This window comes from Streptomyces sp. NPDC058663 (assembly GCF_042716745.1).
Taxonomy (GTDB): Bacteria; Actinomycetota; Actinomycetes; order Streptomycetales; family Streptomycetaceae; genus Streptomyces.
Genome location: NZ_JBHXRV010000027.1, coordinates 1 through 56738 on the forward strand (window position 1 = coordinate 1; position 56738 = coordinate 56738).

Below are 56738 nucleotides of genomic sequence, written 5' to 3' on the forward strand. Positions count from 1 at the left end.
CCAGAACACCCACCATCACCCTCGCCGCATAACCACCTCAAACAGCCCCCACACCCGGCACCACGTCCTTGACGAAGGACATAGAGACACCCCCCCCACGCGACGAGGCCACCTGACAAAGCACTACTAGTCCGGCCGTCTCGCCGTGCGGCGGCAACCGGGCCCGCACCGCGAGGCGGCCTCCACTGTCCCAGACCACCCCGGCCTAATTGCCCCAGGCCCCTCCCTCTGCGACGGGGCTGGAACGCGCCCCCGCTCACCGACTTGGATCGCTTCCGCCATGACGCTGCCCTGGCTAGCCGTATTGACCACGAGCGTTGGTGACGGCGAACAGTCAGTGCTTCGCCCTCCATGCCGGGCCTTGCCGAGGGTGCTGTCGCACCTGGAGCAAGTGACGAACGCGCGATCCCCGGGCTATCGCGCTGCGGGGTGTCAGTCCTGTGAGCGGGTGCTCACGTCATCCTCGCTGCGGCGGAGTTGCCGAGCGGACCAGGCACTGGCGTCCTCGCTGTAGCGGATGAGGAACTGGGCGAACTGGGTGCGCTCGGCCGGTTCCCACGCCGCAGTGATGTGTTCGAAGGTCGCGCGTTGTTCGGAGGCGAAGCGCCGTCGCTCGGCCTCGCCGGTGTCCGTGAGCTCGAGGACGGTGCGCCGGCCGTCCGTCTGGGATGCGGCTCGGCGCAGCAGACCGTCGGCGATACAGGCGGCAATGGTCCGGCTGGCGACGGGCTGGGTCACCCCCATCTCGTCGGCGATACCGCCGACCGTCATCTCGCCGGGCGCGTCCGCGACCACGTTCAGGACGAGATTTCGGGTCAGATCCCCACGCCTGCCCGACGTCCGCCGCCGCAGTCGTGACAGGGCAGGTCCGACCTGATCGAAGAGGGCCTTGCCGATTCCCGGCGGCGTTGACGAGCTGCTCATGCCGCCATCCTAAGGAGTTTCAGTCGACACACATATCCATGCCGTTATGCATATTCATAGCTTTAGCTATATATTGAAGGCCGTCCACCAGAAGTGAGGTAAGCCATGTCCGTAACCGCTATCACCGGCGCCCGGGTCTTCGACGGCGAGAAGTCACTGGGCGTGACCACCGTGCTCGTCGAGGGCGGGCGGATCGCCCGCATCAGCGGTGACGTTCCCGACGGGGCCGACATCGTCGACGGCACTGGCGCCACACTGCTGCCGGGCCTGATCGACGCCCACGTCCACACCGGCAAGGACGCGTTGGCGCAGGCGCTGCGGTTCGGAGTGACGACCGAGCTGGAGATGCAGGGCACCCATACGCGGGACAACCGGGCCCACATCAGCGAGGACGACGCCGTCGCCGACGTGCGCTCCTCCGGTTTTGGCATCACCCCGCCGGGCGGTCACCCGAGCGAGTTGTTCCCCGAAGGCTTCCGCCCTGGCCCGCCCCCTGGCGCCAAGCCTGCAGGCGAGCCGCCGCTGATGCCGTTTTCCACCACCCCCGAAGAAGCGGTTGCGTTCATCCCGCGGCTGATCGAACGCGGTTCGGACTACATCAAGTTCATGGTTGATGACGGCAGCATCGAAGGGCACCCCGGGCTGCCCATGCTCGACCAGGCGACCTTGAACGCGGGCGTCGCCAAGGCCAAGGAACACGGCATGCTCACCATCGCCCACACCCTGACCGTGGACGCCACCCGCATGGCGATCGAGGCGGGCATCGACGGCCTGGCCCACTTGTTCATGGACCAGCCTCACACCGACGAGGTCATCAACTTGGTGAAGAATGCCGGGGTGTTCGTCGTCCCCTGCGTCGTCCTGAACGCCTCCATGATGGGCATCACCGGCAGTGAACTTGCCGACGACCCGCGCGTCGCCTCCCGCCTGGACGCGGACGGCGACAAGGCCCTGCGCTCCTGCTTCGGCCACTACCCCCAGGGCAGGATCGAGGACGTCCTCGCCACCGTCAAGGCGCTCAGTGAGGCCGACGTGGACCTGCTGGTCGGCACCGACGCCTCCCTACCCCTGCCCTTCCTGGGCGGACTCGCCCACGGCGCCAGCGTCCACCACGAACTGCAGTACCTGACCCGGGCCGGCCTCGCCCCTGCCCAGGCCCTGCGCGCGGCCACCGCCACCCCCGCCCGCCGCTTCGGCCTCGATGACCGAGGCCGTATCGCCGAGGGCCTGCGCGCCGACCTCCTCCTCGTCGACGGCGACCCCACCACCACCATCTGCGACACCCTCAACACCCGCGCCGTCTGGCGCCGCGGCACCCGTCTCGCGGCCTGACCTGCGGCCCACCACCCAGATCCCTCACCCACTGGAGGCCGCCGACCTGACGGGCGGCGGCTTGGCGGGCGGCGACCTGGCGGGCGGCGGCCTGGCGGGCGGCGGCCTTCTTCGTGGCGAGCTCCCCACCTGAACCCAGACGGCTGATCACATTCCGCACCTGCACAGATGTCGTTGCCCAGCACGATCCCCTTGACCCGGCCAAGGCATCCGCCTCACGGTTGGTCAGGACCTGGAGGACGAGCGCGCCCAGGCACAGCGGGGAGCACAGGCCCCAGATCGTCAGGGATCATCCGCACCGGCCGGAGAACCTGCGGGGCTGTCGCGTCCTGCCGCAACGCGGGTTCCCCCCGGCGAATCACGCCGGGGGGAACCCGCTGTGGCCCGGCGGGGCGCGGGACAGTGTCGTCGCCATGCCCGCCTCGCTGCCCGCCCGGCGGCGAGCCCGTCCGCGCTCAGTGACGGGCCGTTTCGGGGGTACGCCGTACGCCGAGTACGGCCACAGCGGCGCCGACGACGCACAGCGCCCCGGCCACCGTGACGGCGGTGTGGACCCCGTTCATGAAGGCCTGGTGGCTGCCTTCGGCGACAGCGGCCCGGAGCTGTGCCGGCATGTCTCCGGAGAGCGGGGCGACGCCCATGGCCACCGCGTCCTTCGCATCGTGCAGTCCTGCCGCCGCGGGCGCGGGCACTCCGGCGGCGGTCAGTTCACCGGTCAGGGTCGAGCCGACCCGGCTGCTGATGAGCGATACGAGGACGGAGGTGCCGAGAGCGCCGCCGACCTGCAGGGCGGTCGCCTGGAGCCCGCCCGCTACGCCGCCGTCCTTGACCGGAGCGTTCCCCACGATGGCATCGGACGAGGACGCCATCACCATGCCCACGCCCAGGCCCAATGCGACGAAGGGCGGCCACATCGCGGTGTACGAGGAGTCCGCGCTCCAGCCGAGCATCGCGAAACAGGCGAGCGCCTGCAACGCCATGCCGAGCGGCATCGTCAGCCGGGGGCCGAACCTGTCGGTGAGCGCCGCTCCCAGGGGGGAGGCCACGACCGAGGCCAGACTCAGCGGCAGGGTGCGCACACCCGCCTCGACGGGAGAGAATCCGCGTACGTTCTGCAGGTAGATCATGGCGAAGAAGATGATGCCGAGCAGCACGAAGAAATTGAGCGCGGTGACGAACGTGCCGACGGTCAGTGCCGGATTGCGGAACAGCCGCATGGGCAGCAGCGGCGAGGCGACGCGCGTCTCCACGAAGCCGAAGACCAGCAGGAGCACCACACCGGCCGAGATCGCGCCCAGTGTCCCGATCGAGGTCCAGCCCCAGGTCTCGCCCTTGACCACACCGAAAACGACGGCGAGCAGGCCGAGAGCCAGCAGGACGACTCCGACGATGTCGAACTTCTCGTTCGCGGAGCCGGTGTTCCTGGTCTGCGGAAGGACTACGACGCTGAAGCCCAGCGCGATGATGCCGATGGGAGCGTTGATGTAGAAGACGGATTCCCATTGGACGTGTTCGACGAGCAGGCCGCCGACGATGGGGCCCAGAGCAGTGGACACCGAGGAGACCATGGCCCAGATGCCGACCGCCATGCCGAACTTCTTCGGCGGGAAGACGGCACGCAGCATGCCGAGGGTGTTGGGCATCAGCAGGGCGCCGAAGAAGCCCTGGAGGGCGCGGAAGGCGATGACGCCCTCGATGGATCCGGCGAGCCCGATGGCCACGGAGGTCACCGTGAACCCGGCGACGCCGATCAGGTAGAAGGTGCGGCGTCCGAACCGGTCGCCCAGCTTGCCACCCAGGATCAGGGCTGCGGCGAGGGCCAGCAGGTAGGAGTTGGTGACCCACTGCAAGTCGGAGGTGGACGCTCCCAGATCCTCGCCGATCGCGGGGTTGGCGATGGCCACCACCGAGCCGTCGAGACCGACCATGAAGAGGCCGAAGGCAACGGCGATCAGCGTGAGCCACGGAATGGCCCGGAAACCGTCGAGCCGGTTCGAAGGCGGCGAATGGGTCGCCGGGACATGCGAGTAGAGGGTGCCGGAGGGCATGAAGGTGCCATTTCTTGCGTCAGGGAAGGCGTGGACGGCAGAGGCCCGGTCCACGGCAGGGAAAGAACGCACGGCCCGGGGCGTGAGCGGCCGGAGTGCATGAGAATCCGACCCCGCGGCACGCCACCGGCCCTCTGGGGGGCCGGTGGTGCGTCTAGCCGGCGGGGTGGTGAAGGTGCAGGCTGAGGGTTGCCAGCGCGCCCAGGGCAGAGCCGAGAGCACCTCGTTCGCCGTCGGTCATGGCGACCAGCGCCTGCGTGACATGGGCGCACATGAGGCGGTCGGCCTCGGCAACGCGCTGCTGCGCGATCGCGGTGACGTACAGGTGCGCGACTCGCTTGTCGGCGGGGTCCTGCCGGCGCTCCAGCAGCCCGCGCTCGGTCAGCTGCGAGACCAGCGCGCTGACGTTGTTCGGCTTCATCAGCAGTGCCTGGGCCGCCTGGCGCACGGTGACGCCTTCGTTCGCCTGGACGTGCCGGAGCAGCGCGAGCTGGCCCTCGGGGGGCTTGGGGTGCGGGAACTCCTGGCCGACGCGCCGATCGAGAGCCCGGGACAGCGCGGGCAGGCATGCCACGAGGCCGGCGGCCATGTGGTCGATGTCCTGGGCGGACGCGCTGTGCTGGGGCATGCCGACACCATAGGTATGACAGGATACGTATGTCAAGATACCTTCCGGGCGCACGATGCGGGCACGTGCGTCTCCGGCATGAACGAGAGCGCTCCGTCCCTCGACACCGCCCGCCGAGGGCGCGGATCGGGGACGCGGGCAGCCCCCGAAGGCCGGTGCCTTCGGGGGCTGCCCGTATGGGCCGATCTCTATCGTGCCGAGTAGCCGAAGGCCACGCCGTTCGCCGGGAGTCCACCGGCGCCGGGCCTGTACGTGGTGAGGGGAGCGACCGTGCCGCCCTGTGTCACGTTGGACATCGGCAGCGCGTGGAGCGCGCCGGTGGCCAGCGGCCCGAAGGGCATGCCCGCGTACAGTTTGGTCGCGGTGAAGTGGATGTTCTTGCCCACGTACTGGTTGGCGCCGATGGGGCCGGGCAGGCCGTTGCCCGCCTCGATCCAGCGGTCGTTCGCACCGGCAGATCCGGCCAGCGAGAACGTGTGGATCGCGCCTGCGTTGGCGACGGTGCCGATGTCCTCACCGGGTGTTCCCACCGCGAGCCGCATCGACGCCACGGTGCTCACCGAGCCGGGGGCGGTGTTGACGGCGGTGAGGTACTCACCCATGCGGTCCCCGTCCTCGGAGGTACCGGTCACGTCGTCGTCCGCGGTGCCCTGCTTGAGCTCGCGCAGGTAGCTCCAGGTGCCGTCGGGCTTGATGCGGATCTGCACGACACGGCCCGCGTTGGCGCGGTTCTCGGTGCCGACCGTCACGCTCTCGCCGGGCGAACCGATCGCCAGGATCGACTCCGTGGCGGCTGCGGCGCCGGTGGCCCGGAACGGGGCCATGGCCACCGCGTAGCCGAACTGGTCGCCCGCCTCGGCGTCGCCGGAGATGGCGTCGCTGTTCTGGTCGAGCCCGGCCAGCGGCAGGGGGTGGCCTGCGGAGTCGAAACGGTTGGCGTCGAAGAGGACGACGCCGCCGGCCTTCGCCGTGCTGCCCAGGGCCTCGTTGGGGTTGCCGATGGCGATGTAGTTCTGGTCGGCGGTCACGGACCAGCCGAAGAGGTCCCCTGTTTCGGGGTCACCGGGGACACCGGCGGTCGACTGGCTCACCGCCACGCTGGTGGTGCCGTACACGTAGAAGGAGGAACCCGCCTGCGTGGCGTCGCCGAGGGATTCTCCGGGCAGGCCGATGACCAGGTACGGCCGGCCGGCGTCGTTCACCGCGGCCGCGATCCTGTGGCCCATCCGGTCGCCCGTCTCGGATGCCGAGCCGGCGATCGCACCCGTGCCGGCTCCCTGCTCGAGGTGCGTGGCCTTGAGAGTGCCGGTGCCCAGACCGCCGGCCGCGCCGTAGAGGATGTCGACGAAGCCCGCGTCGGTGGCGGTGCCGACGGTTTCGCTCGGGGTTCCGACGACCAGGTCGGTGAAGCCGTCCTTGTTCCAGTCGATGGTGGCCAGGGTCTCGCCGAAGTAGTCGTCCGCCTCGGAGCCGCCCGGCACCCAGTCCAGGTCCTGGCTGATCTCGGCGGTGCCCTTGCCGCCGCCGTACACGACGCGGACCAGACCGGCCTTCGCGTTCGTGCCGACGGTGGCCTGGGTGTCGGATATCGCGATGTCCTCCGCGCCGTCACCGTTGAAGTCGGTCGTCCCGGCCGGCTTCGGGGTGGTGCCCCCGCCGCCGATGGCCGTGCCGACGTCGATCCGTGGGGTGGTGGCGCCGGTGTAGCTGATGCCCCGGCCGCCGTTCTTCAGGAGGGCCGTCAGGTCGGCGATGCTCCTGGTGGGGAAGGCCTGCTTGAGCACCGCGTACGCACCGGCCACGTGCGGTGCCGCCATGGAGGTGCCGTTCTTGGAGGCGTAGGTGCCGCCGGGCACGGACGAGACGATGCCGGTGCCGGGGGCGAACAGGTCGAGCAGCGGACCCCGGTTGGTGAAGGCGGACAGCTCGTCGTCGTCGGTCGTCGAACCGACCGTGACGGCGGAGGAGATGCAGCCGGGCGTGCTCACCGCGTCGGAGTGGCCGTTGTTGCCGGCGGCGATCACGGTGGCCACACCGGCACCCAGCAGGCTGTCCACGAGCGGTTTGCGCAGATCGCTGTCGCAGGCGGTGGAGTAACGGCCGTTGCCGAGGCTGAGGTTGGCCGCGACGATCGGCGTGCCGGCCTTCTTGAGCTTCAGTACGTGCTCGAGGCCCTTGAGCTGTGCGCTCTGGTAGCTGCCCACGCAGGGGGCGGCGCCGCCGCAGAACTCCTCGGTCGTGAACTGGCTGAAGACCTGGATGGCGACGATGTTGGCGCCGGGTGCGACACCGTGCCGGGGAGCGCCCGTGAGGCCCGCGCCGTTGCCCGCGGCGATACCGGCCACGTGGGTGCCGTGGTCGCAGGCGGTCATGGTCGCGCAGGCGCCGGCCGCTGTGTTGGCGGCGCCGGTGCCCTCGTGCGTGTCGGCTCCGTTCGGGCACAGGCTGGCGATGCCGCTCTCGGCATCGCTCGGCGAGAAGCAGGCCTCGGCCACGACCTTGTTCTTCAGGAACGGGTGGCCGGTCTCGACGCCGGTGTCCAGGACGGCGATCGTCTGGCCCGCACCGGTCTTGCCGGCCGCGACGGCGTCGTCACCTCCGATCAGCGGGACGCTCTGGTCCAGGGTCGGCGGCTCCGCCTTGTCCTCGGTGACGCTGACCACGCCCGGCTTCGCGGCAAGTTTGTCCAGGCCGGCCCGGTCCACCTTGAGGGTGATCACCGGTACGGTCTCGAATTCCTGCTTCTTCTCGCCGGCGGTCGCCGCGTCGGCGACGTCCGCGAGAGTCTCTGTGACGACGTTGACGCGGACCTTGCCGCTGCCCGCGGTCTGTTCGTAGAGCGGCGGGTCGACCGGGTCGGCCGCGGCTGCGGCGGCTGTCGTGGTGCTCGGCGGTGTGACGGCGTGGGCCGGCATCGCGGCGCCGAGGGCCACGGCCGTCATCGTGGTGACGACCGTCGCCCAGATCGTTCTCTTCATGTTGCCTCGGTGAGCAGGGGGCGCGTCATGTCTGGGGCCCGTGGGGAAACAGGCATGGCACAGCCCGGAGAGATGTGGGGAGCGAGGTGGTGAGAGGTCCTGGCGGAACGGGCCGGGCGGCGAAAGGTTTCCGCCGCCCGGCCCGTTCGGGCTCGGGGAGCCCGCACCGTCAGGAGGGTGCGCCGGGTGTCGTCAGACGGTGCCCGGACCCGTGATCAGGTCTTCCTGGCACCGTTCTTCGGGTTGCCCTTCAATCCCACGGCCTTGAAGTAGGCGTACGCGTAGGCGTTGCACTTCCAGCGGACGAGGACGTTGTACGCCTTGCAGCTGTGCGTCTTCATCGTGGCGTAGAAGGCGTTCTCGACGTTCGACTTCTTGTTGCGGTCCAGGTAGTACTTGTAGCCCTTGTACGTGTTGCCGATCAGGCCGTAGCCGTAGTCGTGGCTGTCGCACGCTGCCCGGAAGTTGAAGCCGCCCGGGCGGCTGATGTTCGGGCCGGGGGTGCTGCAACCGTCGTAGACGATGCCCGCTACGCGGAAGCCGGTCGGCGTGTACCGGAACTTCGGCCAGTGCCAGCCGTAGTGCGCGGCCCACGCGACGCAGCCGCGGTTGAGGTACCACATCCACTCGGTGGCGCGGTTGCAGTAGCGCGGGTAGGCCTGCGGGTCGGTGATCTCACCGGTGGTGAGGTCCCCGGCCGGAGGCGTGGTCGCGGTTCCGTCGCCGGCCGGGCCCTGCAGGGGCTCGGTGGCGGACGGCAGGTCGGTGCCGACGGGCGCGGCGTTCGGGGCGGCCGACGCGGCCGGGAACGTCAGGTCCCACTCGCCGTTGCTCGGCGAGTCTACGTCGGAGACGCGCCCCGTGGTGTCGTAGGAGTACGACGAGACGGGGTCGGTGCCCTCGACCGGGTTGGTCACCTTGCGCAGCAGACCCGAGGCGTCGTAGGAGTAGCGCGCCAGCGTCTGCGTGGTGGCACCCGAGGTGAGGGTGATCTCCTTGGCGCGGCCCGTGTACTCACCGGGCGCCGTGCCGGTGGCCGTCGTGGCGGTCGAGTACTTGACCACCAGCGACTGCGCCGGAGCGTCGGCGGTCGCGGGCTCGCTGACCGTGGCGACCCGGCCCTTGGCGTCGTAGGAGACAGTGGCGGTGGCACCGTCGGCCAGGTTGCCCAGACTGGTCACACGCCACTTGTCGGTGCCCGGGGCGATCTGCTTCCAGTGGTAGGTCGCCGTGAGGGCGGCGACCCCGACGGCTGCGTCGGCGTCCTCGTCGCCCGTCACGTCGGTGTCCGGGGTGCCGGTGGCCGGAGCGAGGGTCTCGACGGCGGTGGTCACCAGCGTGCCGGTGGCCTCGTTGTACGTGGTGGTCTCGGTGAGCTTGTCGCCCGTGGAGGTTTCGTACTTCTTGACGCCTCCGCCGCTCGGGTAGTCGACGCTGCTCTTCAGGGCGTACGGGACGGAGACCTTCGCGTCGAGGTCGGTGACCACGACGGAGTCGGCCTTCTGCTCCAGCTTGCGGTTGAGCTGGCCCCCCAGGAACCCGGCTTCCCAGCCGGGGCCGAAGACGCCCTGGTCCGGTCGGGTCGTGGGCGCCGACTCCGGCTTGGCGACTCCGTCCGCGCCTTCGGTGACCGTGTGCGTGCGGCCCATGAGGCCCTCGGCCACATCGGTCTCGTACAGCTCGAAGGACTTCTCGGCGGTGGAGTACAGGCCGGGACCGACCCGCTGGATCTCCCCGTCGGCCAGCGGCGGTTCGACAGTGGCGGCCGCGGCTTGCGGCTGGTCGATGACAGCGGCTCCGGCGGGCTGCTGCGGGAGCATCAGCGCCATGGAGAGTGCGGCCATGACAGGCAGGGCTGTTTTGTGCACGAGTTCCCCCCTCGTGTCGGTGGTGTGTTGCTTGATCGATGCGGAACGTAGACCGGCGCGATCACGACCACAAGTGGCTTACATATGGAAGTAGTTGATTCCGCTTCCTTGCAGCAGTGAAGAACGTCCGGCCGTCGCCGGAGGTTGAGTACGCGTACTCATGTGGCGTGGGCGGGGCTGCCCAAGTCTGGGGACGTGAAGCGAACTCAGGCCCCGAACCGGGCAGTTGCCACCAAAACGCGCCACCGTCGGCGCACCCTCGCGGTGACGGCTCTCGCCGCCGTGACTCTGACCGCCTGCGGCTCCGAGCAGTCGGGCCCCCGAGGGGAGCGGGAGAGGCCGGCCGATGCCGTCTCGGCCAGGAGCGACGCGACCTTCCGCAGGATGCTGGACGAGGTGGCACGGGAGTGCCCCCCACCAGGCACGAAGGGGGAGTTGCCGGCCGCCCCGGACGGTAGCGCGCCGACCGTTCCGGTAGCGGCTCCGCCCGGCGCCACGGTGGAGCCGCCGCCGGGGGGTGGGGTCGAGCCCGTCACCCCGACGGCAGGCCCCGAAGTGGAACTGGACGCCCGCGACTGGTGCGCCGGCGTCCAGCACGAACAGCGCGTGGCCGAGGCGGTCCTGCGGCTCGAGCGGCCCGATCCTGCGCAGGTCAGGAAGGTGCTGAACGGCCTCGGCTACATCGACGAGCGCATCCACGGCCTGAAGCGGTCCGCCGCCGTCACGAAGTTCGTCATCGACCTCCGCGACAAGGGAGGACGGCTGTGCCTCGACGGCACCGCCAACGGCGAACTGACGGAGGTCGATGCCTGTGTCGCACCCAAGGACGGATCGTTCCGTATCGCAAATCTCCGCCATCGATCATGAGCCAAATGTGATCCACCTCACACGCTTACTGAGGTTTTGGGTGAACGATCAGCAACAAGCAGTTACTAACGATTGGTAGATAGTGTCCTAAATCGGCGCTATAACAGCGAGTTAGAGGGTGCCGGACCATTGAGGGCAGTTGTCCATAGGATGTGCGATACACATTGCGGACGCAATTCGACACGTCCGGGGAATGTCCGGGCTCCCCGTAGGGTCCGTCGGAATCCGCACGTTGATCACCGGCGATACGGCGCCGGGGAGGAGTCCCCTGCCCACGCGGCACACCAGAGCGCGCGCAGCAGGGGGCCCGGCCCCGTGAAACATCCACCGAGGTCGGCTCTCCCCGTACTGACGGCCGTGCTGCTGGTACTCGCTCCGTTCTCGACCAGGTCGACCGCGCCCATCACCGGTCTCCCGGCCCCGGCGGGGGAAATCCGCATCGTGGCGGAGAGAAACAGGCACGAAACCTGACGATCCCTGACGGATTCAGCTATGTGCCCTATCGGCCCGAGGACGGACAGACCGATTCCGGGTACTGCGCACGGCCGGTGGCACCGCAGGAGAACGTCAGCCGGTGTCCCGCCTTCGTCGAGGTCTATGGAACCGTCGTCCGGCTCCGCATCGAGAAGAAGACCGCGGGTGCCACCGGCCGGCTGGCACTCGTCGGCCAACCCACCGAGAACGCTCGCGCAACCCCCGGTCAGCATCCGGATACCGGGTCCCTACGTCCCCTCGCCCGGCGACTGCCTCTACCTGGCCGGCGGGGCGACCCTGCTCATGGTGCGGTTGATGTGCCGGTGGTACCGCAGACGGGACAGATCGCGGGCTGGGGGCGGCCTCGGGTAGGGACGTGGCTCACCAGGCGGGGGGAATGTCACGGGTGACCGTTCGCACTGCTCGAAGGACCGGAGGGCAATCCGGTCCCGGGCTCCTGGTGCGAGGCGGCTGCCTGCGGACCTGGCCGCGTTGGGCAACGGGTCACGTGCGGAAGGCGGCGATTCCCCCGGAAGGCCGTCTGGCCCTTCGGTACGCGAGCGCGGCGGCACCGCTCAGTACGACGGCGGCGCCTGCCAGCACGCAGACGAGCACAGTGATCGACAGGGAGACGTACTCCAGCGTCGAACCATCGGCGTAGACGCAGGCATTGCGCAGTGGCCAGAACGTCTGCTTCACGCTTGTCCAATCAGCACCGGCGGTGTTCTGGTCCTCGCACAGCACGGGAATCGGGCCTCCCAGGGCAACGGAGAACCAGCCGTAGCTGTACGTGGACGCGGCCGCAGCCCCGAAGAAAAGGGCGAGCACCGCACAGAAACCGGGCGGAGAAAGAGGCCGGTTCCTCACCAGGGCCACGCCAACCACCAGGCTCGCCCCCGCGGTTGCCACACCGAGGAACAGCAGCATGCCCATCAAGAACATCGTCACGGTGCCCCTCTCCCCTTGTCGTCCCTGTGTCGAGCAACGGACTCAGGGGCAGGGTTTGCTCATGTAGAGGGCGTACTCGCCGGCCGAGGGGGTGAACTCGTAGAGCGAGGTGTCGAGGCCGCAGAGGGCGAAACCCATCCGCCGGTAGGCGCGGATCGCGGGGGCGTTGATGTTGGTCACCTCCAGCCAGATCTGCATGGCTCCGCGCTCACGCGCCATCTCCTCGGCGCGGGCCATCAGCGCACTGCCGACGCCGCGCCCCCGGTGCTCGGGGGCGACCTCGATGTCCTCGATGGTGAGGCGACGGTTCCACGGGGCGTACGAGACGGAGACGAAGCCCGCGACGGACCCGTCGGCGGCGACGGCCAGGACGGTGGGGCTGCTCTGCTCCGACGGGCACGCGTCGTTCTCGTCGTCTCCCTCGGAGTCGTCCTGGGGGAACACCTTGGTCAGGGGCGGCTCAATGGGGAGCTCGCGCAGGGTGAACCCGTTCTCGGCGGTCTCCACGTGGAAGACGGTGTCAGTGGTGAAGGACCCGTCCAACGCGTCGAGGGCTTCGGTGTCCTCGGGGCGGGCGGTACGGAACTCGTAGTACACCGCCCAAGGGTAGGCCCGGCCGCGCTGCCAAGACACGCCGTGACAGGCGCACTGCCCGGCCGGGTCCGCGTCACGCCGTCAGCGCCGCAGTGTCAACAGACCCGGACGGTAGGGCCATTGGCCGTAGTCGCCGCCGATGCGGGGGTCGCGTCCCTGGTAGAGGAATTGCAGGTTGCAGGGATCGACGGTGAAGGTCTGATCGGCGCTGGTGCGGATCAGCTCGCCGTGGCTGATGTCGTTGGTCCAGGTGGCACCGCTGTTGGCCTTGCCGGCGAAGGGGTTGCTCTCGGTCGCGGCCTGAGGTGTCCAGGTGCCGTTCAGGCTGGTGGCGGTGAACGAGCGGAAGTAGCGGCCCTGCGCGCCGATCGCCTCGACGATCATGAGGTAGCGGTCCTGGCCCTGGAGCTTGTAGACCTGCGGCGCTTCGAACAGGTTGTTCGTCGTATCGCTCATGATCGTGGTGTAGGTCGAGCCGAAACTGCCCGGGAAGTTCCCGATGGGCATGCTGGCCCGGTAGATCTTGCCGTTGTCACCGGCGAAGAACAGGTACATGTTCGTGCCGTCGGCGATGAGCGTCTGGTCGATGGGACCTGTGCCGGAGCCGGTGATGCTTCCGGAGAAGAGCACCTGCTGTGCTGACCAGCCGTTCGGATTGGAGGGGTCGCTCGACGTCCGGTAGGAGAAGGCGCTCCCGCCGCCCCACTGGTAGGCGAGCACCCAGATGTTCTTCGGGGCGAAGTAGAACAGCGTGGGCGCGACGACGGAGTTCGACATCGTGTTCTGGCTGGCCGAACCCATCTCCGGCCAGTTGGTAAACAGGCCGAAGTTCATCGAGCCCCAGCCCGTTCCCGGGCCCGCGCCGTGCGTCGTCGCGTACACGAGATGCTTGCCGTTGTAGGGGACGACGGTGAAGTCCTTGAGCGAGGCCCATCCCGGTTTGGGTTGCGCCAGTGCGCCCGTCGATGACCAGCGGTAGGTCGACGGGAGGCCGCACGGAGCGGGGTTGCCGGTGCCGACCTTGACGAGCTGCCACTGCTGATTGGTGCCGCCCCAGTCGTCGTACTGGACGATGTTCGCGTTGTCGGTGGCGGAGGCGCCTTGTACTTCGAGGGCCTTGTCGCTGTGGCGTGAGACGAGCCGCACGTAACCGTCCGCGCTGTCGGCGAGCCGCCACTGCTGGTGGGTGCCGTTCAGGTCGGCCCACTGGACGATCGGTCCGCCGTTGGCGGTGGACCGGCCTTGGACGTCCAGCACCTTGCCGGAGTGGCGGGACTTGATGCGGTAGTTGCCGCCGCCCGAGTCGACGAACTGCCACTGCTGCTGGTTCTGGTCGTTCCGTGTCCACTGGGTGATGCGCGCGCCGTCGTTGGTCGCCAGATTGTGGACGTCCAGGGCTTTGCCGCTGTTGCGGTTGACCAGCACGTACCAGGCGTTGGTGTCGACGGTCGCCGCGGCGGCGGGCTGGGCGGTGAGGACTGTGGCCACGAGCAGCATGGGCGCGAGGACGGCGAGTAAGCGTCTCAGGACGACCAGGGGCGGATGGCGAAACCACATGACGAACGCTCCTTGGGGGGTGGGTGCGATGGGGGACGGGGTGCGATGGGGGGTGGGTTCGGACCGGAACTGTCGGTTACTTGCCGAAAACTTTTCGAAAACCTCTCGGATTCCGTGACGCCACAAGCTAGGAACAGCCAGCTTGTCGGTCAAGACCTGCTGCCGATCTGGCTGCAAACAGTGCCTCTCGCCTGGAGTTGACCAGCACATCGGGCAACCGGAAATTTTTCGAAAGTTTGCGAATCGGTTCGCCGGGCCCTGGGTGTCCGCATCGGGGAAGCGGTCGAGCACGCAGCGCCTGCCGGGACGCCACCACTTTCACTCCCGTATACGGCCGCACCTGTTGACGCCTCACCGGCGCGTCATTACTGTCCGACTCGCATCTTCGAAACACCGACCAATGTTCGGTATGTCGAATGGGAGTGCTCCCCACCCCCGGTCCGTCCACGGCGCTCCCTGGGCACCTTCGCGGTCGGCCCTCGGACGCAGTACACGGCCGGAGCCTGAGCCACGGCCAGAGGTGTCGCGTCGCCAGTGACCAGGCCGTGATCTTCCCTCCCACGGCGGCTACGGCACGTCCACCAGGGCCTGGCCGCCATGGCCAGGGGGCGGCCACCTCCACCCGCCGCCCAGGAGGACCCGTTCCCGGCCAACTCCATCCGCTGACCAGCATCGACACAGGAGCCGCTCATGCCCCCCGCCCCTTCGTTACGCCGTCCCGGGCGCCTCGCCGCCACCCTGCTCACGGGTCCCCTCCTCGTCTGCGGACTCCTGACCGCGCCCGTCGCCGCAGCCGCTCCCGCCGCCGCTGCGGCGACCTCGGCCGTACGTGTCAACCAGGCCGGCTATCTCCCCGACGGACCCAAGCGCGCCACCGTCGTCACCACCGCGACGCAGCCGCTCACCTGGCAGCTGCGCGACGCGTCCGGGACGGTGGTCGCCTCCGGTGCGACCGTCCCCCGCGGCACGGACGCCCCCTCCGGGCAGACCGTCCAGGTGGCCGACTTCTCCTCGTACCGCAAGGCCGGATCGCAGTACGTCCTGGCGGTGGACGGCAGCGGCAGTGTGTCCTTCGACATCCGCGCGAACCTGTACGACGGTCTGCGCTCGGACGCGATGGCGTTCTTCTACCACCAGCGCAGCGGCATTCCCATCGAGGCCTCGCTGGCGGGCTCCGCCTACGGCCGCCCGGCCGGACACCTCGGTGTCGCGCCCAACAAGGGTGACACCGCCGTCCCCTGCCAGGCCACCGTGTGCGACTACACGAAGGACGTCAGGGGCGGCTGGTACGACGCGGGCGACCACGGCAAGTACGTGGTGAACGGCGGCATTTCCGCCTGGCTGGTGGTCAACTCCTTCGAGCGGGCCAAGCGGGCCGGCACGGACGCGGCACTGGGCGACTCGACCCTGAGGGTCCCCGAGCGCGGCAACGGCGTACCCGACGTGCTGGACGAGGCGCGCTGGGAGCTCGACTTCCTGATGCGGATGCAGGTGGCCGAGAACAAGCCGTACGCGGGCATGGCGTTCCACAAGATCCATGACGCGGAGTGGACGGGCATGCCGCTGCGCCCCGACCAGGACTCCCAGCCTCGCGAGCTGCACCGTCCGTCCACGGCGGCAACCCTCAACCTCGCGGCGGCCGCGGCGCAGTGCTCCCGTGTCCTGCGGCCCTACGACGCCGCGTTCGCCGACCGCTGTCTGTCGAGCGCCCGGCGGGCCTGGACAGCGGCCCGGGCCAACCCGGCCCTGTACGCGCCGGATTCGGACAGCACGGGCGGCGGTGCCTACGGCGACTCGCAGGTCACCGACGAGTTCTACTGGGCGGCGTCCGAGCTGTACGCCACGACCGGCGACAGCGGCTACCGGGACGCAGTCACCGGCTCCGCCTGGCACACCTCCCCCACGGCCTTCTCCGCTTACGGGTTCGGCTGGGCGGACACGGCCGCACTCGGCCGGCTCACCCTGGCCACGGTCCCCAACGGGCTGCCCGCCGCGGACCTGGCCCGCGTCCGTGCCTCGGTGACCTCCGCCGCCGACGGTCATCTGGCCAGGATGGCCGGCCAGGGTTACGCGGTGCCCGTCCCTGCCGACGGCTACTTCTGGGGCTCCAACGGCGAGGTCGCCGACAACGCGATCGTCCTGGCCGTCGCAGGGGAACTGACCGGCGACGCGCGCTACCGCGCCGGCGCCCTGGAGGCCATGGACTACCTGCTCGGCCGCAACGCCCTCGGCCAGTCCTACATCTCCGGTTACGGCAGGACGTCCTCGCGCAACCAGCATCACCGCTTCTGGGCACACCAGCTGGACGCCTCGCTGCCCCACCCTCCGGCGGGGTCGCTCGCGGGCGGTCCCAACAGCGGGCTCCAGGACCCGGTGGCCAAGGAGAAGCTGGCGGGCTGCGCACCCGCCGCCTGCTACATCGACGACATCGGCTCGTATTCCACCAACGAAGTGGCGGTGAACTGGAACGCCCCGCTGGCGTGGCTCGCCGCCTACGCCGCCGAGCGGACCACCACCGGCGAACCGCCCGCCGGGGCCTGCACGGTGACGTACAAGAACGACAACGTGTGGGGCACGGGCTTCACCGCGACACTCACCGTGAAGAACACCGGCGCGGAAGCCGTGGACGGCTGGAAGCTGAGCTGGACCTACCCTGCAGGCCAGCGCGTCACCAGCGCCTGGAACGCGACCGTCACCCAGGACGGCACCGCTGTCGTGGCCCGCAACACCGACTGGAACCGGACCCTCGCACCCGGTGCCACAGCGAGCTTCGGAGTCCAGGGGACGCACAGCGGAACCAGCCCCTCCCCCACCGCCTACACGCTCAACGGCAACGTCTGCACCTGAGCGGTTGCCGGATCGCCTACGGGACGCACTGCACGGCCCCGTACGCGATCCGGGCAGCCGCCTTCCACTCCTACCGTGATGCCACTCTGGAGGCACAGTCATGTCTTCGCACGCCCTTCCCCCACGCGCCCTGCGCCGCACCTCCGGCGGTCTGCTGACCGCGCTGCTCGTCGGTGTTCTCGGTGCGTTCGCGGCGCCGACCGCGTCGCCCACCGCACATGCCGCCCAGAGCGCGGCCGAAACCACGCTCGGCGCCGCGGCGGCGCAGAGCGGCCGCTACTTCGGCACCGCCATCGCCTCGGGCAGGCTGGGCGACTCGGCGTACACGTCGATCGCGGGCCGCGAGTTCAACTCGGTGACGGCCGAGAACGAGATGAAGATCGACGCCACCGAACCCCAGCGGGGTCAGTTCGACTTCACCGCGGGTGACCGCGTCCACAACTGGGCGGTGCAGAACGGCAAGCAGGTGCGCGGCCACACCCTCGCCTGGCACTCACAGCAACCCGGCTGGATGCGGAGCCTCAGCGGCAGCAGCCTGCGCCAGGCGATGGTCGGCCACATCAACGGCGTGATGGGCCACTACAAGGGCAGGATCCCCCAGTGGGACGTCGTGAACGAGGCCTTCGAGGACGGCACGGGAGCCCGGCGCGACTCCAACCTCCAGCGCACCGGCAACGACTGGATCGAGGTCGCCTTCCGCGCCGCGCGGGTCGCCGACCCGGCCGCCAAGCTCTGCTACAACGACTACAACGTCGAGAACTGGACCTGGGCCAAGACCCAGGCCATGTACGCCATGGTCAAGGACTTCAAGCAGCGCGGCGTGCCGATCGACTGCGTCGGCTTCCAGTCGCACTTCAACAACGACAGCCCCTACCACAGCAACTTCCGCACCACCCTGCAGAACTTCGCCGCCCTCGGCGTCGACGTGGCCGTCACCGAACTCGACATCCAGGGTGCCTCGGCCACCACCTACGCCCAGGTGACCAACGACTGCCTGGCCGTCCCGCGCTGCCTCGGCATCACCGTCTGGGGCGTGCGCGACACCGACTCCTGGCGACCGGAGCACTCCCCGCTGCTGTTCCACGGCAACGGCAGCAAGAAGCCCGCCTACGACTCCGTCCTCAACGCGCTCAACGCCGCCTCCCCCACGCCCCCCGGTAACGCCGGGCCGATCAGGGGCGCCGCCTCGGGCCGCTGCCTGGACGTGCCCGGCGCCGGCACCACCGACGGCACGCAGCTCCAGCTGTGGGACTGCAACAACCGCACGAACCAGCAGTGGAGCCACACCGCCGCGGGCGAACTGCGGGTCTACGGCAACAAGTGCCTGGATGCCGCGGGCACCGGCAACGGCGCCAAGGTCCAGATCTACAGCTGCTGGGGTGGCGACAACCAGAAATGGCGCCTCAACGCCGACGGCTCCGTCGTCGGCGTCCAGTCCGGTCTCTGCCTCGACGCCACCGCGGCCGGCACCGCCAACGGCACCACGATCCAGCTCTACTCCTGCTCGAACGGCGGCAACCAGCGCTGGACCCGCACCTGAAGCGGCCTGGCACGCAGGAGAGGGTGAACCCGTGAAGCAACCCGTGAAGCCCTCCGTGTCCGGTTGACTTCCACAGGACCGCTGACACGGCCCGAAGGCCCTTTTCCCCGGTGCGCACCGGGGAAAAGGGCCTTCGGCTCACGCGCCGCCAGCACGCACCGGGCCGGCGACGCACCCGTCAGTGCTCGGTCACAGCGCGGGGTGGGCGTTCTTCAACAGCTCCTGGAACTGGGCGGAGAACCACTTCCCCGCCAGCGGCGCGTTCGGCAGCGAGCCGGACATGCTGTTGCCGTTGCGGGGGTTGCCGGTGTACGTCGGGTCGCACATCCGGTCGAAGCCCTTGCCCTCGTCGTTCGGGATCTCCTTGCTCGCACCGTCGGACTCGCCCGGCGGCTTGGCCCACACGTACGCGTCGATTCCGGCCGCGGGTGCGGTCGTCGGGCGTTCGCCGAGGCCCGCCCCGGACTGGTTGCACCAGTTGCCGAGGTGGATGCGGCGGTCGTAGCGCCCGCCGTCGACGTATGCGTTCACGTTCGTCTGCGGTCCTGGGCCCGACGGGCGCGCCGTGCCGCCCCAGCCGTTGCGGGAGGTGTCGATCAGCATGCCGATGCCGGAGCCGAAGCCGAGCGTGACCAGCTTGGCGCGCATGGCCTGCGCGTAGCTCAGCTCGTCGGTGTACCGGTTCCAGTCCACCCACTTGGACTGGCGCACGGAGGTTCCGTTGACGCTGTCGCCGATGGCGAAGTGGTCCTCCTTGAGGGCGCTGTAGTTGGCGGTGTTCACGATGAAGCCGTGCACGTCGGCGAGGGTCGCGCCCTCGGTGGTGGCGGCCTCCTTGAACATCTCGGCGGAGGCGGTGAAGTTGTCGTCCCAGCCGAGCCAGCCGTGGTGGCCTGCGTCGATGTAGTTGTAGACGTGGGGGAGGTCGCCCAGCTTGTTGAGCGCGTACCCGACGCCCTTCTGATAGTTGCCGTTTGCCTTCATCACGTCGCAGGCGGGGGTGGCGGTGGGGCGGGGGGTGACGTTGGTGACGAGGTTGGGCAGCGAGTCGATCTCCACGATCGTGACAATGCGCAGTCCCGCGTACTTGGGGTCGGCGAGGATCGCGGCGAGCGGGTCGATGTACTCGCTCTTGTACCGGCCGATCTCGGTCGGGCCGAGCTCCCCGTTGGAGGCGAGCGCGGCACAGTCGCGGCCCGGCAGGTTGTAGACCACCAGCTGGACGGTGAGTTCGCCGGTCCCCTTCTGCTTGAGGGCCTCGTCCAGGTGGGCGCGCAGGCCCATGGTGGTGGCGCTGCCCTTGACGGCGGCGATGCGGTCCAGCCAGACGGCGGTCGGCTGCTTGGCGACGGCCGCACCGCCCGGCTCGGCGGCGGCCTTCGCGGACCACTCCGGATTCACGTAGGCCTTCGCTCCCGCGTACGGGTTGTCCACCCGGTCGCCGGGCGGATCCGTGGGGCCGGGACCCGGGTCCGTAGCGCCGTTGCAGGTCACGCCGTTGAGCTTGAAGGCTGCGGGCACGGCGTTCTCGCCGCTGTTGCCGGCGTTGAAGCCGAAGGAGGCGGAGCCGCCGGTGCCGAGATTGCCGTTGTACGAGACGTTCTTGGCGGTGACGGCCTTGCCCGTCTGGCTGAGGGTGGCGTTCCAGCCCTGGGTGATCTTCTGGTCACCGGCGTAGACCCACTCCAGGGTCCAGCTGGACACCGGGGAACCGTTGTTGGTGACGGTGACGTTCGCGCCGAAACCACCGTTCCACTGACTCTGGATCTTGTAGTCGACGGTGCAGGCGGGCGCGGCCGCGCCGGCTGCTCCCGACGCGGATCCGGTGGCCACGGCCGTGACGCCGGCCGCCATGAACAGTGCACAGGCCGCCGCCAGACCCGCACGGCCGCGGGAGGCCGAAGCCGGGGACTTCCGGGGGGAGCCCGGAGGGGAGTGCAGGGGGGAGTTCAGGGGGTGATGCATGAGCGACTCCTGACAACTGAGGTGCTCCTGACAGGAGCACCTAGTGAGGGGGACCGCTCCCACTGGTGAGGCAGACCGTAGCGCCACGCGGCGTCAAGGAACAGACATGTTGCCAACTTTCAGCGGCACATCACTGTCGAATATCTTCGACTCTTCACGCTTCTTGACCGAGTAAGGCCCGCCCCTCCACAGTGGGAGCGCTCCCACTGGTGCAAGGCTTGAACACACGGCCCGATGCGACACCAGCACGTACCGGGCCTCGGAACGCAGAGAAGGGAGGTGGTGGCGGAGGTACCCGCGCAGGTTGCCCCCTGCTGCGAGGGCCGGGACGGGCCGGCCGGTCGGCACAGGTACGAGTGCGGGTACGAGTGCGGGTACGGGTACGAGTACGGGTACGGCTGTGGGTACGGACAGACCTGCGCCGGGTCCTTGACCGGGATCCGGCGCAGGTCATGGACCTGCGGGCTCCTCGGTCACCCGTTCGCACGACGCCCGCACAGGCCTCGGTGCGGGCGCCCACACCGCCGTTGACGGCAGTCTGGTCCCCCACCCGGCCGGACGTGCCCCGTGGTGCGTGCCGGGGAAACCTGGAGGAGGGTGTGTGGTGCGAAACCCCGCGAGCGGCCGGAGGTGGCGATGGGGCCCGTGGAGGCACTCGAACGGATCGCGTTCCTGCTGGAACGCCACCGCGCCCCGACGTACCGTGTGCGGGCATTCCGTACCGCCGCGGCGGTGGTGCGCGGGCTGACGCCCGCCGAACTGGCCACTCGCGCGGCGCACGGGTCCCTGGAAACACTCAAGGGCATCGGCCCCAGAACCGCGGGCGTGATCGGTGAGGCCCTGGCGGGCGGCGTACCCGCCTACCTCGAGCGCCTGGAGAGCGAGGCTCTGGCTCCGCTCGTCGAGGGTGATGCCGGGAGCCGGTTGCGGGCGCTGCTGAAGGGCGACTGCCACCTGCACTCCGACTGGTCGGACGGCGGCAGCCCCGTCGAGGAGATGGGACGCGCCGCGCGGGACATCGGGCACGACTGGGCCGTGCTCACCGATCACTCACCGCGGCTGACCGTGGCACACGGCCTGTCCCCCGAGCGGCTGGCCGAGCAATTGGACCTCGTCGCGGAGCTGAACTCCCAGTGGGCGCCGTTTCGGCTGCTGACGGGCATCGAGTGCGACATTCTCGACGACGGCGCCCTCGACCAGGAGCCGGAGCTGCTCGACCGGCTCGACGTGGTCGTGGTGTCGGTGCACTCCAAGCTGCGGATGGACGCGGCAGCGATGACCCGCCGCATGACGGCCGCTGTCAGCAACCCCAGGGCCGACGTGCTGGGCCACTGCACCGGCCGTCTGGTCACGGGGCGGGGCAGGCCCGAGTCGGAGTTCGACGCGGACGCGGTGTTCGCGGCGTGCGCGGAGGCGGGAACGGCCGTGGAGATCAACAGCAGGCCGGAACGGCTGGACCCGCCCCGCCGGCTGCTCCGCAAGGCGGTCCTGGCAGGGACGCTGTTCGCCGTGGACACCGACGCACACGCGCCCGGGCAGCTGGACTGGCAGGTCATCGGGTGTGCGCGGGCGGAGGAGTGCGGCGTGCCGGCCGAGCGCGTGGTGAACACCTGGGACGTGGAGAAACTGCTGTCCTGGACCAGGGCAAGCCGCGCCCGCGAGGCCATCTGACGGCAGGACACGGGAGCGCCGCGTCCGTCGTGTGAGCAGGACGCGCTCGCGCCGCGTCCGTGCCGTGCCGGACCGGACCGTGCCGTGCCGTGCCGTGCCGTGCCGTGCCGTGCCGGACCGCGCCGTGCGGAATCGCGGCGCCGGAGCCGTGCGGGATCGGGGCGGAGAGCCGTGCGTGGCATCTCTTTGACGTGGGTGGCGTCGATGACCCTGGGAGCCCCCGCGCGGCGCGTCGGGCTCTCCCGGCAGGCCATGCTCAACTCCCCTGCTTTCACGGCCTCCTGGCATCCGCCGCGCCACGGCGCGCCCCGCCCGGTGGGCTGCGGCCCCTCGCCCTGATCATGCGCTCGTCTTGCGGGGGAACGGCGAAGATGCGAATCCCGGCTGGTTTCATGCCCGGTCCTCAGGACGACTTCGCCTTGGAAGGACTTCACGTGATCACTCGAACCAGGATGGCCCCGGCCATCGGCGCCGCGCTTCTCCTCACCCTGTTCACTCCCGCGGCCGCCGAGGCGGACCAGGGCATCACCACCGTCGCGACCGGCCTCGACAACCCGCACGGCCTGGCCTTCGCCCCGGACGGGTCGCTGTACGTCGCCGAGTCGGGAGTCGGCGGTACCGGGCCGTGCTTCCCCGGACCGCAGGCCGACCTGGAGTGCTTCGGCACGACCGGTGCCATCACCAAGATCAGAGGCGGCACCCAGCGGCGGGTGGTGACGGGGTTACCGTCGATCGCCACGCCCGGCGGCGCGCGGGCCATCGGCCCGTCGGACGTGGCGGTCGTCGGCGGTGTCCCGGTGTTCACCGCCGGGCTCGCCATCACCCCCGCCAAACGCGACGCCCTCCCGGCCGCGGGCCAGAACGCCGGGTGGCTGCTGTCGTCCGCCAAGGGCCGCGCGATCCGTTACGCCGACATCGCGGGTCACGCGGCCAAGACCGACCCGGACGGCGGCAACCCGCACTCCGTGGCGGTGACGCGGCACGGGGCCGCCGTCGTCGACTCGGCGGGCAACACACTTGTCCGTGTCGCGCCGAACGGGCGGGTGACCACCTTGGCCAAGTTCCCCAGCCAGGAAGTCGACGCGCCGCCGTCCCCGGGTGTGCCGCCGGGCACCAGGATCACCGCGCAGGCCGTGCCCACCGCGGTCGCCCCCGGCCCCGACGGCGCGTACTACGTGGGGCAGCTCACCGGCTTTCCGTACCCGGTCGGCAAGGCCAGCGTGTTCCGAGTGGTGCCCGGCCAGGAGCCGACCGTCGTGGCCACCGGCTTCACCAACATCATCGACGTCGCCTTCGACCGGCAGGGTTCTCTCTACGTCCTCGAACTCGCGCACCGCGGCCTGCTCTCCGGCGACCCGACCGGTGCGCTGATCAAGGTCGAGCCCAACGGGGCCCACCAGGTCGTCACCACCGACCTGACCGGCCCCGGCGGCTTGGCGATCAAGGACGGAGCCGCGTACGTCAGCGACTGCGGCGTGTGCGCGGGGACCGGAAGCGTGGTCCGCATCCCGTTGCCCTGACCGTCTCGCCGTCCGGTCCACAGCGTGCTGTCTGTCGGGGGCTCCTTCCTGGCAGGCAGCTTTCGGGCGTCCCCGACGGGGCGAGAGGGCCCGTGCCGGGGCGTGGTCCGGCCCCTGGAGAGCCGTGAGCAAGCATTTGCGGAACGTACTCACCCGACACGTGAAGGCGGTCCGTCTCGTTGAACTGGGCATGCAGCACGAAGAAACGTTCCCCCTTCCTCCTCTGACGCATGCCTGGACGCGTGTCCCGATGCCGTCCCCCGTAGTGGACACCGGCACCCCCATCTACGATGCCCTCGCCCGCAGCTGGCGCGAGCAGGGGCGCCAGCTTCCCCGCCCCGCGGACAGTTACAGCGGCTGGGCCGCCCGCCCGGAGCAGAGCCCCCGTCGCCCCGCGACCGGCCGGGTGGTGTGACGCCGCCGTTCCGGCGGTCGGGTTCGCCTACGGGAGGGGAGGGCGGGCAGCCGTGGCGTGCGAGCGGTGCGGCGGAGGTGTTCGCCGGGGGGCGGTGCTCCCGTCAGTCGTCCTTCAGGGCCCTCTTCATGATCTTCCCCATGTCGTTGCGCGGGAGGGACTGCTTCAGACGCACGATGCGGGGACGCTTGTACGGGGCGAGCTGGGCGGCGACGTGATCGGCGAGCTCCTGCCCGGACGGCGGGGCCGCCGGGTCCCGCGGCACGATCCAGGCGACGACCGTCTCCCCCAGGTCGGCATCCGGGGCGCCGGTGACGGCGGCGTCCGCGACGGCGGGGTGTTCCAGGAGGACGTTCTCGATTTCGCCCGCACCGATCTTGTAGCCGCCGCTCTTGATCAGGTCGGTGGAGCGGCGGCCCACGATGCGTACGGCTCCGTCCTCGTCCAGCGTGGCGATGTCGCCGGTCCTGAACCAGCCCTGGTCGAAGGCGGCCTCGGTGGCGTCAGGGCGGCCCAGGTATTCGGTGAAGAGGTTCGGCCCATTGACCTGGATCTCCCCCAGCGTCTCGCCGTCACGGGCGTCGACGGGCCGTCCTTCGTCGTCCACGAGGCGCAGTTCGACGCCGTCCAGCGGGGTGCCCACGCTGCCCGGCCGGGGTGTGCCGCCCGGCCGGACGCTCGTGTTCATCAGGGTCTCGGTCATGCCGTACCGCTCGACGACCTGCTGCCCGGTCGCCGCGGTGATGGCCTCGTGGTCACGGCGCGACAGCGCGGCCGAACCGGAGACCAGGAGCCGGGCACCGGACAGGGCCTCGCGCAGGGCCGGGTCGTCGGGGAGGGCCTCGGCGATCCTGTGGTACATCGTCGGCACCCCGAACAGCAGGGTGGCGCCGTCCGTCAGCGCGTCCCTGACGCCCTCGGGGGAGAACCGGCCGAGGTGGCGCAGGCTGCCGCCGCGGCGCAGCGGGCCGAGGACCCCGAGCACCAGGCCGTGCACGTGGAACAGCGGCAGTCCGTGCACCAGGACGTCGTCGCCGGTCCACTGCCACGCTTCGGCGAGGGCGTCGAGGGTGGTGCGGACCGCCCGGCGCGGCAGGACCGCTCCCTTCGGCGGGCCGGTGGTGCCGGAGGTGTAGATGATCAGTGCGGGAGCCTCGTCCCCCGGTTCCGGGGGCAGGTCCGGCGTCGGGCCCGTCGGGGCGAGGTCGGGGTGGACGACGGGCAGCGCGGCCAGTGGTCCGGGCAGAGCCGTGCCTGGGGCGGCGAGGACCAATTCGGGGGAGCTGTCGGCCACGACGTGTGCGAGTTCGCGGGTGCCGCTGCCGGGGTTGAGGGGCACCAGGGGGACGCCTGCGAGGAGTGCGGCCAGTGCGCCGACGGCGGACTCCAGGGTGGGGGTGGACCACAGGGCGACCCGGTGGGCGCCGGCGAGGCGGGCCGCCGTGGCCGAAGCCGCCGCGCGCAGCTCCGCGTAGTCCAAGGAGCGGTCAGCGAAACGCAGTGCGGGTGCGTGACCTGCTGTTTCGAGGGCGGGAAAGAGCGTGGTCATGTCTGTCTCCTGCGAGAGGGGCGGGCCGGCCTGCTGGGGCTACCTCTCATGATCCGGCAGAGCCCGTCCGGGCAGGCCGGCTCGACGAAAGCAGGTACCCGAGGCAAGGAGGCGGCCCCCTCTCCGCACGACGGTTCGGTCAGGTCGGCCACTCTCCGCCTTCCTGCACCTGACTCGCGTCCCAACTAGGCCCTGATATGGCCTACATGGACTCTAGAGTTGCTCTTGTCCGAGGGAAACCGGAACGGCAGAAGGCAGAGAATCATGAACGTCAACGAGTCCGGCGAGCACACCGCGGCCGACGCCACTTCCGCTCCCGCCACCGGCGAGCGGGCCGACCTGCTGGCCATGCTCGCCAAGAACCGGCACTTCCTCCGCCTCACCACCCGCGACCTCACCGACGAGCAGGCCAGGATGCAGCCCACTGCGAGCGAGCTGTGCCTGGGCGGCCTCATCAAGCACGTCACCGAGGTCGAACAGGCCTGGGCGGACTTCATCGTGAACGGCCCCTCGGCGATGGGGGACGCCAGCAGCATGACCGAGGACGACTGGGCGGACCGGGCCAACGGGTTCCTGCTCCTGCCGGACGAGACGCTCGCGGGCGTTCTGGATAGGTACGACGAGGTGGCCCGCCGTACGGACGAGCTGGTCGTCAAGCTCCCCGACCTGGACGCCGCCCATCCGCTCCCCGAGGCCCCGTGGTTCGAGCCCGGCGCACGGTGGTCGGCCCGCCGGACGCTGATGCACATCATGGCGGAGACCGCGCAGCACGCCGGTCACGCGGACATCATCCGCGAGACGCTGGACGGTGCGAAGAGCATGGGCTGACCCGTCGGCGCCCCGCCTGCGAGCAGCCGCACCGGGGGCGCTCGGTGGGTCTTCCGCCTGCCGAACCCCGGATGTGGGGCCGCCTTCAGGGTGCGGGTGAAGGTGCGCCCGGAGGGGGCCGACCGGGCGGGCATCGTCGTCGCCACGTCGTACGGGACAATCGGCAGGGAGAATTCCACCCGCTTCCGCACCCGTCCGGCTGCCCGGCACGGCCCCGTGGCCGGGCGGGACGGCCCGCGAAAGCCCTGAAGAGACCTTGAGAGACCGGTGCACCCATGCTGAACAGAGTCGCGCGCTACCTGGGTTGCCCCCACTGCGGTGGGCAGTTGACCCATGGGGACCGTGTGCTGCTCTGTCCCGCCGGGCACACCTTCGACATCGCGAAGCAGGGCTACGTCAATCTGCTTCCCCAGGTGACGAAGCTCAAGTCCGACACCAAGGAGATGGTGGAGGCCCGGGACGCGTTCCTGTCGGCCGGGCACTACGCGCCGATCATGGACGCGCTGGCCGGGCTGGCACGCCGGACCGTCGACCCCGCCGTGCCCGGCTGTGTGCTCGACATCGGTGGCGGCACCGGCCATTACCAGGCCCGGGTCATGGAGGCGTTCCCCGACGCCGAGGGCCTGTCGCTGGACATTTCCAAGTTCGCGGCGCGGCGTGCTGCCAGAGCGCATCCGAGGATCGCCGCGGCGGTCGCCGATGCCTGGCAGACCCTGCCGCTGCTGGACGGCGCCGCGGCCCTGGTGACCAACACGTTCGCCCCCCGCAACGGCCCCGAGCTGCACCGGGTTCTGCAGCCGGGCGGTGTCCTGGTCGTCGTGACTCCCCGGCCCGGCCACCTGCGGGAACTGATCGACGCACTCGGCCTGCTGCAGGTGGACGCGCGCAAGGAGTCCCGCGTCGCCGAGCAGCTCGCCCCGCACTTCACCGCCCTCGCGACCGAGCAGGTGACCCGGACCATGGAGCTCGACCACCAGGCACTCGCCCAGCTTGTCGGCATGGGGCCCAACGCCTGGCACCACACGGTGCGGGAGGACGACGCAAGGATCCAGGAGCTGCCGGAGCCGTGCGCGGTGACGCTCTCCGTCACGCTGACCGCCTACCGGCCCCTGGCGTGAAGGGCCCGGCGGTCCGCCGGTGACACCCCCCAGGGGCCGACCGGTCAGCCGGGAGTGCCGGGCGGAAGGTGCACGGCCAGGTGCGGGGAGAGGGCGCGCAGGAAGCCGGGGGCGTCGAAGGCGGCGCCCGCGGAGACCACACCGGTCGCGGTGGTGCGGCCGGTGAGGATACGGTCGACCGCCTCCACCGCGAGCGGCGCGCTGACGGCGTAGATGTCCTGCCCCGTGGCGGACGCGCGAAGTTCTCTGCCGCCGGAGCGGACGAGGACGTCGACGACGAAGGTCTGCGCGGAACGGCCGTGCGCGTCGACGGCGGCAGGCGCCTGCGCATCGGGCGCGGCCAGGTCCGCGGCCGCCTTGGCGGTCATGTAGGTGCGTACCTCGGGGACGGCCAGGTGGCTGGGTACGGTGACGACGTCGGCCATGGTGAACTCGCCGATGACGCGCTGCGGTCCGAGTGGTTCAGGGAAGCGCCACTCCAGGGTGGGCAGGGCGTCGTCGTGGTACTCCAGCCGGCCACCGGTGTAGCGGACCCGGCGGCCGCCGCGCCGTTCCCCGGAGACCGTGCCCGCGGCGAGCGTTCCCGCGGTGGGGTGCCAGCTGCTCAGGCCGTACGCGATGTGCGTTTCGTCCGCTGCGGTCAGGTCGCCCATCGCGGCGGTGACCAGCAGGTCGCCCAGTCCGCCGAAGAAGGCCATCGCCGGGACCACCGGGATGCCCGCGGTACGGGCCCGCGCGGAGAAGTGCGCGAAGGTGTCCTGGTTCGCCTCGATCTCGGCCGCCACGTCGACGTACGGGATCCCGGCGCGCAGGGCCGCCTCGATGAGAGGGGCGGCGGTCGTGGCGAAGGGTCCGGCGCAGTTGACGACGGCGGCCGCGCCGTGCAGCGCGCGGTCGAGGGAGGCCGGATCGTCGGCCGACGCCCCTCTGGCCTCCAGCCCCGGCCGCCTCTGTGCGAGCGCCCGTAGTTTGTCCTGGTCACGGCCGATGAGCAGGGGGACGTACCCGCGCGTCAACAGCTCCGCGACGACGAACCGGCCGGTGTGCCCGTAGGCACCGAACAACGCGACGGTGCTGCCTGAGGTCATGTCTGCTCCCGCGTACTCGAAGGGATGCGCTGCGCCGGAGCGAGGCACCGTGCGAAGTGGTCCGCTGAGAATCCTGCCTCCGCAGCTCGTCGGCGCCCAGTGTCCGGAACGACATGACCCGTACAATTCCCGACATGAATGCGTTCCCGGGGCCCGTCGCCCGTGCGTTTCCGCGGTCCGTCGCCCTCGCCGCCACCGACGGGATGCTGCATTTCGAACTGGCGCTGGCCTTTGAGGTGTTCGGCTCCGCACCGGCCGTCCTGCCGGGTCCCTGGTACGACGTCGAGGTGTGCGGCACGCGGGCCGTGCGGGTCGGCCGGTTCCTGCTGGAACCGGACTGCGGGCTGGACGCTCTGGCGCGGGCGGACACCGTGATCGTGCCCGCCCTGGCGGACGTCGGCGCGGCTCCGCCCGCCGGTCTCGTCGAAGCGGTGCGCGTCGCCCACGAGGCGGGCGCGCGGGTGGTGTCGCTGTGCACGGGTGCGTTCGTGCTGGCCGCCGCCGGCCTGCTGGACGGGTTGCGGGCGACCACGCACTGGGCCCACACCGCCGAGCTGGCCGCCCGCTTCCCGCGGGTGGACGTCGACCCGGACGTCCTGTACGTCGACAACGGGAGGGTGCTCACGTCCGCGGGCAAGGCAGCCGCGATGGACCTGTGCCTGCACCTGGTACGCCGTGACCACGGCTCGGCCGTCGCCAACGTGGTCGCCCGCCGTCTGGTCGTACCGCCCCACCGGGCCGGTGGCCAGGCGCAGTTCGTGAGCACGCCGGTGCCCGCCCAGGACGGTCATCCGCTGGCCGAGCTGCTTCCGTGGGTGCTGCGGCGGCTGGACCAGCCGCTCACCGTGGAGGATCTGGCCCGTCGGGCGAACATGAGCGCGCGCCATCTGGCCCGGCACTTCCGGTCGGTGACGGGCACCACGCCCCTGCAGTGGATGCTGACGCAACGGATCCGGCACGCGCAGGAGTTGCTGGAGACCACGGACGACAGTGTCGACGCCATCGCCGCGGCCTCGGGCATGGGTACGGGGACGACACTGCGCCGCCACTTCCAGCGCACGGTCGGCGTCCCGCCGGACACCTACCGCAGTACTTTCAGGGCGTGAGACCGGTGTCGGGTCCCCCGGGACCGCGCGGGCGCAGGCCGCACCCGCACCGCCCGGGACGGGTGCCGGCCTGTTGATCCTGCTGGTCGGCCATGAGGCCGCGGCAGACACTCGTCGAAGGCCGTAGAGTCTCAGCTCCCCCGCAGGGCCGCGACGAGCCGGGACCCCCGGGCCTCGGTGACGACGCCCACCAGCGTCCACACCGCGCCGACGGCCACCAGAAGGCCCGTGATCACCCAGCGCGTCGGGCCGGCACCCAGCTGGACCCCGTCGATCACCCAGGGAACCGTCAGTACCAGCCAGAGCCAGCCCACCGGCGCCGTGCTCCCCAGGTCCGTCGCGCCGCTGAGCAGCGCCCACAGGCCGATGCCGGCGAGCAGCAGGGCGGCGCCGCTCAGCAGCATCACGAAGCGCTGGGCCGGCGGCGGATACGTGGATGTCTCACCCCGCAGGCTCATCCCCACGAGGTGCCCCTGCCAGTAGCTCAGTTCGGCCCGGTCGCCCTCGCGGGACTTCTCGTGGAGGGCGCGGCTGATGCCGATCTTCTGGGTGCCGCCGGGTCCCGGACGCTGCAGCGTGAGGCCGTAGGAGGTCGTGCAGTTCCGGACGCCGCCGCTGTCGACGGTGCACGACTCGCTCCGGTGGCGCCCCTCCACCACCGCGCTCTCGTGGCGGACGCACAGGTCGTCGGGGCGGGAACCGGCGGGGGCGGGAAGGGAACCGGCCGACGCGGGACAGTCCGGCGCCTGCTGAAAGACACGCGTCGCCCGGTACCCGGCGGACGCCTGTTCCGCACTCCACAGGGCGCCCGCCAGGGCCGCAGCGGCGATCAGCAGCCGCAGCCACCATCGGATCCGGGACTGCCAACGCCGGCCCCGGCCGCCCTTCGTCCGGTACTCCCACGTCACCGTCACCAGGAAGACCTTCGACATCTTCACGGCAGCCCCCGCAGTCCGTCCGTTGCTCTCCCCCTCCCCCGGCCCGTCCCGTTTCATGCCGGGCCGGCCCGGCCGGCGCCACCCCTCTCACTCCTCCTCGGCGGCCTCCCAGCGCAACAGGTCGCCGGGCTGGCATTCCAGTACGTCGCACAGGGCGGCGAGGGTGGTGAAGCGGACCGCCTTGGCGCGGCCGTTCTTGAGGACGGCCAGATTGGCGGGGGTGATGCCGACGCGCTCCGCGAGCTCCCCGACGGACATCTTGCGCCGGGCCAGCAGGACGTCGATGTCGACCACGATGGGCATCAGATCACCTCGTCCAGCTCCGCCTGCATCCGCGCCGCCTGGACGTCGCGCGCCACGGCCTGCGCGAGCAGCATCCGCAGGACGAGCACGACGAGCGCGACTCCGAGCACGGCCAGAGTGAGTCCGCACAGGAGGAGAACGATGCCGGGCGGTACGGCTTCGCCGGGGGCGAGCAGCACGGCGAGGGTGAACACCAGGAGGGCGGCGGCCACGAACGCGCCGATGACGAGGTGCACGTACCGGAAGGCGGCGTGCGAGAACACCGTCCCGCGCCGCACCATCGTGACCAGCCGCCAGACGCAGACCAGCACGGTCTGGGCTGCGACGATTCCCAGGACGACGATCACCAGGACCGGGATGCGCAGGTGTGAGAGCTCCCCGGTGCCGCCGGACATGTCGGCGGCCAGCAACGGCACCATCACCGCCTGGACGAACACCGAACCGGCCAGCAGCACGACGAGCACGGCGCGCAGAGCGAGCACCGGTAGTTTTCCCATGACATCCCCTTCGATCGAGCAACGATATGAATCTATCGAAACTCGATAGATAGAGCAATGGGATAGCGACTGGACGGCGAATACCCGGGGTGTCCGGTTTTCCATGTCTCGGGAGGCGCAAGGTGGTTGGGAACGGAGCGGTTTCGATAACCGGGGTCGGCGCGATGACTCCGGTGGGGGGTGACGCGCCCTCGACCTGGGAGGCGCTGCTGGCCGGCCGGTCGGGAGTGCGGCTCCTGAAGCAGGAGTGGGCGGACCGGCTACCGGTGCGCGTGGCGGCCGGGCTTCCGGTGGATCCCGCCGCACTGCTGCCCCGGGTGCAGGCCAGGAAGCTGGACCGCGGGGAACAGCTCGCGCTGCTCAGCGCGCGGGAGGCCTGGCAGGACGCGGGCGCCCCCGAGGTCGAGCCGGAGCGGCTGGCCGTGGTCATCGGCACCGGGGTCGGCGGTGTGCTGACGACGCTCGGGCAGGACGACGTCTTCGAGGAGTCCGGGGTGCGGCGGCTGTCGCCGCACGCGGTGCCGATGTTCATGGCCAACGGCCCCGCCGCCTGGGTGAGCATGGAGCTCGGCGCGAAGGGGGGTGCCAGGACACCCGTCAGCGCTTGCGCCTCGGGGGCCGAGGCGCTCTCCCTCGGCCAGGACCTGATCCGGGCGGGCCGCGCCGACGTGGTGCTCGCGGGAGGCGTGGAGGCGTGCCTGCACCCCTTCATGTTCGGGGCGTTCGCGCAGATGAAGGCGTTGTCGACGCAGGCGCAGGACCCCGAGTCGGTGTCCCGGCCGTTCGACGTGAGCAGGTCCGGCTTCGTGATGGGCGAGGGTGCGGGTATGGCGGTCCTGGAACGCCCCGGCTTCGCGCGGGCCCGTGGCGCGCGGAGTTACGGATCCCTGGCCGGCAGCGCGGTGAACTCGAGTGCGCATCACATCACGTCCTCCGACACCGGGGGCCAGGTGCGTGCCATCGAGCAGGCGCTGCGCGACGCGGGGGTGCAGGCGGCGGACATCGGCGTCGTGCACGCGCACGCGACGTCCACGGAATCCGGTGATGTGGCGGAGGCGGAAGCGATCGCCCGCGCGATCGGCAGGCACCCGGCGGTCACCGCGACCAAGTCGATGACCGGCCACATGCTGGGTGCCTCCGGTGCCGTCGGGGCGCTGGCCGCCATGCTCGCCCTGCGGCACGGAGTGCTGCCCGCGACGCGCAATCTGACGGAGCTCGATCCCCGGGTCGACCTCGACGTGGTGTCCGGTGCGCCGCGCGAGGGCCGGTGGTCGGCGGCGCTGGCCAACTCGTTCGGGTTCGGCGGGCACAACGTCAGTCTGGTGCTGACGACGTAGCGGGCGCGGGCAGGCGGGTCGGCGGGGTTCCTGGCCGCGTTCGCCTGCTGGCGCGGGGCTCGTTGCGAAGGCGAACCGGGCTCCGTAGCTCCAGTCGTACGTCCTGGGTGCGGGCGGGTCTGCGTCCAGGTTGGCGGACGGGCTGCGCGGGGATTTCGTTCCCTGCCGGTGTGGTGGGAAAGTCCACTGTGCGGCGGGGATTCGCGGGGAGTCCGCTGCGATACGTTCGAGTGATGCGCCCCTCCTTCTCCCCCCGGTTCCGGCAGGCAGCCGCGGGCCTGTCCGTCGCCGCGTGCACCGCTCTCGCCGGGGTCTCCCCCGCCGTCGCGGCCGGGCACCGCCCGACGGAACCGGCCTCCCTGCACGAGTCGCACGCGCCGCACGATTCGCGTACGGAGGGCGTCGTGTCGAAGCGCGACGAGGCGCCGAACAAGCCGAAGACCCCGCCGGCCCGGATGTCCACGGTCGGCGGCGAACGGCTGGGCAGGCCAGGTCCGCAGACCGGGGCGGGCGCGCCCGCGCTGCCGAAGGATCTGAGCGCCCTGTCGTGGATCGTCGCCGACGCCGGCACCGGCGAGGTCCTGGGCGCGTCGAACGCCCACTGGCCACTCCCCCCGGCCAGCACCCTGAAGATGCTGTTCGCGGACACGGTGCTGCCCGCCGTGCCGCGCGGCACCAGCCACAAGGTGACTCCCGAGGAGCTCGCCCACATGGGGTCGGGGAGCAGTGCGGTGGGCATCGTGCCCGGACAGCAGTACCCGGTCCCCGACCTGTGGCGCGGGGTGTTCCTGCGGTCGGGGAACGACGCCGTGCATGTGCTGGCCGCGATGAACGGCGGCGTGCCGAAGACCGTCGCGGACATGCAGAGGCGGGCCGACGAACTCGGCGCGAAGGACACCCACGTCCTGAGCCCCGACGGGTACGACGCCCCGGGGCAGGTCTCCTCCGCGTACGACCTCTCGCTGTTCCTGCGGGCAGGGCTGAAGAACAAGGACTTCGCGGAGTACTGCTCGACGGCCGAGGCCAAGTTCCCCGGCGGACCCAGCACCAAGGGGAAGCCGTTCGCGATCGCGAATACCAATCGGATGCTTTCCGGCATCGGCGGGGTGGAGAAGTACCCGGGCCTGATCGGCGGCAAGAACGGCTACACCTCCAATGCGGGCAACACCCTTGCCGAGGCCGCCCGTCGGGACGGCCGCACGCTCCTGGTGACGGTGATGAACCCTCAGGCGAAAAAGCACGACGAGGTGTATGCGGAGATGCGCCGCCTACTGGACTGGGGGTTCGCTGCGGCGGGCAGAGCCACCCCGGTGGGCACCCTCGACCCGGTCGCCGCGCGGGGCACCGGCACCGCTGCGCCCTCGGCGGCCGATGGATCCCGCTCCGCCGCGGAGTCGTCCGGCGCGCTCGGCTGGGTGGGCATCGGCGTGGCGGTCGTCGCGGTGGGGGGCGGCGCGGTGGTCGTCGCCAACCGCCGCAGGCGCAGCGGTGCCGGGGGTGGGGCGTCGGGCTGACCGGAAGCCCTTTTCCCGGCGGGCCTGCGCAGGCTCTCCCCTGCGGGCCCGGGCGTCTCTGAGGAGCAGCCCGGGGCCGATTGTCAGTGGTCGCAAGCAGGTTCGGAAGTGTCCCGCGCCGGGCGCTCGTCACCGGTCTGCCGCGGCCGGCCGCCCGGCGCCGCCGCCGGGCTGATGGAGCCGGCGCGTGCCGTCGCGGAATCGCCGCCGGCCGCGACGGTTGCCGGGGGCCGCGGTCAGCCGCGTCGGGCGAGGTGCACGACGTCGGGAACTCCCCTGCGCACTGGGATCTCCTCGGACCTCACAGCGGTGAACCCGGCGTCGCGCAGGGCCTGCTCGAAGGCGGGTGAGGGCTGCGCGGACCAGACGGCCAGCACGCCGCCGGGGTTCAGCCGGGACCGGCAGGCGGCCAGGCCGGTGGGGTCGTAGAGGCCGCGGTTGTCCTCGGTGACGGTCCAGTCGGGCCCGTTGTCGATGTCCAGGCACAGGGCGTCGTACCTGCCCGCCCCGGCCCCCGGATCGCGCCCAGGGGTGCACAGATGGGACACCAGGTCGGCGTGCAGCACGCTCACCCGCCGGTCCGCGAGTGCGGGGCCGGAAATGACCGACAGGGGGCCGTCGCGGTGCCAGTCGATGATCGCCTGCTCGCGCTCGACGACCGTGATCGGCCCCCACCGCCGCTGCGTGGCGGCGTGCGCGAGGGAGAAGCCGACACCGAGGCCGCCGATCAGCACCGACGGGGGCGGTGATCCGGCCGGCCGCCCGTCGAGCGCGTCGTATGCCGCGTCGATGAGGAGCCGCTCGGAGCGGCCGTCGGAGGTGTCCATCAGGAAGCAGCCGTTGGCGATGATCTCGTACGTCTCGCCCCTGCGACGCAGGGCGACCTCGCCGTACGGTCCCAGGCGGCGGTCGAGGTCGACGGGCGGGTGGTCGTTGCCGGGGGCAACGGCGGGAGGAGCAACTGGGGCCGGCATGGGTGATCCTTTCCGCGGCCGTCCCTGCGGGCCGCTCACCCGGCACTAACGACGTTCCCGGCCGCCGGGTTCCACCCCTGCCGCACACCGGGAGGACACCACCTGCGTGAGCGGAAAACGAGAGGGTTAGCATATGAGCGACGCCTAGCTCGAAAGAGAAACCTGTGACTGTCAACGACGACTCGTTCACCAACTGGAAGAACCGCGAGGAGATCGCGGAGTCGATGATTCCGATCATCGGCAAGCTGCACCGGGAGCAGGACGTGACGGTCCTGCTGCACAGCCGTTCGCTGGTGAACAAGTCGGTGGTGAGCATTCTCAAGACCCACCGATTCGCCCGCCAGATAGCCGGCGAGGAGCTCTCGATCACCGAGACCCTCCCCTTCCTCCAGGCGCTCACCACGCTCGACCTCGGGCCTTCGCAGATCGACATCGGTCTGCTCGCCGAGGCGCACCGGGCCGACGACCGCGGTCTGTCGGTGGAGGCGTTCACCGCCGAGGCCGTCGCCGGTGCCACGGGCGCCAACAAGATCGAGCGTCGTGAGTCGCGCGACGTCGTGCTGTACGGGTTCGGCCGGATCGGCCGGCTGCTGGCCCGTCTGCTCATCGAGAAGGCCGGTTCGGGCAACGGTCTGCGGCTGCGCGCCATCGTCGTCCGCAAGGGTGCGGGCCAGGACATCGTGAAGCGCGCCTCGCTGCTGCGCCGTGACTCCATCCACGGTCAGTTCCAGGGCACGATCACCGTCGACGAGGCGAACGACACGATCGTCGCCAACGGCAACACGATCAAGATGATCTACTCCGACGACCCGACCAAGGTCGACTACACGGAGTACGGCATCAAGGACGCCATCCTGATCGACAACACCGGCCGCTGGCGCGACCGCGAGGGTCTCTCCAAGCACCTGCGTCCGGGCATCGCCAAGGTCGTCCTGACCGCTCCGGGCAAGGGCGACGTCCCGAACATCGTGCACGGCGTCAACCACGACACGATCAAGCCGGACGACCAGATCCTGTCCTGCGCCTCCTGCACCACCAACGCGATCGTCCCGCCGCTGAAGGCGATGGCGGACGAGTTCGGTGTGCTGCGCGGACACGTGGAGACCGTCCACTCGTTCACCAACGACCAGAACCTGCTGGACAATTACCACAGCTCGGACCGCCGTGGCCGTTCCGCGCCGCTCAACATGGTGATCACCGAGACGGGTGCCGCCTCCGCCGTCGCGAAGGCGCTGCCGGACCTCAAGGCGACCATCACGGGCAGCTCGATCCGCGTGCCGGTGCCGAACGTGTCCATCGCGATCCTCAACCTGCGACTGGCCCGCGAGACCACCCGCGAGGAGGTCCTCGACTACCTCCGCAACGTGTCGCTGAACTCGCCGCTCAAGCGCCAGATCGACTTCATCAGCGCACCCGACGCGGTCTCCAGCGACTTCGTGGGCTCCCGCCACGCCTCCATCGTGGACGCGGGCGCGCTCAAGGCCGAGGGCGACGACGCGATCCTCTACCTCTGGTACGACAACGAGTTCGGCTACTCCTGCCAGGTCATCCGGGTCGTCCAGCACGTCTCGGGGGTCGAGTACCCGACCTACCCGGCACCGGTCGCCTAGTACCGGCGCGACGAGCACCACCCGTACGAACACCACCAGCAGGACCAGCACGATCTGCACAAGCGGACGGCGGGTGGCGGGGCCCCTGAGGACCCTGCCACCCGCCGTCCGCGGTTGCCGCTGGTTCAGCGGCGTCCGGCTCAGAAGTCGTCAGCGCCGTTGCGCAGCTGCGGCGTCCAGTAGCCGGTCTTCGCGACCGCGTCGTCGACGGCGATGCCGCCCGGCACGGAGAGCGTCTTGCTGCCCTCGGCCGGGCCGTCGGCCGCGAAGAGGTTGACGTGGAAGGAGTTCACGGCGCGGTTCTGCTCCTCGCGGCCTCCGTTGTTGATGCGTACGGCCGCGTAGGCCGGGGCGCCGGGCTGCAGCACGACCGGGGCGCCCGGCTTGCTCTTGGCGACGGCCGGGACGTCCTTGGCGGTCTGGAGGTCACCGAACGCGATCAGCGGGTACTGCAGGAGGGTGCAGGAGCGCGAGGAGGTGTTCTTGGCGGTCAGCGTGAGGTGAGTGGTGGGCGGGCCGTCCTGCTTCGCCGCGCTGACCTTCACGTCGTTGACCGTGCAGGCCGGCGTCTTGCCGCTGTCCTTCTTGGGCGACTTGGTGCCGGCCTGGGTGGCGGGGGCCTGACCGCCGGGGGTGTCCTGGCCGGCCTTGTCCTGCGAGCCCGCCTCGCCGCCCTTGCCACCCGCCGCCCCGTCCTTGGTGCCGGAGGCGTCCGAAGCGGCGGAGGGCGCGGTGGAAGCAGACGACTTCTCGCTCTTGGCACCGGTGCCGTCGCTGCAGGCGGTGAGGGTCAGGCCGAGGGCGGCGAAGGCGGTCGCGGCGAGGACGGCGGGGCGGCGAACGGAGTGACGCATGTGGGGGCTCCCTGAGGACTGCGGTGAAGTCGGTCGATGCCGTGTGCAGGCATCCGGTCTGACTTCACCTTCGGCCCCTGCCTTGTCGTTCCACTCACGTTCCGCTAACGCTTTTGTTTTCCCCCTTCCGGCAGCTCAGGACGGATTTCCGGACAATCGGCTGCCTGTCAGCCGCTGCTGTGACGAGGCTGTAGCAGAACCGCTCCGTCCCACTGCGCCAGGAGGTCCGCCGGGTCCGCGTACACCGCGGCGGCCCCGGCCTCCTCGAGGTCGGCGCGCGGGATGCCGCCGCAGAGCAGGGCCACGCTGTGCACCCCGGCCCGGGTGCCCGCCTTCATGTCCCACACGGTGTCGCCGACGAACACCGCGTCCTTGGCGTCCGCCTCCGCGATCTCCAGCGCCCGGTGGACGGGGTCCGGTGCGGGTTTGCCCGATTCGACGTCGTCGGCGCTCGCGACGCCCGCGATGACGTCGTCCGCGTCGATGGCCCGGCGCAGCGCCTTGAGCTCGGGTCCGCCCGCGGAGGTCGCCAGCACGATGCGCCAGCCCCTGTCGTGCAGGGCGTACAGCAGGTCGCGCGCCCCGGCGAGCGCAGGGAGCCGGTCGAAGTAGGTGCCGTAGAGGGTGGTGTGCGCGGTGGACAGATCCTCGTCCGCGTCCTGGTCGCGGTTCTCGCCGAGCAGGTGGGCGATGAGGTCCTCGGAGCCGAGGCCGATGGCGCGGTGGATGTCGCGCATCGCGACGTCGTGGCCGGCCTGGCGGAACGCCTCCCACCAGGTGACGACGTGCAGGTGGTTGGTGTCGACGAGGGTGCCGTCGACGTCGAACAGGGCCGCGCGGGCTTGCTGGGTCACTCGTAACCTCTTTCGTGCCGGTGGGTGGGCCGGTCCGCACCCGGGTCGGTCCGCACCCGGGTGTGGCCTCCGGTTTCTGTGGGTGCCCCGTGCCCGTACGGTGCTAACGCCCGCGCGGCGCGGGGCCTCGGACCGTCCGCTCAGCCCCAGCCCCGTACGCACGGGTTCCCCAGCGGTTCGGGGAGCTCCGCGACCACATGGAACACCGCGTGCAGCCCGGTCAGTTGGAGCACCCGCAGCCCGAGGGAGTGGCGCACCAGCAGGTGCAGCGGGCGTCCTTCGTCGTGCAGGACGCGCTGGAAGGCGAAGAGCATCCCCAGGGCCGTTGAGGTGAGCAGCGGGCACTGGACGTCGACGAGTACCGGCCGGTGGTCGTCGTCGCGGACGGCTGCGTGCAGCCGTCGCCGGACCGCGCACACATTGCCGAGGTCGACGGTGTCTGCCAGCACGACGACCAGGTGACGGGGCGCGCGGTAGTGGTGGTTCATGGCGGCGACCTCGGGGGGCGGGCACGGGGGGCGTGGCCGGCCGCTTCCTGACCGGTACCGCGTCTACCCCGTACCGGCGGATCCACCCGCGTGCGCCACGGTGGGCCCGCGGGACGCCGCGGCGTCCCGGCCGATGCCCGCCAGTCCCCGGGCGTCCCGGCGCGCGAGTCCGCGCGAGATCCGCAGCGGGTCGAAGTCCGCGGTGCGCCGCGGCAGGCGTGCCGGGTCGGCCAGGACCGTACCGGCGCAGACTTCGGAGAGCAGGGGGCGCTCCAGGATGCGGCCGGCCGCCGCGATGCCGCTGAGGGCGGTGCCGAGGATGCCGGCGCCGAAGCTGGAGTTGGCGCCCACCGCGTACAGGCCGCGGACCCCGGTGCGGATGCTGGGGCGGCGGCCGTGCCCGCCCCAGTCGTCGAAGCCGTAGGGGGTGCCGGAACCTCCTTGCACGTAACGGTGGTTGGTGTGTGCGGTGGCGGTCTCCAGGTGGGTGATGCGGGAGCGGAAGGGGCCGAGGACGGATTCCGCGATGTCCACCAGGGCGTCCCGCAGCCGTGCCTTGCCGTGCGTGTAGGCGGGGTCGCGCCGGTAGGTGCCCGGCGGGCCTTCCAGGGGCGGCACCAGCGTCATGACCTGGAAGTTGCTGTGTCCGGGCGGGCAGACGGTGCGGCTTTCGGGGTCCTTGAGGGAGCCGAAGGAGACGAAGGCGAAGGACGGGTCGTCGCCGGCGGCGACGCCCGCGTAGGCGCGTTCGATGTCGGTGTGGGCCCACCACCAGATGTTGGTGTTGGGCAGGTCGAGGGGCCGGTCGAGGGCGATGTAGGCGGTGGCGACCGCGGCGCGCATGGTGGCGGCGCGGGTGCGTTCCACGACGGCCGGGGAGAAGCCGCGGCCGTCGCAGAGGTCCAGGACGGTGCGCCGGTAGTCGGCGTTGGAGACGACGAGCGGGGCGTGCACCTGCTCGCCGCCCGCGAGCCGGACCCCTGCCGCCCGCCGGTCGTCGGCGAGCAGGATCCGCTCGACGGGGCACCGGGTGCGCACCTGGCCGCCGTACGCCTCGATGACCTCGACGAGCGAGGCGACCATGGTCTGGCCGGAGCCGACGGGCGCGTAGGCGCCGCGGAGGTAGTGGTCGAGCATGGTGGCGTGGGTGGAGGCGAGGGTGGTGGAGGGCGGGGTTCCGTAGTTCCCCGACTGGGCGGCGATCAGGGTACGGGCGGCCGGGCCGAGTCCGCGGTCGGCGAACAGCTCGCCGAGGGTGCGCGCGCCCCAGGCCAGCAGGGCGGTGGACAGGGGCGCGCGGGCGGTGCCGGGCGGGGTGGTCATGCCGCGGCGCAGATCGGCGGCGATCTCCCTCAGGGTCCTGACGCAGGAGGTCAGTGCGGAGGCTTCCCCGGGCAGGGCCGCGCACAGGCGCCTGAGGTAGTGGTCCCAGCCGACGGGGACGTCGACCGTCGTGCCGGGCAGCACGATCCGGTCGAAGCCGTCCGTGTCCAGCGGGCGGAAGGCGACCCGTTCAGGGCCGATGCCGAGGCCGCCGAGGACGGCGGGGAGCAGTCCGCCGGGGCCGCAGTCGCCGACGTAGTGCATGCCGACGTCGAACTCGTAGGCGCGGCGGCGGCGGAACACCTGGGCGTTGCCGCCGGTCACGTCGTGCTGTTCGGCGAGCAGGACCCGCAGGCCGGCGACGGCGAGGTAGGCGCCGCAGACGAGACCGCCGATGCCGCCGCCGACGATCACCGCGTCGTAAGGGTGCCGGGCGTGCGGGACGTGCGCGCGGGCGGCTGCCGGGCGGGGGTCAGAGTGCGAGTCCACCGTGCACCTCCAGGACGCTTCCGGTGAGGTACGAGGCCTGGTCCGACACCAGGAAGGCGGTCAGGTCGGCGACCTCGGCGGCGGTGCCGAAGCGGCGCAGCGCCACCGCCTTGCGCAGCCGTTCGCGGTCCTTGTCGTTCAGGGCGCCGGTCATGTCGGTGTCGATGAGACCGGGGGCGACGACGTTGGCGCGGATGCCGTGCGGGCCGACCTCCTTGGCGAGTGCCTTGGTGAAGCCGATGACTCCGGCCTTGGCGGCGCTGTAGTTGGTCTGGCCGGGGTTGCCGTGGACTCCGGCGACCGAGGAGAGGGTGACGACGCAGCCGGTGCGGCGCTTGAGCATGGGGAAGACGGCCGCCCGGCAGGTGTGGAACACGCCGTCGAGGTTGGTGTCGAGGACCTGGTGCCATTCTTCGTCGGACATCAGGACCAGGGGCCGGTCGCGGGTGGTGCCGGCGTTGGCGACGACCGCCCCGACGGGCCCGAGCTCGTCCTCCGTGCGGGCCACCCAGTTCTTGGCCTCGGTGGCGTCGGAGACGTCGGCGCGTACGGCCAGCACCCGTACGCCGTACTCCCCCGCTTCCTTCTCCACCCGGCGGGCCGCCTCCTCCTCGGAGCGGTAGCAGAAGCCGACGTCCCAGCCGTCCCGGGCCAGCCGCAGCACCACGGCGGCGCCGATGCCCCGGGACCCGCCGCTGACCAGGGCCACTCCCGTGCTCCTCGCGCGGTCCGCGGCGTCCGTCCGGCCCGTGCTGTGCGTGCTGCCCGTGCTGTGCGTGCTGCCCGGGCTCTGCGTGCTGTGCGTGTTCATTTACGCTTCCTCTCCCATGCGCAGGACGGCGGCCGCCACCAGTCCTTGGCCGTCCACCGAGGTGATCACCGCGTCTCCGCCTGGCGCCCGGCCGGCCGAGGCGAGCACGGAGGCGAGCTGGAGGGCCGCCGAGGCGGCACCGGTGTCGCCGAACAGGGCACCCAGGTCCGGCAGTTGCTCGCGGGCCTGCCGGGGGAAGAGCCGGTCCAGCGCCCGGGTCTCCCCCGCGTCCAGGCCCGATCCGGTGACCGCCCACACGTCGGCCGCCGCCGTACCTGCCCGGGCCAGTGCCTCGACGACCGTCACCCGTACCGTCTCGCCGGTCCCGCAGCCCTCGGGAACCTGCCGCGTGTGCACGGCCCGCACGCTGGCCAACGGGGCCCGGGCGGAGGGCAGTTCGGCCGGGGTCAGGCGCAGCACCGCGGCGCCTTCCCCCAGGAGCGGGGGCCGTACGCCACCGGCGTCGGGCTGCTCGTCGCGGCTGCGCGCCTCCAGCCAGGCGCGGGCCGTCGAGTATTCCTCCGCGCCGCCGCACAGCACCGTGCGGGCGCGCCCGGCGCGCAGCAGGCGGCGGGCGTAGAGCAGTCCGAGGAGAGCGGCGGGGCGGCCGCCCGCGAGGGTGGTGTTGGGGCCCTGGATGTGGTGGCGGATGGCGCACTGGGCGGCCGCGCAGTTCATGACGCTGTTGGGGATGACTCCGGGTTCGACGTCGTAGGGGCGCGCGCCGGTGAGGGAGGAGCGGGTGAAGTCCGTCATGGACTGCACGCTTCCCGTGGTGGTGCCGAGGACGAGGGCGGTGTCGGGTCCGGCCTCGGTGGGACCGTCCGCCAGCACCGCGCCGACGGCGGTGACGGCGAGGGCGGTGACCCGGTCCATGTGCCGGGTGCCCTTCCTGCCGAGCACGGTGCGCGGTTCGAAGTCGGGTACCAGGCAGCCGAGCCTGCCGTCGTGGCCGGGGACGAGGGAAACGGCGGGCCGACGGGCCCTCAGCCCTGCGGTGAAGTCGGTGGCGTCGTGCCCGTACGGGGAGAGCGCCGACCAGGCGGTGATGTTCATGGGCTCGTTCCTCGCGGGGGGGTCAGGACAGGAGACGGTGCCGGCTTGCGCGCCGGGCCTCGGGGCGTGCTGCGGCACCTTGCCGGGACTCGGGGCGGGCGTCGAGGCGGTGCCGGGACCGGGGGCGGGCGTCGAGGCCGGCGGCTTCGTGCCCGGCGGCTTCGTGCCGGGCGGCTTCGTGGCGGGCCTCGTAGCGGCCGAGGACGACGGCCGCGTTGTTTCCGCCGAAGGCCAGTCCGTTGTTCTGGACGATGCGCAGGTCCGCCCCGACCGCTTCATTGGGTACGCAGTCCACGGCGCATTCCGGGTCGGTGGTGCGGTGGTTGATGGTGGGCGGTACGAAGCGGTGGGTGATCGCCAGGCAGCAGGCGATGGCGCCTAGCGCGCTGGCGGCGCCCATGGTGTGGCCGAGCATCGACTTGAGGGAGATCGTGCGGGGCGGGGTGGCGCCGTAGACACGGCGGACCGCGCGGGCCTCGGTGACATCGTTCGCTTTGGTGCCGGTGCCGTGCGCGGAGATCAGGTCGACTTCGGCGGCCTTCACCCCGGCGTCGTCCAGGGCGAGCTGGAGACAGCGGGCGACACTGTCCTCCTGGGGGGCTACGGGGTGGTACGCGTCGCAGTTGAGCCCGTAGCCGAGCACCTCGGCGTAGATGCGGGCGCCGCGTGCGAGTGCCGAGTCGAGGCTTTCCAGCAGGAGCATGCCGGCGCCCTCGCCGGTGAGGATGCCCTGGCGGTGGGTGTCGAAGGGGCGGCAGCAGTCGGGGGCGATGGTGCCGAGCCGGTAGAACGCGGCGAAGGTCTTGCGGCAGAACGCGTCCGCGCCGCCGCACAGCGCCAGTTCCGCGTCACCGTGCCGGATGGCGTCGAGCCCGTTGCCGATCGAGTAGTTGCCCGCGGAGCAGGCGGTGCCGATGGTGAGCACCTCGGCGTCCGCCAGCCGCAGTTCGCGGGCGGCGGCGATGCCGAGGCGGGCGGCCGGGATGCGGCGGGCGGCCCGCCCGCCGACCGCGGCGGGCCCGCCGTGCAGATGGGCCTCGGTGATGCGGTCGAGGTCGTAGGACTCGCCGTCGGTGGTGCCGACGGAGATCTGGCACCGTACGCCGCGCAGGTCGTCGTCGGTGAGCCCGGCGTCCTCGACGGCCATCCGGGCGGCGGCGGCCGCGAACTGGGCAGCCCGGCCGTAGTCGTCGGGTGCGATGACCCGTAGCAGCCGCCCGGGGTCGAAGTCCGGCACCTGGCAGCCGTTGGCGTGGGCGAAGCCCGAGGTGTCGAACGCGGTGATGGGGGTGACCCCGCTGCGGCCGGCACGCAGTCCCGCGGTGAATGCGGCGGTGCCGGTACCGATGCTGGACAGGACGCCGAGTCCGGTGACGACGACCCGGCGGGTGGCGGCCGGGTGCCCGGGGCGGGGCGCCGGGGCAGGGGCCCCGGCCGGCCGGGAGGGGAGGTCGGAACAGCTGGACATCGTCGTGGTTACCAGCCCGCCGTCTCGGCCAGTACCTGCCGCACGCCCCGCAGGCACGTCATGCGCGGCATCTCGTTCTGGTCGATGGTGACCCTGAACTCCTTCTCCAGGGCGGCCAGTACGCCGATGAGGGCCAGCGAGTCCGCACCGTGCTCCTCGACGAACAGGTCCCCCTCGCCGAGGTCCTCGGGTTCCAGCTCCAGGCGGTCGCACACGATCTCGGTGATCCGGTTCCGGCGGGCTTCCGCGGCGTGCGTCGTCCGCCGGGCGTGGTCGGTGCTGTGGCTCTCACGGGAGACGGTGGTCTGCATGCTGTGGGGTTCTCTTCTCTCGAAGTGGCGGGGAACGGGGCGGGGTTCAGTGCGTGAGCGCGTCCCGCCGCCGGGTGGACTTCCACTCCCGCAGGCCGACCTCGTCCCGTACCGCCTCGCAGGCGTGCAGGATCCGGTCGAGGTCGGCGTCGGTGAGTTCGCTGTGCACGGACAGCCGCTGGACGCAGCGCCGGGTGGGCACGGACGGCGGGACGAAGGCCGCACCGAACACGCCCCGGGCGTCCAGGGCCTGCTGGAGGCGGCGGACACCGGCCTCGGTGCCGGGCTGGAGGGGGATGATCTGGCTCTCGCTCGGGGCGGTCCGGTAACCGAGGGCGGTGAGCCCCTCGCGCAGCCGGCGGCTGTTGTGCTCCAGTCGCTTCCTGCGGTCGTCGGCCGTGCTCAGTACGCCGAGTGCGGCGGCCAGGCCCGCCACGTCGTGCGGCAGCAGGGTGGAGCTGAAGACGGCGCCGGGGCTGTGGTACGGAAGGTAGTCCGCGACCTCCCGCGCGCAGGCGATCAGCCCGGCGCGCCCGGCGAAGGCCTTGGCGAGAGAGGCCGTGCGGTAGGCGACCCGGCCGGTGAGCCCGAGAGCATCCACCAGCCCGGCGCCCTGGAAGCCGAGGACCCCGAGGGTGTGGGATTCGTCGGCGACGAGGTCGCTGCCGGTGCGGCGGGCGACGGCGGTGAGCTCCAGCAGGGGGCAGAGGTCGCCGGTGACGCTGTAGAGCGTGTCGAAGGCGATCAGCCCGGGTCCGTACTGGCGGATGGTGCGTTCGAGGTGCGCGGTGTCGTTGTGGGCGAAGGGGCGGGCTACGGCACCGGCCGCGGCGATGCCCTCCCACAGGGAGGCGTGGGCGAGTTCGTCGATGTAGACGGGGGCGCCGGGGCGGCAAATGGCCTGCACGAGCCCGATGTTGGCGACCCAGCCCGACTGGCAGAGCATGACGGCCGGTGCGGTGAGCCAGTCGGCGAGCGCTGCTTCGAGGTGGCGCAGCGGATCCCTGTCGCCGGTGAAGACCCCTGACATCAGGGCGCCGTTGCCCTGTTCGCGGAGGCTTCGCAGCTGGGCCTCCCGTACGGCGGGGTGGCCGCCGATCGCGAGGTAGTCGTTGGACATGAGGGTGAGGTCGGTACTTCCTGGGGTCGCCCTGCCCCGGTAGAGGGGGCCTCCCCAGCCGGCCTGCCGGACCTGCCACGCCTTCAACCGTTCCTGGAGGAAGGAGAGTTCGCCGGACATCACACCTCGCACGCATTATCGGGTCCACTGAAGGCGGTCCGGTGACCGGTACGAGTGCACGGGCCGCGCAGTGGTTGACGGGATCGGCAAGACTTTAGGGGCGAAAACGACGGGACACGCACCAGCCGATCCGTAGGACAAATGTGCAAATGACCTGCTGAGACATGATCGTTGCAGTTCAGGGGCGTATCTGCAGAAACGTTCCTGGAGATGGGTCGCTCCGGACTTCACCCCCATGGGTGCGCAAGGGAATCCCTTCGGGTAATCCTCCCGGCTTCAGGCATTTGCTATGTAAATTCACACAGGGCTTTGCAGATGAGCCTAAAAGTGGATTACCTTGCCGCACATGCAGAGCTATTCAATCGGCCGGGCGGCCCGGCTGCTGGGCGTCAGCCCGGACACCGCACGTCGCTGGGCGGACGCGGGCCGGATCGCCACCCATCGCGACGACGCAGGCCGACGACTGGTCGACGGCCGCGATCTGGCGGCCTTCTCCGTCGAGATCGCGCAGCAGGGCGCCGACGAGGAGGACTCCTCCTACACCTCGGCCCGCAACGCCTTCCCCGGCATCGTCACCGCGGTCAAGCTCGGCGACGTGGCTGCGCAGGTGGAGATCCAGGCCGGGCCGCACCGGCTGGTCTCGCTCCTCACCCGGGAGGCGGTCGAGGAGCTGGGCCTGGAGGTGGGCATGCAGGCCACCGCCCGGGTGAAGTCCACCAGCGTGCACATCGACCGCACCTGACCGGCGGCTCCCGTACCACTGCGCCGGCGACGTGCCCCGCACGGTGGTTCTCCCCCGGTTCCACCTCGCGCAGCTTTTCCCGCCCGCAAGGAGTTGTCCCGCATGAAGACCACCGTCGCCGGCCGCCGTGGCGTCCTTCCCCTACTGGCAGCCGCTCTCCTCGTGCTGGCAGCCGCCCTCCTCGTGCCGCTCGTCGCGGGCGGGAACGGCACGGGGAAGGAAACGGCCGGCCAGGGCTCCGGGACCGGGCTGACCGTGCTCGCGGCCGCCTCGCTCACCGATGTGTTCAAGACCGCGGGCGCGGCGTACGAGAAGGCGCACCCGGGCACCAGGGTGACCTTCTCCTTCGCGGGGTCCCAGGAACTGGCCGCACAGGTCAGGCAGGGGGTGCCTGCCGACGCCCTGGTGACCGCCGACCAGAAGACGATGGACGGACTGGGGTCCGACACCGGTGCTCCGGCCGTCATCGCCAGAAACCGGCTCGTCATCGCCACCGCCGAGGGCAACCCGAAGAAGATCACCGCCCTGAGGGACCTCGCGGCCAGGGACCTCAAGGTGGTCCTCGCGGCGCCCGAGGTCCCGGTCGGCCGCTACAGCAGGAAGATCCTGGACGGGCAGCAGCTCACCGTGCGGCCGGTCTCCCAGGAGCCCAGCGTCCGTGCCGTTCTCAGCAAGGTGGAGCTGGGGGAGGCGGACGCCGGGCTCGTCTACCGGACCGACGCCGCCGGCGCGGCGGCCAAGGTCGACGCCGTCGACATCCCCGACGCACAGAACGCGGTCGCCTCCTACCCGGCCGCCACGCTCAGGACCACCAGGGACGAAAAGGCCGCGGCCGCTTTCGTGGCCTGGCTGTCGGGGTCCGAGGCGCAGAAGATCCTCCGGGACGCGGGCTTCCAGAAGCCCTAGGGCAGGCGCACCGGCCACCTGCCGGCCGGTCCGCGCCCCCTCGCACGCCATGCGCCCGCGCCACCCGTCGCATGTCCGCGCCCCCTTCGTACGCCGTGCGCCCGCGCCGCTCGACTTGCGCCCGCGCCCCTCTGCCCGCCGTGCGCCCGGGCCCGTCCGCCCCGGCGTGCGGTGCAGCCGTTCCTCCGCGGACGTACGAGAGTGGACGCGGCAGCAAGCCCCGACGGCCGACGAACACAGGAACCGCCGATGACACGCCTCCGTCTCCGCCCTCGCGCCCGCACCTCGGGTACCCGCGTCCCCCTGCTCCTGGCAGTGCCGGCCCTGCTCGCGGTGGCGTTCCTGCTGCTGCCGCTGGTCGGGATCCTCACCCGTACGTCCTGGGGGAAGCTGGGCACCCATCTGTCCAGCCCGGAGGTCGTCGAGGCGCTCAAGCTGTCGCTGTTCGTGTCGTTCTGGGCGCTGGGGCTCTCGCTGCTGCTCGGGGTGCCGCTGGCCTGGCTGCTGGCCAGGACGGATTTTCCGGGCAAGGCGTTCGTGCGTTCGCTGGTGCTGCTGCCGATGGTGCTGCCACCGACCGTGGGAGGGGTCGCGCTGCTGCTGGCCTTCGGGCGGCGCGGGGTGCTCGGGCCGTGGCTGGAGGGCGCCTTCGGGCTGACGCTGCCGTTCCGGACGGCCGGGGCGATCGTGGCGGCGACCTTCGTCGCGATGCCGTTCCTGGTGATCAGCCTGGAGGGGGCACTGGGCGGGCTGCGGCCCCGGTACGAGGAGACCGCGGCCTCGCTGGGGGCGTCCCCTGTGCGGGTGTTCTTCACGGTGACGATGCCGATGGTGCTGCCCGGGCTGATCGCCGGGGCGGCGCTCACCTGGGCGCGGGCGCTGGGCGAATTCGGTGCCACCATCACCTTCGCGGGCAATCTGCCGGGCACCACCCAGACCCTGCCGCTCCAGGTGTACCTGCTCCTCCAGGAGCAGCCGGAGGCGGCGACCTCCGTGTCGCTGCTGCTGCTCGCCGTCGCGATGGCCGTGCTCATCGGGCTGCGCGGGCGGTGGACGGGGGCGCCCCGGGCCGCGGCTCCACCCGGGACGGCGCCGCCCGAGTCCGAGCCGTCAACGTCCCCGGTGACGCGGGCTCCGTCGGCTCCCCCGCCGCCTCCGGCCGAGGACCGGTGGCCCCTCTACACCGAGGTGACCGGGTTCAACCGGGTCACCCTGGACGCCGCCGCGGGCACCACCATCGCCGTGGTGGGCCCCAACGGGGCGGGCAAGACCACTCTCCTGCGCGCCCTCCTCGGGCTCACCTCCCGTGCCCGCGCCGTACCTCTGCGGCTGGGCGGCACCGATGTCACCGGGTTGCCGCCGCACCGCAGAGGTGTCGCCTGGGTGCCGCAGGACGGTGCGCTCTTTCCGCACCTGAGCGCGTTGAGCAACACGGCGTACGGGCTACGTGCCCGGGGCGTACCGCGAGCCCAGGCGCGGCGCAGCGCGCAGGAGTGGCTCGACCGGCTGGAGGTGGGCGCGCTGGCGCACCGTAAACCCGCCGAGGTCTCCGGCGGGCAGGCCCAGCGCATCGCCCTCGCCAGGGCGCTGGCGTCCCGCCCCCGGCTGCTTCTTCTCGACGAGCCGCTCTCCGCCCTCGACCAGACCACCCGGGCCCGGGTGCGTCACACCCTGCGCCGGCATCTGGAGGGGTTCGGCGGGGTGTGTCTGATCGTCACGCACGACCCGGTGGAGGCGGTGTCGCTGGCCGACCGGATCCTGGTACTTGACGGCGGGGACGTCCTCCAGGACGCACCGCCCGCCGAGGTGACCCGGCATCCGCGGTCGCCGTGGGTGGCGCGGATGCTCGGCCGCAACGCCTGGCCGGGGACCGCGTCCGAGGGTGGTCTGCGGCTCCCCGGCGGCGGTCTGCTGGTGGTCGCCGATCCACCGGCCCACGGCACGGAAGCGCTCGCCATCATCGCGCCCGAGGCGGTGTCGGTGCACCGGGAGCGGCCCGGCGGCAGTCCTCGTAACGTGTGGCCGGGGACCGTGCGCGAGGTCACCTCCAGCGGCAGCAGGCTCCGCCTGCTGATCTCCTCCGCCGAGGCTCCCGACCTGGTCGCCGAGGTCACTCCGCAGGCGGCGGCCGAGCTGGGGCTGGCCGACGGGACGCCGGTCTGGACGAGCGTCAAGGCCACCGAGGTGACGGTGGTCGCGCTCTGAACGCGCGCTGCCGCGTCGACCGGGCCTCGCCTGCACGCACGGCGGTCGCCTCCCCTGCACGTACGGCGACCGGTCTCCCCTGCACGGACGACGGTGACCTGCGCCGAGGTGTCCGCTGCCGTGGCTAACCGGCGGCCAGGAACCGGTGCAAGGAGCTCGCCAGGGCGGTCGCGAAGGACTCGCGGGCCGGGTCGTCGGGGAGACGGTCCAGGGAGAGGTAGGGGTTGAGGTCCTCCAGCTCGACCAGGAGGAGCGCGCCGTCCTGGGTGCGGCAGGCGTCGACGCGCTGGATGCCGTGGTCGAGGGTGTTCCAGTCGATGAAGCTCCGGGCGAAGTCGAGGTCGGCGCCGGTGGGTTCGTAGGGGACGAGTTCCCAGCGCCGGTCGGGGTCCGGGGCGTACAGGGCGTACTGGAAGGTGTCGTCGACGTAGGTGAAGGAGACCTCGTAGCGGAAGTCGATGCGTGGCTGGACGAGCAGGTCGCCGTCGTCGAGGGCGAGGCCGGAGAGCTGGGCGCGCGGCAGGAACCGCAGGCCGTGCGAGTCGGCTCCTGCCTTCGGCTTGACCGCGTACAGCTCGCAGTCGGGGAGCGAGTCCAGCCGGGCCGGGCTGTCGACGGTGGGGATGACCGGGTGTCCGCCGGCGGTGAGGTCGATGAGGTACTGCTTGCCTGCCATGTCGCCCCGGCCGGTCAGCGGGTTGTAGACGGGGATGCCGTCGCGCAGGGCGCGGGCGCGGAAGGCGTCGTACTCCTGCTGGTAGTGCAGTACGGGACCGCTGTTGCGGACCACGACCGCGTCGAAGGCGCCCATCAGCGGGGCCGCGTCCAGGGGGTGGCACAGCGCGATGTCGAAGTCGGCGCGCAGCCGGGAGGACAGTGCGATGTCCTCGTCGCAGTAGCGGCGGCCTCGGGCCGGGTAGCTGAGATCGGTGACGTACAGCAGGCGGGGGCGGGCGGCCACGGCGGGACTCCTCAAGGTGACGAAAGCTCACCCTAACGGGGGGCCGGAAGGGGCCGTGGGGTGGGCTGAGCTGGGCCGGGCTGCGGACACCGGCCCCGGTGACGGGCGCGGTGCCGGCGTGGGACGGGCGTGGGACGTGCCGGGGTGGGACCGACGTGGGACCGGCCCGGGTCGGGTGGGCAGGCGTGGGACCGGCCCGGGTCACTCCGTCCGGTTGACGGCCCCGCTGCTCTCCCGCCCACGCGCGCGGCGTCGCCCCCGGGTGAGACGTGGCCCGGAGCGGCCCGGAAGGCCGACGGCGCGCACCTCCTGGGACGCACCCGCCGGTCGAGGGGCCGGGCAGTGGCTCGTACTTATGATCCACTCATGAACGGGCGGGCCCGGGGAACGTACTTCCCGGGCCCGCCCGCATGAAGCGGCGGTGTGCCGTGGCCACGCGGGCCGGAACGGGGGCATAGGGACATGAGGGACACCGTCGAGCTGGGCGCCGGATGGGCGCCGGGGCGGGAGAGCGGGGACCCCGCACTCGTCGAGCGGGTCAGGCGGGAGGCCGGGGATGCCGACGGCTACCACTCCTTGTCCGTGGCCGTGGTCGACGCCGGCGGCGTACGTTTCGCGGCGCTCGGGACGGATCGGGCGCGGGAGTCGGTCACGCCGGACACCGCATTCGAGATCGGTTCGGTCACCAAGGTCCTCACCGGCATGCTGCTCGCCTCGCTCGCCGGTGCGGGCAGGGTCTCCGTGGAGCAGCCGGTGGCGGAGCTGCTGCCGGGCCACCGCTTCTCGAGCGCCGCGACGGCTTCGGTCACGCTGGACGAACTCGCGTCGCACCGCTCCGGGCTGCCGCGGCTGCCGCACGGCTCCTTGCCGGCGAACCTCCGTCTCACGCTGGCCGTCATGCGCGGCCGCGACCCCTACCGGGGCATGGGACGGGCGGAGTTCCTGCGGCGGGCTGCGAGGGTCACGCCCACGGGCCCGCGCGGTGGGTTCGGGTACTCCAACCTGGGCATGGCCCTCCTCGGCCAGGCCCTGGCCGAGTCGGTGAAGGGTGCGGCGGCGGACGGCGAGGACCGCTATGCGGTGCTGCTGGAGCGTGAGTTGCTCGGTCCGCTCGGGATGGCGGCGACGGTGGTGCGCGGGCCCGGTACGGCCGCCCGGCACGCGGTGCCGCACCGGAGCGACGGCCGGGCGGTCGCCCCGTGGATTTCGCCGGGGTACGCACCGGCCGGGGTAGGGGTCCTGTCGACGGCGCGGGACCTGTCCCGCCTGCTGGGCGCGGTGCTGGAGCAACGGGCGCCTGGCATCGACGCCACCCGCCCGCGCCACGACGCGCAGGGCATGAACCGTATCGGCATGGGCTGGCTGACCCAGGCCGCGGGCGACCGGGAGCTCACCTGGCACAACGGGGCGACGGGCGGCTCCCGCTCCTTCGTCGGCCTGGACCGGGCAAGGGGGCGCGCCGTGGCGGTCCTTTCGAACACGGCCCAGGACGTCGACGCCCTGGGCTCGCGCCTGGTGCTCCAGGAGGACTGAGCGGACCGGTGTCCTGGCGGGGCCCGGCGCACAGGGTCCTTCGGCCGGGTGGTCAGCCGCGCGGGAGGTCCGCCAGGAGGTGGACGGACTCCTGTTCGCGCGGGTCGGTGCGGGCGACGATGCAGTGCACGGGCTCGTCTCCGGTGACCGGCATGTGCGGGGTGTCCGCCGGGATGAACACCATGTCGCCGGGGCCGATCTCGTCGGTGACCGAGAGGTCCGCGCCGTGGTGGATCTCGTGGCGGCCGCTGATGATGTAGATCGCCGACTCGTGGCCCGCGTGGACGTGCGGCTCGCCCCGCGTGTGCGGCGGGATCCGTACCTCGTGCAGGCACAGGGCCCTGGTGTCGACGGTCTCGGCGGAGACTCCCTGGGTGAAGGTGCCGCCCTGCACGCCCGGGTAGCCCTCGTCGGTGCGGCGAAGGACGACAGCGTTCGGAACCGGCGCGGGCGGGGCGGAGGCAGGCGGGGCCGGGGTGCCGGGGACCGGCAGGTTCGGGACCGGTGCGTTCGGGACCGGTGCGTTCGGGACCGAGACGTTCGAGGCCGAGACGTTCGAGGCCGGCAGCTGCGGCAGCCGCTCCTCAAGTGCCCGCAGCGGGAACTCGCCGCCCTCCCAGTCCCGCTCCCCCGCGCCGACCCGGAATTCATTGCCCGCCGGGTCGGCGAGGAGCACCCAGGCGCTGTCCGCCGGATCGGCCAGCACGGTGGCGCCCAGCCCGGTCAGCCGCCGTACCTCCTCGACGCGCGTGCCCTTCGGCCGGAGGCTGAGGAGTACACCGTTGCGCTCCGCCTTCTTCTCCGTGGCCCGTACGAACAGCAGGGCCGGCGCACCGGCCGCCCGCGCCAGGGCCACCGTGTCGTCACCGGGTGCGTCCATCGCGTCGACCTCGGTCCCGAGCACCTCGCTCCAGAATTCGGCGAGCTCGTACGGCTCGTGCGGGTCGGTGCAGCCGAAGGTGATGTGCTGGACCACGGACGTCACGGAGGACACCTCTTGCCACTTGTGTGTCGGAGTACCCGCCGGACTGTACGCGCAGCACTCACGCAGCCGCCCGTCGTTCGCACGCATGTGCCGAAAAGCATCGGACGGTTTCGGTCAGCCCGTGACGCCCGCCGTGCTCCGCTGCGGCGTCAGCGGTGCGGTGGTGCTGGTGCGGTGCGCGAGACGTGCGGTGCGGGTGGGGACGTCGACGGTGTACGCGTCCACGGTCATCGCCCGCTCGGAGACCCTGAGGACCATGAAGCCGTGGTCGGAGAAGTTCTGCCAGGTGGCCGGGTGGCTGGAATGTGCCCTTCCGTCGCCCGACTTGGCGGCGGCGCCGCAGACGATCTGGCGGGTCCCGCCGGTGCGCGCGGTGGGTTCCAGGAGCTGGAGGGTGTGGTCGTGGCCGGAGAGGATCAGGTCGGCCCGCCCGCACACCACCTCCTCGTACAGCTCCTTGAGGTGGATGCCCCGCGTGTAGTGGCCGATCAGGAAACCGTCGTACGAACCGGCGCTGCCGTGCTTCCCGTTGTTGAGGTACGGGTGGTGACCGAGGACCACTTTCCAGCGGGCGCCCGAGGCGGCCAGCGCGCCGTCGAGCCACGCGCGCTGAGCCTTCATGTAGGGGCCGTCCCACTGGTAGTGCGGGTCGAGCTGCGCGACGGTGGAGGCGACCGGGTTGGTGTCCAGGGCGAAGAACTCGACGAGGGGGTCGGCGCCACCCGCGGGCAGGGCCGCGCTGTAGTACCGGCTGGGCATGTACCAGCGCCTGGAGGATCTGGCGTACGAGACCTCGCGGTCGCCGCGCGAGGGGTCGCCGCCGCTGCCGGGGAGCAGCCCCGAGCAGTCGTGGTTGCCGAGGACCATCAGCCACGGGATGTCGATCCCGGTGTTGGGTTCCTCGAACTTGGACTGGAACTCGGAGTCGTGGTCGGACTCGGGGCCGTTCTCGTAGATGTTGTCGCCGAGCCCGACGGCAAGGCCTATGCCCTCGCTGCGGCAGACCTGCCGGGCGGCCGCGGCCACGGCGTGCTGGGCCTCCGCTCCGGTGCCTGCGTCACCGGTGATCAGCACGGTGAACTCCCCGGCGGAATTGGGGTGTTCGGGGAGCGGAAACTTCTCCGCGGCCGGCGCCGCCCCCCGGGGGGCCCTGGCCGGGCGGGCTTCGGCGGTGCCGCCACCGGGCAGCACCGCCAGCGCGGCTCCCGCCACCGCCCCGCCCAGCAGGGCCCTGCGGCGGACCGTGCTCATGGCGCGTACCCGGTCGCCCACCGGCCCCTCGGCCAGCTCGGGGTCGGCGCGCAGCCACTGCTCTTCGGTCAGGTCCGCCCGGGGCGGGATCAGCTCGTCTTCGCACATGGATGCGTTTTCCCACACGGCAGGGGTATGCCGGGCGACGAAAGAGCGAACAAGCGGCGGAGGTGTCGGGGTGACTTTGTGTGCGGGTCCTGTCGGTCAGTCACGTTCGAAGCAGTGCCATTGGCCGATGACGGAGAAGCCCCTGCGGGCGTACCACTGGCGCGGCCAGTCGTTGGCGTCGGCGATCAGGAACCGGGTGCGGCAGCCCGCTTCGGCGGCCATCCGCAGCCCGGTGGACAGGACCGCGTCGGCGTGACCCCGGCGGCGGTGCGGGTCTGCGGTGACCAGGTCCTCGATCTGGGCGACACTCTGCACCGGGTCGATATAGAGGTCCGCCCAGGCGGCGACCTCGCCGGATTCCGTACGGGAGCCGAGGAAGTGCAAGGTTTCCGCTCCCCGGTGGCGGGACGCGCGCCGTTCGACGAGCTGGCGTATCACCTCGGCTCCGGCGTCCGGGAGGAAGCCCCGCATGCTCTCGGTGAGCGGGACACGCAGGTCGTCGAGGCCGACGGGCCCTGCCTGTTGCCCGCGGGCGGCTTCCGGGATCTCACCGGTGTGCAGCAGGACCAGATTCGCGGAGTGTGCGTAGCCGGCCCGGGTCATCGGATCCACGCAGGCCGCGCCGGTCTCGTCGTCGTAGAGGTACACCGTCCGGTGCGACAGGTGGCCGAGCACCTTGTCCGCGAGGGCGGGAAGTGCCTCGGGGTGGCCGAAGGCCCCGGGCAGGACGAGGTGGTTGTCGCCGTGCGACACCGGGAAGTCCTCGTCGAACACGGCGAATCCACCGGGCGCCTCGGTGGTGCGACCGGCCTTGCGGAGCTCGAAGTCCACCAGGAAGGCGTGGATGCGGGAGAGCTCGGGATGGGGAGGGGGCATGGAGGGAGCCTACGCAGTCGGGAAGGGAGTCGCCTCCGCGTTTTCGCGGCCGTCTCCGCGCGTCGGCCGGCAGGCGCTCAGCGAACACTCGGCGCCTCCAACTTCTCTCTTCGGAACGGAAGTTGACCTTTTGGGACAAGGATCACCGAGGGGCTTGCGCGTCCTGGGCATACCCGGAATCCGAGGCGTCCGGGTGGCCCGGGGCGAGGAAGACGGCCACCTCGCCGCCGTCCGCTCCCGGCACCGGAGCGACCTCGTGCCAGCCGCACCGCCGGTAGAAGGCCATCGCTTCCGGCGCGTTGCGGCCGGTGAGCAGCCAGGCCCGCCCGTTCGGGGCGGCAGCCGCCAGGATTGCCTCCAGCAGGCGGCGGCCGAGTCCGGTGCGCCTGGCCCGCTCGCGTACGGCGAGTTCGTCGACCTGAAAGGCACCCACGAGGAGCTGTTCCGTTCGGCGGGCTCCCGCCTGCGCCGCGACCCGCCCGTAGGCGCGCTCCGCCGGGAAGGGGTCCGGCGTGGTCCAGCCGGAGGCGTAGCCGTCCACTTCCCCGCCCGAGGCCGCGACGGCTACGCGGAAACCGGGGCGCAAGCGGTCCGCTTCGAGCCGCTCCCGGTACTCCTCGGCGGCACCCGCGCCCTCGTTCCAGGGCGGGACGGTGAAGACCTCGCCGTAGACCTCGACCAGTTGGTCCGCTACTTCGGCTACTTCGGGCCCGTAGATCCGCATGCGAAAACTCTACCCAGAGCTCTCCCCCAAGAAGTTCCGCAAGAAGGTGCGGACGGCGGGGGCGACCGGGGTCGCGTCGACCGCCGGTGAGCTGCTCACCCCCGGCCGGGCAGCCCTGCTGACGCGGGGGTGGCGGCAGCTGCCGTGGCTCCCATGCGGCAGGATGACGCTCGCGCCGGAGCACGCCCGTGTCCCGGCGTGACCGCGCAACCCGGAACGAGCAGGTGACCCACGTGACGACAGCTCACATACGCAGCCCCCAGGGGCTGTTCCCCCGCAGCCCCCGCAGGGCGACCCCTCAGCCGCACACCGCCATGCGGCTGTCCCTGCCGGTGCGTCAGGTGCCGCTGTGCCGGGGAGTGCACTGATGGAACGAGCCCTGCAACTGAGGGACCTGATCGTCGCCGGAGTCGCGGTGGCGGCCGGCCTCCTCGCGGCGGGCCTGCTGCGGGCGGTCCTGCGCTGGCTGGGCGAGCGCGCCAGCCGGACCCGGTGGAGCGGGGACGACGTCATCG

48 protein-coding genes (1 of these 48 running past the window's edge) are annotated in these 56738 nt (G+C 71.4%); 19 read left to right on the forward strand and 29 right to left on the reverse strand.

The features are described 5' to 3' along the window. Positions 1 to 432: 432 nt before the first annotated feature. The gene (locus tag ACFWVV_RS20520) at positions 433 to 924 is read right to left on the reverse strand and encodes a MarR family winged helix-turn-helix transcriptional regulator (RefSeq protein WP_384357410.1); all 492 of its coding nucleotides are present in this window, start codon (positions 922 to 924) and stop codon (positions 433 to 435) included. A gap of 105 nt (positions 925 to 1029) precedes the next feature. On the opposite strand from ACFWVV_RS20520, the gene ACFWVV_RS20525 reads away from it, so the two are divergent. Next, on the forward strand, positions 1030 to 2256 hold the full coding sequence (locus ACFWVV_RS20525; RefSeq protein ID WP_384357412.1) for an amidohydrolase family protein: 1227 nt from the start codon (positions 1030 to 1032) through the stop codon (positions 2254 to 2256). A gap of 455 nt (positions 2257 to 2711) precedes the next feature. Here the strand turns inward: ACFWVV_RS20525 and ACFWVV_RS20530 are convergent, their stop codons facing one another. The 4 genes from ACFWVV_RS20530 to ACFWVV_RS20545 form a co-directional block, all read right to left on the reverse strand. After that, entirely contained in the window at positions 2712 to 4304 is a 1593-nt protein-coding gene (locus ACFWVV_RS20530) for an MFS transporter (protein WP_384357414.1), read from the reverse strand. Positions 4305 to 4458: 154 nt separating this feature from the next. Further along, a complete protein-coding gene (locus ACFWVV_RS20535) occupies positions 4459 to 4932 on the reverse strand; it encodes a MarR family winged helix-turn-helix transcriptional regulator (RefSeq protein ID WP_384357416.1) in 474 nt (157 codons plus the stop codon). A gap of 188 nt (positions 4933 to 5120) precedes the next feature. Further along, complete coding sequence (locus ACFWVV_RS20540) at positions 5121 to 7910, reverse strand: S8 family serine peptidase (RefSeq protein ID WP_384357418.1); 2790 nt, start codon at positions 7908 to 7910, stop codon at positions 5121 to 5123. Positions 7911 to 8125: 215 nt separating this feature from the next. Further along, positions 8126 to 9754 carry a phospholipase A2 gene (locus ACFWVV_RS20545; protein ID WP_384357420.1) on the reverse strand — a complete coding sequence of 543 codons (1629 nt, stop codon included), beginning with the start codon at positions 9752 to 9754 and terminating at the stop codon, positions 8126 to 8128. A 219-nt stretch (positions 9755 to 9973) separates the two neighbouring features. On the opposite strand from ACFWVV_RS20545, the gene ACFWVV_RS20550 reads away from it, so the two are divergent. Further along, entirely contained in the window at positions 9974 to 10645 is a 672-nt protein-coding gene (locus tag ACFWVV_RS20550; protein WP_384357422.1) for a hypothetical protein, read from the forward strand. Between the two features lie 978 nt (positions 10646 to 11623). On the opposite strand, the gene ACFWVV_RS20555 is transcribed toward ACFWVV_RS20550, so the two are convergent. From ACFWVV_RS20555 to ACFWVV_RS20565, 3 genes are all read right to left on the reverse strand, one after another. Then, positions 11624 to 12052: a hypothetical protein gene (locus ACFWVV_RS20555; protein ID WP_384357424.1), complete on the reverse strand. Its 429-nt coding sequence runs from the start codon at positions 12050 to 12052 to the stop codon at positions 11624 to 11626. A gap of 57 nt (positions 12053 to 12109) precedes the next feature. Continuing rightward, the gene (locus tag ACFWVV_RS20560; protein WP_384357426.1) at positions 12110 to 12664 is read right to left on the reverse strand and encodes a GNAT family N-acetyltransferase; all 555 of its coding nucleotides are present in this window, start codon (positions 12662 to 12664) and stop codon (positions 12110 to 12112) included. A gap of 78 nt (positions 12665 to 12742) precedes the next feature. After that, positions 12743 to 14218 (reverse strand): non-reducing end alpha-L-arabinofuranosidase family hydrolase, encoded by a 1476-nt coding sequence (locus ACFWVV_RS20565; RefSeq protein ID WP_384357428.1) that lies wholly within the window; start codon positions 14216 to 14218, stop codon positions 12743 to 12745. 690 nt (positions 14219 to 14908) lie between these two features. Here ACFWVV_RS20565 and ACFWVV_RS20570 point away from each other — a divergent pair. Continuing rightward, the gene (locus ACFWVV_RS20570; protein ID WP_384357430.1) at positions 14909 to 17065 is read left to right on the forward strand and encodes a glycoside hydrolase family 9 protein; all 2157 of its coding nucleotides are present in this window, start codon (positions 14909 to 14911) and stop codon (positions 17063 to 17065) included. Between the two features lie 100 nt (positions 17066 to 17165). Then, positions 17166 to 18605: an endo-1,4-beta-xylanase gene (locus tag ACFWVV_RS20575; RefSeq protein WP_384357432.1), complete on the forward strand. Its 1440-nt coding sequence runs from the start codon at positions 17166 to 17168 to the stop codon at positions 18603 to 18605. A gap of 189 nt (positions 18606 to 18794) precedes the next feature. Here the strand turns inward: ACFWVV_RS20575 and ACFWVV_RS20580 are convergent, their stop codons facing one another. Then, complete coding sequence (locus ACFWVV_RS20580) at positions 18795 to 20459, reverse strand: glycoside hydrolase family 6 protein (RefSeq protein WP_384357464.1); 1665 nt, start codon at positions 20457 to 20459, stop codon at positions 18795 to 18797. Between the two features lie 747 nt (positions 20460 to 21206). Between ACFWVV_RS20580 and ACFWVV_RS20585 the strand changes: the two genes are divergently transcribed. From ACFWVV_RS20585 to ACFWVV_RS20595, 3 genes are all read left to right on the forward strand, one after another. Beyond that, entirely contained in the window at positions 21207 to 22241 is a 1035-nt protein-coding gene (locus tag ACFWVV_RS20585; protein ID WP_384357434.1) for a PHP domain-containing protein, read from the forward strand. Between the two features lie 434 nt (positions 22242 to 22675). Then, positions 22676 to 23761 carry a ScyD/ScyE family protein gene (locus ACFWVV_RS20590; protein ID WP_384357436.1) on the forward strand — a complete coding sequence of 362 codons (1086 nt, stop codon included), beginning with the start codon at positions 22676 to 22678 and terminating at the stop codon, positions 23759 to 23761. A gap of 250 nt (positions 23762 to 24011) precedes the next feature. Continuing rightward, a complete protein-coding gene (locus ACFWVV_RS20595) occupies positions 24012 to 24176 on the forward strand; it encodes a hypothetical protein (RefSeq protein ID WP_384357438.1) in 165 nt (54 codons plus the stop codon). Positions 24177 to 24279: 103 nt separating this feature from the next. Here ACFWVV_RS20595 and ACFWVV_RS20600 read toward each other — a convergent pair whose 3' ends face one another. Next, positions 24280 to 25725, reverse strand: a complete 1446-nt coding sequence (locus tag ACFWVV_RS20600) for an acyl-CoA synthetase (RefSeq protein WP_384357440.1) — start codon at positions 25723 to 25725, stop codon at positions 24280 to 24282. Between the two features lie 264 nt (positions 25726 to 25989). Between ACFWVV_RS20600 and ACFWVV_RS20605 the strand changes: the two genes are divergently transcribed. Continuing rightward, entirely contained in the window at positions 25990 to 26553 is a 564-nt protein-coding gene (locus ACFWVV_RS20605; RefSeq protein WP_384357442.1) for a DinB family protein, read from the forward strand. Positions 26554 to 26828: 275 nt separating this feature from the next. Further along, a complete protein-coding gene (locus tag ACFWVV_RS20610) occupies positions 26829 to 27671 on the forward strand; it encodes a putative RNA methyltransferase (protein WP_384357444.1) in 843 nt (280 codons plus the stop codon). Positions 27672 to 27715: 44 nt separating this feature from the next. Here ACFWVV_RS20610 and ACFWVV_RS20615 read toward each other — a convergent pair whose 3' ends face one another. Beyond that, positions 27716 to 28759 (reverse strand): saccharopine dehydrogenase family protein, encoded by a 1044-nt coding sequence (locus tag ACFWVV_RS20615; protein WP_384357446.1) that lies wholly within the window; start codon positions 28757 to 28759, stop codon positions 27716 to 27718. Positions 28760 to 28893: 134 nt separating this feature from the next. On the opposite strand from ACFWVV_RS20615, the gene ACFWVV_RS20620 reads away from it, so the two are divergent. Next, entirely contained in the window at positions 28894 to 29865 is a 972-nt protein-coding gene (locus ACFWVV_RS20620) for a GlxA family transcriptional regulator (RefSeq protein ID WP_384357448.1), read from the forward strand. 131 nt (positions 29866 to 29996) lie between these two features. Here ACFWVV_RS20620 and ACFWVV_RS20625 read toward each other — a convergent pair whose 3' ends face one another. The 3 genes from ACFWVV_RS20625 to ACFWVV_RS20635 form a co-directional block, all read right to left on the reverse strand. Continuing rightward, entirely contained in the window at positions 29997 to 30803 is an 807-nt protein-coding gene (locus ACFWVV_RS20625; RefSeq protein WP_384357450.1) for a hypothetical protein, read from the reverse strand. Positions 30804 to 30890: 87 nt separating this feature from the next. Further along, positions 30891 to 31106, reverse strand: coding sequence for a helix-turn-helix domain-containing protein (locus ACFWVV_RS20630; protein ID WP_384357452.1), 216 nt, complete (start codon positions 31104 to 31106; stop codon positions 30891 to 30893). After that, positions 31106 to 31603, reverse strand: coding sequence for a DUF2975 domain-containing protein (locus ACFWVV_RS20635; RefSeq protein WP_384357454.1), 498 nt, complete (start codon positions 31601 to 31603; stop codon positions 31106 to 31108). The genes ACFWVV_RS20630 and ACFWVV_RS20635 overlap by 1 nt, the downstream gene beginning before the upstream one ends. Positions 31604 to 31767: 164 nt before the next feature. Here ACFWVV_RS20635 and ACFWVV_RS20640 point away from each other — a divergent pair, with 164 nt between their 5' ends. Both ACFWVV_RS20640 and ACFWVV_RS20645 read left to right on the forward strand, forming a co-directional pair. Then, positions 31768 to 32940 carry a beta-ketoacyl-[acyl-carrier-protein] synthase family protein gene (locus ACFWVV_RS20640; RefSeq protein WP_384357456.1) on the forward strand — a complete coding sequence of 391 codons (1173 nt, stop codon included), beginning with the start codon at positions 31768 to 31770 and terminating at the stop codon, positions 32938 to 32940. 233 nt (positions 32941 to 33173) lie between these two features. Then, the gene (locus tag ACFWVV_RS20645) at positions 33174 to 34454 is read left to right on the forward strand and encodes a D-alanyl-D-alanine carboxypeptidase family protein (protein WP_384357458.1); all 1281 of its coding nucleotides are present in this window, start codon (positions 33174 to 33176) and stop codon (positions 34452 to 34454) included. A 236-nt stretch (positions 34455 to 34690) separates the two neighbouring features. On the opposite strand, the gene ACFWVV_RS20650 is transcribed toward ACFWVV_RS20645, so the two are convergent. After that, positions 34691 to 35428 carry a spermidine synthase gene (locus tag ACFWVV_RS20650; RefSeq protein ID WP_384357460.1) on the reverse strand — a complete coding sequence of 246 codons (738 nt, stop codon included), beginning with the start codon at positions 35426 to 35428 and terminating at the stop codon, positions 34691 to 34693. A gap of 164 nt (positions 35429 to 35592) precedes the next feature. On the opposite strand from ACFWVV_RS20650, the gene ACFWVV_RS20655 reads away from it, so the two are divergent. Then, complete coding sequence (locus ACFWVV_RS20655) at positions 35593 to 37038, forward strand: glyceraldehyde-3-phosphate dehydrogenase (RefSeq protein ID WP_384357462.1); 1446 nt, start codon at positions 35593 to 35595, stop codon at positions 37036 to 37038. A 140-nt stretch (positions 37039 to 37178) separates the two neighbouring features. Here ACFWVV_RS20655 and ACFWVV_RS20660 read toward each other — a convergent pair whose 3' ends face one another. The 9 genes from ACFWVV_RS20660 to cqsA all read right to left on the reverse strand — a co-directional run bounded on the left by ACFWVV_RS20660 (position 37179) and on the right by cqsA (position 45932). Beyond that, on the reverse strand, positions 37179 to 37892 hold the full coding sequence (locus ACFWVV_RS20660) for a DUF4232 domain-containing protein (RefSeq protein ID WP_384353400.1): 714 nt from the start codon (positions 37890 to 37892) through the stop codon (positions 37179 to 37181). A 167-nt stretch (positions 37893 to 38059) separates the two neighbouring features. Continuing rightward, positions 38060 to 38746: an HAD family hydrolase gene (locus ACFWVV_RS20665; RefSeq protein WP_384353397.1), complete on the reverse strand. Its 687-nt coding sequence runs from the start codon at positions 38744 to 38746 to the stop codon at positions 38060 to 38062. Between the two features lie 140 nt (positions 38747 to 38886). Continuing rightward, positions 38887 to 39234 carry an STAS domain-containing protein gene (locus ACFWVV_RS20670; RefSeq protein ID WP_384353394.1) on the reverse strand — a complete coding sequence of 116 codons (348 nt, stop codon included), beginning with the start codon at positions 39232 to 39234 and terminating at the stop codon, positions 38887 to 38889. 63 nt (positions 39235 to 39297) lie between these two features. Then, the gene (locus ACFWVV_RS20675; RefSeq protein WP_384353390.1) at positions 39298 to 41046 is read right to left on the reverse strand and encodes a phytoene desaturase family protein; all 1749 of its coding nucleotides are present in this window, start codon (positions 41044 to 41046) and stop codon (positions 39298 to 39300) included. Next, on the reverse strand, positions 41030 to 41857 hold the full coding sequence (fabG, locus tag ACFWVV_RS20680; RefSeq protein WP_384353387.1) for a 3-oxoacyl-ACP reductase FabG: 828 nt from the start codon (positions 41855 to 41857) through the stop codon (positions 41030 to 41032). Before fabG ends, ACFWVV_RS20675 begins: the two co-directional genes overlap by 17 nt. After that, entirely contained in the window at positions 41858 to 42913 is a 1056-nt protein-coding gene (locus ACFWVV_RS20685) for a beta-ketoacyl synthase N-terminal-like domain-containing protein (RefSeq protein ID WP_384353384.1), read from the reverse strand. Positions 42914 to 42935: 22 nt separating this feature from the next. Beyond that, positions 42936 to 44381 carry a beta-ketoacyl-[acyl-carrier-protein] synthase family protein gene (locus ACFWVV_RS20690; RefSeq protein WP_384353381.1) on the reverse strand — a complete coding sequence of 482 codons (1446 nt, stop codon included), beginning with the start codon at positions 44379 to 44381 and terminating at the stop codon, positions 42936 to 42938. An 8-nt stretch (positions 44382 to 44389) separates the two neighbouring features. Continuing rightward, positions 44390 to 44692, reverse strand: coding sequence for an acyl carrier protein (locus ACFWVV_RS20695; protein WP_384353378.1), 303 nt, complete (start codon positions 44690 to 44692; stop codon positions 44390 to 44392). Between the two features lie 46 nt (positions 44693 to 44738). Then, positions 44739 to 45932, reverse strand: coding sequence for an alpha-hydroxyketone-type quorum-sensing autoinducer synthase (cqsA, locus tag ACFWVV_RS20700; RefSeq protein WP_384353375.1), 1194 nt, complete (start codon positions 45930 to 45932; stop codon positions 44739 to 44741). 346 nt (positions 45933 to 46278) lie between these two features. Here cqsA and ACFWVV_RS20705 point away from each other — a divergent pair, with 346 nt between their 5' ends. The 3 genes from ACFWVV_RS20705 (at position 46279) to ACFWVV_RS20715 (ending at position 49785) form a co-directional block, all read left to right on the forward strand. Next, positions 46279 to 46674 carry a molybdopterin-binding protein gene (locus tag ACFWVV_RS20705; RefSeq protein WP_384353372.1) on the forward strand — a complete coding sequence of 132 codons (396 nt, stop codon included), beginning with the start codon at positions 46279 to 46281 and terminating at the stop codon, positions 46672 to 46674. 102 nt (positions 46675 to 46776) lie between these two features. Then, complete coding sequence (gene modA, locus ACFWVV_RS20710; protein WP_384353369.1) at positions 46777 to 47580, forward strand: molybdate ABC transporter substrate-binding protein; 804 nt, start codon at positions 46777 to 46779, stop codon at positions 47578 to 47580. A 249-nt stretch (positions 47581 to 47829) separates the two neighbouring features. Then, entirely contained in the window at positions 47830 to 49785 is a 1956-nt protein-coding gene (locus ACFWVV_RS20715; RefSeq protein ID WP_384353367.1) for an ABC transporter permease, read from the forward strand. A 124-nt stretch (positions 49786 to 49909) separates the two neighbouring features. Here ACFWVV_RS20715 and ACFWVV_RS20720 read toward each other — a convergent pair whose 3' ends face one another. Beyond that, entirely contained in the window at positions 49910 to 50746 is an 837-nt protein-coding gene (locus ACFWVV_RS20720) for a hypothetical protein (RefSeq protein WP_384353364.1), read from the reverse strand. Between the two features lie 462 nt (positions 50747 to 51208). On the opposite strand from ACFWVV_RS20720, the gene ACFWVV_RS20725 reads away from it, so the two are divergent. Continuing rightward, positions 51209 to 52279 (forward strand): serine hydrolase domain-containing protein, encoded by a 1071-nt coding sequence (locus ACFWVV_RS20725; RefSeq protein ID WP_384353361.1) that lies wholly within the window; start codon positions 51209 to 51211, stop codon positions 52277 to 52279. A gap of 52 nt (positions 52280 to 52331) precedes the next feature. Here ACFWVV_RS20725 and ACFWVV_RS20730 read toward each other — a convergent pair whose 3' ends face one another. From ACFWVV_RS20730 to ACFWVV_RS20745, 4 genes are all read right to left on the reverse strand, one after another. After that, on the reverse strand, positions 52332 to 53264 hold the full coding sequence (locus ACFWVV_RS20730) for a VOC family protein (RefSeq protein WP_384353358.1): 933 nt from the start codon (positions 53262 to 53264) through the stop codon (positions 52332 to 52334). Between the two features lie 114 nt (positions 53265 to 53378). Then, positions 53379 to 54623 (reverse strand): metallophosphoesterase, encoded by a 1245-nt coding sequence (locus tag ACFWVV_RS20735; protein WP_384353355.1) that lies wholly within the window; start codon positions 54621 to 54623, stop codon positions 53379 to 53381. A gap of 96 nt (positions 54624 to 54719) precedes the next feature. Then, entirely contained in the window at positions 54720 to 55499 is a 780-nt protein-coding gene (locus ACFWVV_RS20740) for a GNAT family N-acetyltransferase (RefSeq protein WP_384353352.1), read from the reverse strand. Between the two features lie 142 nt (positions 55500 to 55641). Beyond that, positions 55642 to 56223, reverse strand: a complete 582-nt coding sequence (locus ACFWVV_RS20745) for a GNAT family N-acetyltransferase (protein WP_384353349.1) — start codon at positions 56221 to 56223, stop codon at positions 55642 to 55644. On the opposite strand from ACFWVV_RS20745, the gene ACFWVV_RS20750 reads away from it, so the two are divergent. Continuing rightward, positions 56222 to 56425 (forward strand): hypothetical protein, encoded by a 204-nt coding sequence (locus ACFWVV_RS20750; protein ID WP_384353346.1) that lies wholly within the window; start codon positions 56222 to 56224, stop codon positions 56423 to 56425. The two genes, ACFWVV_RS20745 and ACFWVV_RS20750, sit on opposite strands and share 2 nt — an antisense overlap. 165 nt (positions 56426 to 56590) lie before the next feature. Further along, positions 56591 to 56738, forward strand: the start of a protein-coding gene (locus tag ACFWVV_RS20755; protein WP_384353343.1) for a mechanosensitive ion channel family protein. Its footprint extends 956 nt past the window's final position; the window shows 148 of its 1104 coding nt (coding positions 1-148); its start codon is at positions 56591 to 56593; its stop codon lies beyond the right edge, outside the window.

Bases quoted from the DNA above. Each gene is read 5' to 3' on its own strand.
- ACFWVV_RS20620 (WP_384357448.1), top strand. From the start codon at position 28,894: ATGAATGCGTTCCCGGGGCCCGTCGCCCGTGCGTTTCCGCGGTCCGTC.
- ACFWVV_RS20605 (WP_384357442.1), top strand. From the start codon at position 25,990: ATGAACGTCAACGAGTCCGGCGAGCACACCGCGGCCGACGCCACTTCC.
- ACFWVV_RS20570 (WP_384357430.1), top strand. From the start codon at position 14,909: ATGCCCCCCGCCCCTTCGTTACGCCGTCCCGGGCGCCTCGCCGCCACC.
- ACFWVV_RS20630 (WP_384357452.1), bottom strand. From the start codon at position 31,106: ATGCCCATCGTGGTCGACATCGACGTCCTGCTGGCCCGGCGCAAGATG.
- ACFWVV_RS20580 (WP_384357464.1), bottom strand. From the start codon at position 20,459: ATGGCGGCCGGCGTCACGGCCGTGGCCACCGGATCCGCGTCGGGAGCA.
- ACFWVV_RS20705 (WP_384353372.1), top strand. From the start codon at position 46,279: ATGCAGAGCTATTCAATCGGCCGGGCGGCCCGGCTGCTGGGCGTCAGC.
- ACFWVV_RS20555 (WP_384357424.1), bottom strand. From the start codon at position 12,052: ATGGGCATGCTGCTGTTCCTCGGTGTGGCAACCGCGGGGGCGAGCCTG.
- ACFWVV_RS20575 (WP_384357432.1), top strand. From the start codon at position 17,166: ATGTCTTCGCACGCCCTTCCCCCACGCGCCCTGCGCCGCACCTCCGGC.
- ACFWVV_RS20565 (WP_384357428.1), bottom strand. From the start codon at position 14,218: ATGTGGTTTCGCCATCCGCCCCTGGTCGTCCTGAGACGCTTACTCGCC.
- ACFWVV_RS20585 (WP_384357434.1), top strand. From the start codon at position 21,207: ATGGGGCCCGTGGAGGCACTCGAACGGATCGCGTTCCTGCTGGAACGC.
- ACFWVV_RS20740 (WP_384353352.1), bottom strand. From the start codon at position 55,499: ATGCCCCCTCCCCATCCCGAGCTCTCCCGCATCCACGCCTTCCTGGTG.
- modA (WP_384353369.1), top strand. From the start codon at position 46,777: ATGAAGACCACCGTCGCCGGCCGCCGTGGCGTCCTTCCCCTACTGGCA.
- ACFWVV_RS20735 (WP_384353355.1), bottom strand. From the start codon at position 54,623: ATGTGCGAAGACGAGCTGATCCCGCCCCGGGCGGACCTGACCGAAGAG.
- ACFWVV_RS20610 (WP_384357444.1), top strand. From the start codon at position 26,829: ATGCTGAACAGAGTCGCGCGCTACCTGGGTTGCCCCCACTGCGGTGGG.
- ACFWVV_RS20520 (WP_384357410.1), bottom strand. From the start codon at position 924: ATGAGCAGCTCGTCAACGCCGCCGGGAATCGGCAAGGCCCTCTTCGAT.
- ACFWVV_RS20645 (WP_384357458.1), top strand. From the start codon at position 33,174: ATGCGCCCCTCCTTCTCCCCCCGGTTCCGGCAGGCAGCCGCGGGCCTG.
- ACFWVV_RS20545 (WP_384357420.1), bottom strand. From the start codon at position 9,754: ATGGCCGCACTCTCCATGGCGCTGATGCTCCCGCAGCAGCCCGCCGGA.
- ACFWVV_RS20670 (WP_384353394.1), bottom strand. From the start codon at position 39,234: ATGAACCACCACTACCGCGCGCCCCGTCACCTGGTCGTCGTGCTGGCA.
- ACFWVV_RS20595 (WP_384357438.1), top strand. From the start codon at position 24,012: ATGCCGTCCCCCGTAGTGGACACCGGCACCCCCATCTACGATGCCCTC.
- ACFWVV_RS20600 (WP_384357440.1), bottom strand. From the start codon at position 25,725: ATGACCACGCTCTTTCCCGCCCTCGAAACAGCAGGTCACGCACCCGCA.
- ACFWVV_RS20715 (WP_384353367.1), top strand. From the start codon at position 47,830: ATGACACGCCTCCGTCTCCGCCCTCGCGCCCGCACCTCGGGTACCCGC.
- ACFWVV_RS20535 (WP_384357416.1), bottom strand. From the start codon at position 4,932: ATGCCCCAGCACAGCGCGTCCGCCCAGGACATCGACCACATGGCCGCC.
- ACFWVV_RS20695 (WP_384353378.1), bottom strand. From the start codon at position 44,692: ATGCAGACCACCGTCTCCCGTGAGAGCCACAGCACCGACCACGCCCGG.
- ACFWVV_RS20635 (WP_384357454.1), bottom strand. From the start codon at position 31,603: ATGGGAAAACTACCGGTGCTCGCTCTGCGCGCCGTGCTCGTCGTGCTG.
- ACFWVV_RS20750 (WP_384353346.1), top strand. From the start codon at position 56,222: ATGCGAAAACTCTACCCAGAGCTCTCCCCCAAGAAGTTCCGCAAGAAG.
- ACFWVV_RS20685 (WP_384353384.1), bottom strand. From the start codon at position 42,913: ATGAACATCACCGCCTGGTCGGCGCTCTCCCCGTACGGGCACGACGCC.
- ACFWVV_RS20640 (WP_384357456.1), top strand. From the start codon at position 31,768: ATGACTCCGGTGGGGGGTGACGCGCCCTCGACCTGGGAGGCGCTGCTG.
- ACFWVV_RS20615 (WP_384357446.1), bottom strand. From the start codon at position 28,759: ATGACCTCAGGCAGCACCGTCGCGTTGTTCGGTGCCTACGGGCACACC.
- ACFWVV_RS20650 (WP_384357460.1), bottom strand. From the start codon at position 35,428: ATGCCGGCCCCAGTTGCTCCTCCCGCCGTTGCCCCCGGCAACGACCAC.
- ACFWVV_RS20540 (WP_384357418.1), bottom strand. From the start codon at position 7,910: ATGAAGAGAACGATCTGGGCGACGGTCGTCACCACGATGACGGCCGTG.
- fabG (WP_384353387.1), bottom strand. From the start codon at position 41,857: ATGAACACGCACAGCACGCAGAGCCCGGGCAGCACGCACAGCACGGGC.
- ACFWVV_RS20690 (WP_384353381.1), bottom strand. From the start codon at position 44,381: ATGTCCAGCTGTTCCGACCTCCCCTCCCGGCCGGCCGGGGCCCCTGCC.
- ACFWVV_RS20745 (WP_384353349.1), bottom strand. From the start codon at position 56,223: ATGCGGATCTACGGGCCCGAAGTAGCCGAAGTAGCGGACCAACTGGTC.
- ACFWVV_RS20525 (WP_384357412.1), top strand. From the start codon at position 1,030: ATGTCCGTAACCGCTATCACCGGCGCCCGGGTCTTCGACGGCGAGAAG.
- ACFWVV_RS20725 (WP_384353361.1), top strand. From the start codon at position 51,209: ATGAGGGACACCGTCGAGCTGGGCGCCGGATGGGCGCCGGGGCGGGAG.
- cqsA (WP_384353375.1), bottom strand. From the start codon at position 45,932: ATGTCCGGCGAACTCTCCTTCCTCCAGGAACGGTTGAAGGCGTGGCAG.
- ACFWVV_RS20660 (WP_384353400.1), bottom strand. From the start codon at position 37,892: ATGCGTCACTCCGTTCGCCGCCCCGCCGTCCTCGCCGCGACCGCCTTC.
- ACFWVV_RS20530 (WP_384357414.1), bottom strand. From the start codon at position 4,304: ATGCCCTCCGGCACCCTCTACTCGCATGTCCCGGCGACCCATTCGCCG.